The sequence below is a fragment of the Citrobacter sp. wls613 genome (assembly GCF_005281195.1).
GTDB classification, from domain to species: domain Bacteria; phylum Pseudomonadota; class Gammaproteobacteria; order Enterobacterales; family Enterobacteriaceae; genus Citrobacter; species Citrobacter gillenii.
Genome location: NZ_SZXN01000080.1, coordinates 201,951 through 245,457 on the forward strand (window position 1 = coordinate 201,951; position 43,507 = coordinate 245,457).

41 protein-coding genes, 1 tRNA gene and 1 pseudogene (1 of these 43 running past the window's edge) are annotated in these 43,507 nt (G+C 53.0%); 27 read left to right on the forward strand and 16 right to left on the reverse strand.

Annotated features, from left to right (window positions below):
• Both FDX01_RS19905 and FDX01_RS19910 read right to left on the reverse strand, forming a co-directional pair.
• On the reverse strand, positions 1-1,747 hold the 5' portion of the coding sequence (locus FDX01_RS19905) for a formate C-acetyltransferase/glycerol dehydratase family glycyl radical enzyme (protein ID WP_137400339.1). It extends 686 nt beyond the left edge of the window; only the first 1,747 of its 2,433 coding nucleotides appear in the window; the start codon lies at positions 1,745-1,747; its stop codon lies beyond the left edge, outside the window.
• A gap of 5 nt (positions 1,748-1,752) precedes the next feature.
• Entirely contained in the window at positions 1,753-2,652 is a 900-nt protein-coding gene (locus tag FDX01_RS19910) for a glycyl-radical enzyme activating protein (protein WP_137400340.1), read from the reverse strand.
• Between the two features lie 133 nt (positions 2,653-2,785).
• On the opposite strand from FDX01_RS19910, the gene fsa reads away from it, so the two are divergent.
• Positions 2,786-3,448 (forward strand): fructose-6-phosphate aldolase, encoded by a 663-nt coding sequence (gene fsa, locus FDX01_RS19915; protein ID WP_117341685.1) that lies wholly within the window; start codon positions 2,786-2,788, stop codon positions 3,446-3,448.
• Between the two features lie 86 nt (positions 3,449-3,534).
• Here the strand turns inward: fsa and moeB are convergent, their stop codons facing one another.
• Both moeB and moeA read right to left on the reverse strand, forming a co-directional pair.
• Positions 3,535-4,284, reverse strand: a complete 750-nt coding sequence (moeB, locus tag FDX01_RS19920; protein ID WP_096757738.1) for a molybdopterin-synthase adenylyltransferase MoeB — start codon at positions 4,282-4,284, stop codon at positions 3,535-3,537.
• Complete coding sequence (moeA, locus tag FDX01_RS19925; RefSeq protein ID WP_137400341.1) at positions 4,284-5,519, reverse strand: molybdopterin molybdotransferase MoeA; 1,236 nt, start codon at positions 5,517-5,519, stop codon at positions 4,284-4,286. Before moeA ends, moeB begins: the two co-directional genes overlap by 1 nt.
• 201 nt (positions 5,520-5,720) lie before the next feature.
• Here moeA and iaaA point away from each other — a divergent pair, with 201 nt between their 5' ends.
• Genes iaaA through gsiD form a run of 5 tightly spaced genes read left to right on the forward strand, consistent with a single transcriptional unit; the run spans position 5,721 to position 11,988 of the window.
• Positions 5,721-6,686, forward strand: a complete 966-nt coding sequence (gene iaaA, locus FDX01_RS19930) for a beta-aspartyl-peptidase (RefSeq protein ID WP_137400342.1) — start codon at positions 5,721-5,723, stop codon at positions 6,684-6,686.
• On the forward strand, positions 6,673-8,544 hold the full coding sequence (gsiA, locus tag FDX01_RS19935) for a glutathione ABC transporter ATP-binding protein GsiA (RefSeq protein WP_115258974.1): 1,872 nt from the start codon (positions 6,673-6,675) through the stop codon (positions 8,542-8,544). The genes iaaA and gsiA overlap by 14 nt, the downstream gene beginning before the upstream one ends.
• A 23-nt stretch (positions 8,545-8,567) precedes the next feature.
• Positions 8,568-10,106, forward strand: a complete 1,539-nt coding sequence (gene gsiB, locus FDX01_RS19940; protein ID WP_096757733.1) for a glutathione ABC transporter substrate-binding protein GsiB — start codon at positions 8,568-8,570, stop codon at positions 10,104-10,106.
• Positions 10,107-10,153: 47 nt separating this feature from the next.
• The gene (gene gsiC / locus FDX01_RS19945; RefSeq protein ID WP_137400343.1) at positions 10,154-11,074 is read left to right on the forward strand and encodes a glutathione ABC transporter permease GsiC; all 921 of its coding nucleotides are present in this window, start codon (positions 10,154-10,156) and stop codon (positions 11,072-11,074) included.
• A gap of 2 nt (positions 11,075-11,076) precedes the next feature.
• On the forward strand, positions 11,077-11,988 hold the full coding sequence (gene gsiD, locus FDX01_RS19950) for a glutathione ABC transporter permease GsiD (protein ID WP_096757731.1): 912 nt from the start codon (positions 11,077-11,079) through the stop codon (positions 11,986-11,988).
• A gap of 59 nt (positions 11,989-12,047) precedes the next feature.
• Here the strand turns inward: gsiD and rimO are convergent, their stop codons facing one another.
• Positions 12,048-13,355 carry a 30S ribosomal protein S12 methylthiotransferase RimO gene (gene rimO / locus FDX01_RS19955; protein ID WP_137400344.1) on the reverse strand — a complete coding sequence of 436 codons (1,308 nt, stop codon included), beginning with the start codon at positions 13,353-13,355 and terminating at the stop codon, positions 12,048-12,050.
• A gap of 471 nt (positions 13,356-13,826) precedes the next feature.
• Here rimO and glgP point away from each other — a divergent pair, with 471 nt between their 5' ends.
• Positions 13,827-16,277, forward strand: a complete 2,451-nt coding sequence (glgP, locus tag FDX01_RS19965) for a glycogen phosphorylase (RefSeq protein ID WP_137400346.1) — start codon at positions 13,827-13,829, stop codon at positions 16,275-16,277.
• A 32-nt stretch (positions 16,278-16,309) separates the two neighbouring features.
• Here glgP and FDX01_RS19970 read toward each other — a convergent pair whose 3' ends face one another.
• Positions 16,310-17,236, reverse strand: a complete 927-nt coding sequence (locus tag FDX01_RS19970; protein WP_135912340.1) for a LysR family transcriptional regulator — start codon at positions 17,234-17,236, stop codon at positions 16,310-16,312.
• 207 nt (positions 17,237-17,443) lie between these two features.
• Here FDX01_RS19970 and bssR point away from each other — a divergent pair, with 207 nt between their 5' ends.
• Together bssR and FDX01_RS19980 are read left to right on the forward strand one after the other, a co-directional pair.
• The gene (gene bssR, locus FDX01_RS19975) at positions 17,444-17,830 is read left to right on the forward strand and encodes a biofilm formation regulator BssR (protein WP_096757726.1); all 387 of its coding nucleotides are present in this window, start codon (positions 17,444-17,446) and stop codon (positions 17,828-17,830) included.
• 104 nt (positions 17,831-17,934) lie between these two features.
• On the forward strand, positions 17,935-19,047 hold the full coding sequence (locus FDX01_RS19980; protein WP_096757725.1) for a PQQ-dependent sugar dehydrogenase: 1,113 nt from the start codon (positions 17,935-17,937) through the stop codon (positions 19,045-19,047).
• Positions 19,048-19,063: 16 nt separating this feature from the next.
• On the opposite strand, the gene FDX01_RS19985 is transcribed toward FDX01_RS19980, so the two are convergent.
• Positions 19,064-19,690, reverse strand: coding sequence for a glutathione S-transferase family protein (locus FDX01_RS19985; RefSeq protein ID WP_096757724.1), 627 nt, complete (start codon positions 19,688-19,690; stop codon positions 19,064-19,066).
• Positions 19,691-20,008: 318 nt separating this feature from the next.
• Between FDX01_RS19985 and dacC the strand changes: the two genes are divergently transcribed.
• The gene (gene dacC, locus FDX01_RS19990) at positions 20,009-21,211 is read left to right on the forward strand and encodes a serine-type D-Ala-D-Ala carboxypeptidase (protein ID WP_115259972.1); all 1,203 of its coding nucleotides are present in this window, start codon (positions 20,009-20,011) and stop codon (positions 21,209-21,211) included.
• 45 nt (positions 21,212-21,256) lie between these two features.
• Here dacC and deoR read toward each other — a convergent pair whose 3' ends face one another.
• Both deoR and ybjG read right to left on the reverse strand, forming a co-directional pair.
• Positions 21,257-22,015 (reverse strand): DNA-binding transcriptional repressor DeoR, encoded by a 759-nt coding sequence (gene deoR, locus FDX01_RS19995; RefSeq protein WP_115258969.1) that lies wholly within the window; start codon positions 22,013-22,015, stop codon positions 21,257-21,259.
• 66 nt (positions 22,016-22,081) lie between these two features.
• On the reverse strand, positions 22,082-22,690 hold the full coding sequence (gene ybjG / locus FDX01_RS20000; RefSeq protein WP_137400347.1) for an undecaprenyl-diphosphate phosphatase: 609 nt from the start codon (positions 22,688-22,690) through the stop codon (positions 22,082-22,084).
• A gap of 297 nt (positions 22,691-22,987) precedes the next feature.
• Here ybjG and FDX01_RS20005 point away from each other — a divergent pair, with 297 nt between their 5' ends.
• Positions 22,988-24,220, forward strand: coding sequence for an MFS transporter (locus FDX01_RS20005; protein WP_096757721.1), 1,233 nt, complete (start codon positions 22,988-22,990; stop codon positions 24,218-24,220).
• Between the two features lie 500 nt (positions 24,221-24,720).
• On the opposite strand, the gene FDX01_RS20015 is transcribed toward FDX01_RS20005, so the two are convergent.
• The 3 genes from FDX01_RS20015 to FDX01_RS20025 form a co-directional block, all read right to left on the reverse strand.
• Positions 24,721-25,008 (reverse strand): hypothetical protein, encoded by a 288-nt coding sequence (locus FDX01_RS20015; protein WP_137400348.1) that lies wholly within the window; start codon positions 25,006-25,008, stop codon positions 24,721-24,723.
• 102 nt (positions 25,009-25,110) lie between these two features.
• Positions 25,111-25,926, reverse strand: coding sequence for a Cof-type HAD-IIB family hydrolase (locus tag FDX01_RS20020; RefSeq protein WP_137400349.1), 816 nt, complete (start codon positions 25,924-25,926; stop codon positions 25,111-25,113).
• Entirely contained in the window at positions 25,926-27,134 is a 1,209-nt protein-coding gene (locus FDX01_RS20025) for an MFS transporter (protein ID WP_096757718.1), read from the reverse strand. The genes FDX01_RS20020 and FDX01_RS20025 overlap by 1 nt, the downstream gene beginning before the upstream one ends.
• Before the next feature lie 85 nt (positions 27,135-27,219).
• Between FDX01_RS20025 and FDX01_RS20030 the strand changes: the two genes are divergently transcribed.
• Complete coding sequence (locus tag FDX01_RS20030; RefSeq protein ID WP_115258965.1) at positions 27,220-27,762, forward strand: TetR/AcrR family transcriptional regulator; 543 nt, start codon at positions 27,220-27,222, stop codon at positions 27,760-27,762.
• A 15-nt stretch (positions 27,763-27,777) separates the two neighbouring features.
• Here the strand turns inward: FDX01_RS20030 and FDX01_RS20035 are convergent.
• Positions 27,778-28,223, reverse strand: a pseudogene (locus FDX01_RS20035) (SDR family NAD(P)-dependent oxidoreductase).
• Between the two features lie 249 nt (positions 28,224-28,472).
• Entirely contained in the window at positions 28,473-30,158 is a 1,686-nt protein-coding gene (locus tag FDX01_RS20040; RefSeq protein ID WP_115258963.1) for an aspartate:alanine antiporter, read from the reverse strand.
• A 267-nt stretch (positions 30,159-30,425) separates the two neighbouring features.
• On the opposite strand from FDX01_RS20040, the gene FDX01_RS20045 reads away from it, so the two are divergent.
• Complete coding sequence (locus tag FDX01_RS20045; RefSeq protein WP_096759440.1) at positions 30,426-30,806, forward strand: inner membrane protein YbjM; 381 nt, start codon at positions 30,426-30,428, stop codon at positions 30,804-30,806.
• A gap of 34 nt (positions 30,807-30,840) precedes the next feature.
• Here the strand turns inward: FDX01_RS20045 and FDX01_RS20050 are convergent, their stop codons facing one another.
• Positions 30,841-31,104 carry a GrxA family glutaredoxin gene (locus FDX01_RS20050; RefSeq protein WP_137400350.1) on the reverse strand — a complete coding sequence of 88 codons (264 nt, stop codon included), beginning with the start codon at positions 31,102-31,104 and terminating at the stop codon, positions 30,841-30,843.
• 172 nt (positions 31,105-31,276) lie between these two features.
• On the opposite strand from FDX01_RS20050, the gene FDX01_RS20055 reads away from it, so the two are divergent.
• The 10 genes from FDX01_RS20055 to rlmC all read left to right on the forward strand — a co-directional run bounded on the left by FDX01_RS20055 (position 31,277) and on the right by rlmC (position 40,136).
• Positions 31,277-31,567 (forward strand): DUF1418 family protein, encoded by a 291-nt coding sequence (locus FDX01_RS20055; protein WP_096757712.1) that lies wholly within the window; start codon positions 31,277-31,279, stop codon positions 31,565-31,567.
• Complete coding sequence (gene nfsA, locus FDX01_RS20060) at positions 31,551-32,273, forward strand: nitroreductase NfsA (RefSeq protein ID WP_115258961.1); 723 nt, start codon at positions 31,551-31,553, stop codon at positions 32,271-32,273. Before FDX01_RS20055 ends, nfsA begins: the two co-directional genes overlap by 17 nt.
• Positions 32,274-32,332: 59 nt before the next feature.
• Positions 32,333-33,235 carry a 30S ribosomal protein S6--L-glutamate ligase gene (gene rimK / locus FDX01_RS20065; protein WP_117341700.1) on the forward strand — a complete coding sequence of 301 codons (903 nt, stop codon included), beginning with the start codon at positions 32,333-32,335 and terminating at the stop codon, positions 33,233-33,235.
• A 90-nt stretch (positions 33,236-33,325) separates the two neighbouring features.
• Complete coding sequence (locus tag FDX01_RS20070) at positions 33,326-33,802, forward strand: YbjN domain-containing protein (protein ID WP_096757709.1); 477 nt, start codon at positions 33,326-33,328, stop codon at positions 33,800-33,802.
• A 431-nt stretch (positions 33,803-34,233) separates the two neighbouring features.
• Positions 34,234-35,346 (forward strand): spermidine/putrescine ABC transporter substrate-binding protein PotF, encoded by a 1,113-nt coding sequence (potF, locus tag FDX01_RS20075; RefSeq protein WP_096757708.1) that lies wholly within the window; start codon positions 34,234-34,236, stop codon positions 35,344-35,346.
• Positions 35,347-35,483: 137 nt separating this feature from the next.
• Positions 35,484-36,617: a putrescine ABC transporter ATP-binding subunit PotG gene (gene potG / locus FDX01_RS20080; protein ID WP_096757707.1), complete on the forward strand. Its 1,134-nt coding sequence runs from the start codon at positions 35,484-35,486 to the stop codon at positions 36,615-36,617.
• 9 nt (positions 36,618-36,626) lie between these two features.
• Positions 36,627-37,580 carry a putrescine ABC transporter permease PotH gene (gene potH, locus FDX01_RS20085; RefSeq protein ID WP_115258957.1) on the forward strand — a complete coding sequence of 318 codons (954 nt, stop codon included), beginning with the start codon at positions 36,627-36,629 and terminating at the stop codon, positions 37,578-37,580.
• On the forward strand, positions 37,577-38,422 hold the full coding sequence (gene potI, locus FDX01_RS20090; protein WP_137400351.1) for a putrescine ABC transporter permease PotI: 846 nt from the start codon (positions 37,577-37,579) through the stop codon (positions 38,420-38,422). Before potH ends, potI begins: the two co-directional genes overlap by 4 nt.
• A 36-nt stretch (positions 38,423-38,458) precedes the next feature.
• Positions 38,459-38,968: a YbjO family protein gene (locus FDX01_RS20095; RefSeq protein ID WP_096757704.1), complete on the forward strand. Its 510-nt coding sequence runs from the start codon at positions 38,459-38,461 to the stop codon at positions 38,966-38,968.
• Positions 38,969-39,008: 40 nt separating this feature from the next.
• Positions 39,009-40,136 (forward strand): 23S rRNA (uracil(747)-C(5))-methyltransferase RlmC, encoded by a 1,128-nt coding sequence (gene rlmC / locus FDX01_RS20100; RefSeq protein WP_137400352.1) that lies wholly within the window; start codon positions 39,009-39,011, stop codon positions 40,134-40,136.
• 137 nt (positions 40,137-40,273) lie between these two features.
• Here the strand turns inward: rlmC and FDX01_RS20105 are convergent.
• Positions 40,274-40,361, reverse strand: a tRNA-Ser gene (locus tag FDX01_RS20105).
• Positions 40,362-40,593: 232 nt separating this feature from the next.
• Between FDX01_RS20105 and ghrA the strand changes: the two genes are divergently transcribed.
• The 4 genes from ghrA to FDX01_RS20125 all read left to right on the forward strand — a co-directional run.
• Positions 40,594-41,532: a glyoxylate/hydroxypyruvate reductase GhrA gene (gene ghrA / locus FDX01_RS20110; protein WP_096757599.1), complete on the forward strand. Its 939-nt coding sequence runs from the start codon at positions 40,594-40,596 to the stop codon at positions 41,530-41,532.
• 119 nt (positions 41,533-41,651) lie between these two features.
• A complete protein-coding gene (locus FDX01_RS20115) occupies positions 41,652-42,389 on the forward strand; it encodes a phosphatase (protein ID WP_115258890.1) in 738 nt (245 codons plus the stop codon).
• A 24-nt stretch (positions 42,390-42,413) separates the two neighbouring features.
• Complete coding sequence (locus FDX01_RS20120; protein WP_115258889.1) at positions 42,414-42,968, forward strand: molecular chaperone; 555 nt, start codon at positions 42,414-42,416, stop codon at positions 42,966-42,968.
• Positions 42,969-43,069: 101 nt separating this feature from the next.
• On the forward strand, positions 43,070-43,507 hold a 438-nt coding region (locus FDX01_RS20125), incomplete at its 3' end, for a DUF1097 domain-containing protein (RefSeq protein WP_137400380.1).

A 43,507-nucleotide genomic window follows, 5' to 3' on the forward strand; every position in this document is an offset into this window, starting at 1 on the left:
GATCGAAGACCAGCTTTTTCACGGCAGCCAGACTGTTGCCAAGGTTAGCAATCCCGACCTGCAAACCGGATACCCAGTCATATTTTGCGCCGCCCTGTTTAATGCTCTTCGCCCGCTCAATGCAATCATCCACCAGCGCAGAGCACAGGATGTCGTGGACGTTTTCTTCCAGCATGGTATCAACCACATACTCAATCTCGATGGATTTACGCGTGTAGTAGCGGATCTGCGTATCCCAGGCGGTCATCACCTCGTCGAAGTTGTGGAAGTTACCTGCAGAGAGCGCCTTTTCCTGCGGCAGGAACACCTTACCGCTGGTGGCATCGCGACCACCTTCCAGCGCGGCCAGCATCACACGGGCAAAGTTAATAAAGCTCATGCCGGTGCAGCGGTAACCCCATTTCCCGCCCACGGCGGTTTCGATGCAGCCAATGGCTGCGTAGTCGTAGGCATCTTGCGGCTCAATACCCAGCTTAATGAATTCCGGGATAACAATTTCATCGTTGTTAAACGCCGGCATGCCAAAGCCGCAGCGAATGACCTGCACGCAGGCATCAAGGAAATCGTTACTCATCCCGGCATGATAACGCACGCTGAGGTTCGGCTGGGTTGAACGCAGACGACCGCAGGACTCCAGAATGGCATAGGAGAGCGGATTGACCGCGTCCATTGGCTGGCCGTTAACCAGATTCTGACCACCGATAGTGACGTTTTGATACAGCGGGCTGCCCGCGGATGCCTTCGAGTGGGAGCCGGAGCGGATTTTGTTCACTTCCAGCAGCTTCAACCAGCAGCTGTGCAGCAGCTCAATGGCGTGCTCGCGGTCTAGCGTCTGGTTCAGCTCCACGTCGCGACGATAGAACGGGTAGAGATACTGGTCCATGCGGCCAAACGACACCGAGTGCCCGTTCGATTCGATTTGCAGGATAAGCTGGATGAAATAGCACAGTTGCAGTGCCTGCCAGAAGGTTTTTGGCGGTTCGTGGGCGATGACATCGCAGTTTTCTGCCATTGCCAGCAGCTCATCGCGACGGCTTTCACGGGTTTCAGTTGCTGCCATTTTACGTGCCAGGCTGGCGAAACGTTCGATATGCAGGCTGACGGCATCCAGTACGATATCAATGGCTTTCAGGAACTGATCGCCATGGAGATCGTCCAGGCAGGTCAGGTTAATGCGCGAACGACGCTCGTCGACTTTATGACGCAGACCATCAAGGCCTTTTTCCAGCAGTAGCGGGAAGTTCACCGCCAGGTGCGCATCGCCGGAAGTCATGTTGCCTTCGGCTTTGATGATGCCGGTTTCCAGCAGACCTTTTTGTTCGTCGGTAAACATGCCGTAGCAGCGATCCTGTACGGTCTGACCGCGCCACCACGGGCAGATTTCATGCAGTACGTGCTTGTTCTCTTCGCTGACCGCAAAGCCGGCTCCTGGTCGGTCGGCCAAATCGTCGATCTCTTTTTCAATCCACGATACGGTGTATTCCGGGAAGATTGGTGCGGCGCGGACTTCGCTTGCCTGATTACCGATAATCAACTCGTCATGTTTGATCCAGATAGTCCGTTCCGCCAGATGATGCGCCAGCGCCAGCGCGCGGCGTACCGGGATCGGTTTGTCCAGATGCTGCTGATACATCTCGGTATAGTGCTGGGCGCGCTCGGTACATACCGGCGGCTTCACAATGTGGATCAGGGCTGTTTTGTGTGCGTTGATGCGGTCGCTGAGTGTATCCAGTTTCAGTGTGGTCATGGCGGTTATCCTCGTAGGGTCGCGGTTAAACCTTTATGGCTGGCATACTGCTGGGCAAATTCGAGCAGTGCAGGCGCATCCAGCGGTTTGTCCGGGGCGTTGTAGGGTTGGCTGAGTAAGTGGTATTTGTTGATGCCCAAGGTGTGGTAGGGCAAAAAATGAATCTCACCGACGTGAAGTTTATCGGCGGCAAAATCGGTAATGGCTTTAATGGCTTCTTCGTTGGCATTGAAGCCCTGAATCAGCGGCACGCGAATAATCATTTTTTTTCCGGCAGCGGCCAGTTTTTTCAGATTCTCCAGCACGCGAGCGGCGTTGCCGTCAGTCCACTGCTTAAACGGCACATCGGCGATGTGTTTTAAATCGGCAAGAAATAGATCGATGTACGCTAATGAAGGTTCAATGTACTTCCACGGTACGTGCAGGCAGGTTTCGACCGCAGTATGAATACCCGCTTCATGGCTGGCTTTGAACAACGCCGCAGCCAGCTCCGGCTGCATAAATGGCTCACCGCCGGATAGCGTTACCCCACCACCGCTGCGATCGTAGAAGGGTTTATCGCGCAGCACGGTGGACATTATCTCCTCTATGCTTTTTACTTCACCACAGACGGTAAGCGCCTGGGTCGGGCAGCAGTGGGTCAGTGCGGTGAGCGACTTATCGGTCAATTTTTCACGATGAATAAGCAGGCCGTTGAGGGCGCGCTGAATGACGTCAGGCGCAGCCTGAACACACAGGTCACAGCCCTCCAGACACAGACGCGCGTCATACAGCAGATCCTGCGTACGGGCACGACTCTCTGGGTTCTGGCACCAGCGACAACCCAGAGAGCATCCCTTAAGGAAGACTACCGTGCGGATACCGGGACCATCGTGGGTGGAATAGCGCTGGATATTGAAAATCATAAGCGGCCTCTCTTCTTTCGTATAAAGATTAAATTACTTTCGAATGAAAGTTATATTGACGTGAGTCAACTAACCGCGCGGTTTCGTCGTGCTACCGTTGATTCATGCTAACGATCAGTTTTGAGGAACGGTTATGGAACTCTATTTAGATACGTCTGATGTGGATGCGGTGAAAACCCTGGCGCGTATTTTTCCGCTGGCAGGTGTCACCACAAACCCGAGTATTGTGGCGGCAGGTAGAAAGGCGCTGGAGGTGTTACTCCCGGAACTGCATGACGCGATTGGCGGGCAGGGGCGTTTGTTTGCTCAGGTGATGGCAACGACCGCTGAGGGCATGGTCAGCGACGCGCATAAACTGCGGGCAATGATTCCCGATATCGTGGTGAAGGTACCGGTGACCGCAGAAGGGCTGGCGGCGATTAAGCTGCTGAAGAAAGAGGGGATCCCAACGCTGGGCACCGCGGTTTACAGTGCAGCACAGGGGCTGTTAGCTGCGCTGGCAGGGGCCGAATACATTGCGCCGTATGTTAACCGCGTGGATGCGCAGGGCGGGGATGGTATTCAGACGGTGGTTGATTTACAGAACTTACTGAAAATGCACGCGCCGCACGCCAAAGTACTGGCTGCCAGTTTTAAAACCCCGCGTCAGGCGCTGGACTGCCTGTTAGCTGGCTGTGAAGCCATTACGCTGCCGCTGGATGTGGCGCAGCAGCTAATTAGCTCCCCGGCCGTGGATGCCGCCATGGCGAAATTTGCGCACGACTGGCAGAGCGCATTTGGACGTACGTCGATCTGATGCTGTTGCCGGGTGGCGCTAACGCTTACCCGGCCTACGTTCGAGCCGTTGTAGGTCGGGTAAGGCGAAGCTGCCACCCGACTTTTTTACCGACTACAAACCTCACACCCCGGGTTGCGCATCAGCTTCATCTCCCGGAACTGGCAGGTCATCGCATCGTACATCACGATTTTACCGCTTGCCGGTTTACCGAAGTTTGCCAGTAACTTGATGGCTTCCATCGCTTGCAGCGACCCGATCACGCCAATCAGCGGTGACATCACGCCGGCCTCCACGCAGGTTAAGGCGTTTTCACCGAACAGGCGGCTCAAACAGCGGTAGCAGGCTTCACCTTCCTGATACGTAAAGACGGTGATTTGTCCTTCCATACGAATGGCCGCACCGGACACTAGTGGCACTTTTGCCGTAAAGCAGGCGGCGTTCAGCTGATTGCGCACGGCGACGTTATCGGTGCAATCCAGCACCAGGTCATGCTCTACAACCAACGCATGCATCGCAGCATCGTCAAGCAGCGCATTCACCGGTGTGAGGGTGATATGTGGATTAATCCGCGCCAGCGCATCGCGTGCCGATTCCACTTTTGGCTGCCCGACGGTCGCGTCGCTATGCAACGTCTGTCGCTGAAGATTGGAAACCGACACGGTATCAAAGTCGAGCAGGGTTAAATGCCCGATGCCTGCGCCCGCCAGATACTGAGTTGCGGCGCAGCCAAGTCCTCCGAGTCCTACGACCAGCACCCGCGCTTCTTTTAACGCTTCCTGACCGTCAAAGTCGAAGCCGCGCAGGATGATTTGCCGGTTATAACGCAGCATCTCCTGGTCGCTGAGTTCTGCCATTACAGGCCTCCAAACAGCGCGTTAAATGGCTCGACGTCTACCCATTCTCCGGCTTCAACGTTGCCGCGATCGCGTTCCAGAACGATAAAGCAGTTGCCAAGGCTAAAAGAGCTGAAAATATGCGAGCCCTGATGACCCGTGGTGGTGACCTCCAGTTCGCCGTCAGCCGTACGCTGCAATACGCCGCGCTGGAAATCCAGACGGCCAGGCGTTTTCTTCAGGCGTGATGCGGTCCGTACGCGCTGGCGTGGGGGTAATCCGCTGGCGGTATTTCCGCTCAGTTTTGCCAGCAGCGGTTGCACCAGTTGATAGAAGGTGAGGGCTGCAGAGACTGGGTTACCTGGCAGGCCACAAAACCAGCTGTTGCTCAGTTTACCGAACGCGAACGGTTTACCCGGCTTAATCGCCAGTTTCCAGAAGGCAATTTCGCCGAGTTCTTCGAGAATGGTTTTGGTGTAGTCCGCTTCCCCGACCGATACACCGCCGGAGCTTATCACCACATCGGCCTGACTGTCGGCTTCGATAAACGCCGCGCGCAGGGCGTGAGGATCGTCGCGGATAATACCTAAGTTGATGACCTCACAGCCCAGCTGTTGCAGCATCAGGTGTACGGCCAGGCGGTTGGTGTCATAAATCTGGCCGTCACCCAGCGGTTGGCCTGGCAGCTGTAGCTCATCACCGGTAGAAAATAGCGCCACGCGCACTTTACGCACAACCTGCACATCGGCAATACCGAGCGAGGCCAGCACCGGGAGCTCAGCGGTTGTCAGACGCGTCCCTGCGGCAAACACCACCGCGCCGTGAGCAATATCTTCACCGCGCAGACGAATATTTTGTCCGGCGCGAACTTCTGCGGTAAAACGAATACCGTCATCAGTTTGTTCTGTTTGTTCCTGCATCACCACGGCTTCGCAGCCGGCGGGCACCGGTGCGCCGGTCATAATGCGGATGCAGGTTCCCGCAGGCCATTCCCCATGAAAAGGCTGACCGGCAAAGGCTTTACCTGCGACAGCAAGCGGCAGACCGGATTGCAAATCCGCTAAACGCACCGCGTAACCGTCCATTGCCGAGTTATCGAATCCTGGCACATCAATCGGTGAGACGACGTCGGTTGCCAGCACGCGACCAAAGCATTCCACCAGCGGCAGTGTTTCAACGGCGGTGAGTGGGGTAATCGACGACAGCATTTGTGAAAGTGCCGTTTCGAGCGGCATCAGTCCGGCGGTAAATTCCATGAGAAGACTCCTGCGAGGCAAAATCGAATCCGATCATTATGTCAGAAAACAGACGCAGACAGTATGCCACCTCAGTCTTAGGTGCAGGCCTTTATCTTTACATGACGTCTGCATCTTTCTATATTCGAAAATCGAATCAATAACTCACCGAAATTCTGCTATTTATAACCACGTTTCCTGCCACCTAAATGGACGATAAAAATGGGCAAAGCAGTCATTGCAATTCACGGCGGCGCTGGCGCAATCACCCGCGCGCAGCTGAGTCAGGAACAGGAATTGCGTTATATACAGTCATTGTCAGATATCGTTGAAGTAGGGCAACGAATGCTGGAGGCGGGCCAAACCGCGCTGGATGTGGTGACTGAAGCCGTACGCTTACTGGAAGAGTGTCCTCTGTTTAATGCCGGAATCGGCGCCGTATTTACCCGTGATGAAACCCATGAGCTGGATGCCTGCGTGATGGACGGAAATACGCTGCAGGCGGGCGCCGTCGCTGGCGTCAGCCACCTGCGTAACCCGATCCTCGCGGCCCGTTTGGTGCTGGAAAAAAGCCCGCACGTTATGATGATAGGCGAAGGGGCGGAGAATTTTGCCCATGCACAGGGCATGGATCGCGTGAGTGCGGATATTTTCTCGACGCCAGAGCGGTATGCTCAGCTACTGGCCGCACGTACAGCGGGGGAAACGGTGCTCGATCACGGCGGTACGCCGCTGGATGAGGGCAGCAAAATGGGCACCGTTGGCGCGGTGGCGCTGGATAAGTACGGTAATTTGGCGGCGGCGACCTCGACCGGTGGCATGACCAACAAACTGCCGGGGCGCGTCGGGGATAGCCCGTTAGTAGGTGCCGGTTGTTATGCCAATAATGCCAGCGTGGCGGTCTCGTGTACCGGAACCGGGGAAGTGTTTATACGCGCGCTGGCAGCATATGACATTGCCGCGCTGATGGATTATGGCGGGCTGAGCTTGTCAGAGGCCTGCGAACGCGTAGTCATGGAAAAATTACCGGCGCTCGGCGGTAGCGGCGGGCTTATTGCCGTCGATCATGAAGGTAACGTGGCCTTACCGTTTAACAGTGAAGGCATGTACCGTGCCTGGGGATACGCTGGCGATACGCCAACCACCGGTATTTACCGGGAGAAAGGAGATACCGTTGCCACACAGTGATGAGCTTGACGCCAACGATGTACTGGCGGTTAGCAATCTGAACATTGCGTTTGCGCAGGAGCAGAAGCGGGTCAGTGCGGTACGCAATTTGTCATTTCGCCTCAAGCGAGGGGAAACGCTGGCGATTGTTGGCGAGTCCGGTTCAGGAAAGTCGGTCACCGCGCTGTCACTGATGCGCCTGATTGAACAGGCGGGCGGAGAGGTGAGCTGCGATGAGATGTTGCTTCGGCGACGCAACCGGCAGGTGATTGAACTGGGCGAACAGAGCGCGTCGCAGATGCGCCATGTGCGTGGGGCGGATATCGCGATGATCTTCCAGGAGCCGATGACGTCGCTCAATCCGGTGTTCACCGTCGGCGAGCAAATAGCCGAGTCGATTCGTTTGCATCAGGGGGCTAGCCGTGAGGCGGCGATGGAAGAGGCCAAACGGATGCTCGACCAGGTGCGGATACCGGAGTCGAGGGCCATTTTATCGCGCTTTCCGCATCAGCTTTCTGGCGGTATGCGCCAGCGGGTCATGATTGCGATGGCGCTGTCGTGCCGTCCGGCGGTATTGATTGCCGATGAGCCGACCACCGCGCTGGATGTCACCATTCAGGCGCAGATCCTGCAGCTGATTAAAGTATTACAGCAGGACATGGCCATGGGGGTGATTTTTATCACCCACGATATGGGCGTGGTTGCCGATATTGCCGACCGCGTCCTGGTGATGTATCAGGGTGAAGCTGTAGAAACGGGCAGCGTGGAACAGATTTTTCACGCCCCGCAACATCCCTATACCAAAGCGCTGCTGGCTGCCGTGCCGCAGCTCGGGGCCATGAGCGGACATGAACTGCCGCGCCGTTTCCCGTTGATTTCGCTGCAGGACCCCGACCACCGTGAACCGCAGACTGAACAGGACACGGTGGTGGCGGGCGAGCCGATCCTGCAGGTGCGTAATCTGGTGACGCGTTTCCCGCTGCGCAGCGGCATTCTCAATCGCGTGACCCGCGAGGTGCACGCGGTGGAAAACGTCAGTTTTGATCTGTGGCCAGGCGAAACGCTCTCGCTGGTCGGGGAGTCCGGCTGTGGTAAATCTACTACCGGACGGGCGTTGTTGCGACTCGTGGAGTCTCAGCACGGGGAGATTACCTTTAACGGTCAGCGGATAGACACGCTGGCCAGCAGCAAGCTTCAGCCGCTCCGTCGGGATATTCAGTTTATTTTCCAGGATCCCTATGCGTCGCTCGACCCGCGTCAGACGGTAGGTTATTCCATTCTCGAGCCGCTGCGGGTGCACGGGCTACTGCAAGGGGACGCCGCGGCAAAACGGGTCGCCTGGCTGCTGGAGCGGGTGGGGCTACTCCCTGAACACGCCTGGCGCTATCCGCACGAGTTTTCCGGTGGCCAACGTCAGCGTATCTGTATTGCCCGGGCGCTGGCGCTCAATCCAAAAGTGATCATTGCCGATGAATCAGTTTCGGCGCTGGATGTCTCGATTCGTGGGCAGATTATTAATTTGTTGCTCGATCTCCAGCGGGAAATGGGCATCGCCTACCTGTTTATTTCTCACGATATGGCGGTGGTCGAACGTATCAGCCACCGTGTGGCGGTGATGTACCTGGGGCAGATTGTCGAGATTGGTCCCCGTCGGGCGGTGTTTGAAAATCCGCAGCATCCGTATACCCGCAAATTAATGGCGGCGGTTCCGGTTGCCGATCCCTCTCATCAGCGGCCGCAGCGGGTGCTGCTGTCGGATGATATCCCCAGCAATATCCGCAAACGCGGAGAAGAGATTTCCCCGGTGTCACTCCAGTTAGTGGGGCCAGGGCATTATGTTGCGCGTCCGCAGGTGGAAAATGCGCTTTCGCGTCTATAACAGGCAGGGTTCAGGAGAATAACATGAGACAAATTGTTGCTCGTAAATGGCTGGTTGCGCTGGGGGTTGCCTCTGCACTGGCTGCGTCCCCTGCCTGGTCGGCTAAAGACGTGGTGGTGGCGGTAGGGTCTAATTTTACTACGCTCGATCCCTATGACGCGAATGACACGCTGTCGCAGGCGGTGGCGAAGTCGTTTTATCAGGGGCTTTTCGGTCTTGATAAAGAGATGAAGCTGAAAAATGTGCTGGCAGAAAGCTATACCGTTTCCGATGACGGCTTAACCTATACCGTCAAACTGCGGCAGGGGGTGAAGTTTCAGGATGGCACCGATTTCAATGCAGAGGCGGTGAAAGCTAACCTTGAGCGAGCCAGCAATCCGGAAAATCATCTTAAACGCTATAACCTGTATAAAAATATCGCTAACACCGAGGCCGTTGATGCGACGACGGTGAAGATCACGCTGAAACAGCCGTTCTCGGCGTTTATTAATATCCTGGCGCACCCGGCAACGGCAATGATATCGCCGGCGGCGCTGAAGAAATACGGTAAAGATATCGGCTTCCATCCGGTGGGTACCGGGCCTTATCAGCTTGAAACCTGGAATCAGACCGATTTTGTGAAGGTGAAAAAGTTCGCTGGTTACTGGCAGCAGGGCCTGCCGAAGCTTGATACGATTACCTGGCGTCCGGTGACCGACAATAACACCCGTGCGGCGATGTTGCAGACCGGCGAGGCACAATTTGCCTTCCCGATCCCTTACGAGCAGGCCGCATTACTGGCGAAGAACAAAAACCTGGAACTGGTTGCCAGTCCGTCGATCATGCAGCGTTATATCAGCATGAACGTGACGCAAAAACCGTTTGATAATCCGAAGGTGCGTGAGGCGCTGAACTATGCCATTAACCGCCAGGCGTTGGTAAAAGTGGCATTTGCCGGTTACGCCACACCGGCGACCGGCGTGCTGCCGCCCGCGATAGCCTACGCGCAAAGCTATACGCCGTGGCCTTACGATCCGGCGAAAGCCCGTGAGTTGCTGAAAGAGGCGGGTTATCCCAACGGCTTTACCACCACGCTGTGGTCATCGCATAATCACAGCACCGCGCAGAAAGTGCTGCAATTTACCCAGCAGCAGTTAGCGCAGGTCGGCGTGAAGGCGCAGGTGACGGCGATGGATGCCGGACAGCGGGCGGCAGAAGTTGAAGGTAAGGCGCAGAAAGAGAGCGGGGTACGGATGTTCTACACCGGCTGGTCGGCGTCGACGGGCGAAGCTGACTGGGCATTATCACCGCTGTTTGCTTCGCAAAACTGGCCGCCAACGTTGTTTAATACGGCGTTTTACAGTAACAAGCAGGTGGACAGCGATTTAGCCGCGGCACTGCAAACGAACGATCCGAGCGAAAAAGCGCGATTGTACAAAGATGCACAGGATATCATCTGGAAAGAGTCGCCGTGGATCCCGCTGGTGGTGGAGAAACTGATCTCTGCGCACAGTACCAAGTTGACCGGATTCTGGATTATGCCGGACACCGGATTTAGTTTTGATGATGCGGATTTGCAATAAGCTATTCATTCGGCCCCTGAACAGCGGGGGCCGCCGAAGGGAGTCTGATGCTTAATTATGTTTTCAAGCGCCTGCTGGGGTTGATTCCAACGCTACTTATCGTCGCGGTGCTGGTGTTTTTATTTGTTCATTTGCTGCCTGGCGATCCGGCCCGGTTGATTGCCGGACCGGAGGCCGACGCTGAGGTGATTGAGCTGGTGCGCCAGCAGTTGGGTCTGGACCAGCCTCTGCATGTTCAGTTCTGGCATTACATGACGAACGTGTTGCAAGGTGACTTTGGCACCTCGATGGTGTCGCGTCGTCCGGTTGCTGAAGAGATTGCCAGCCGCTTTATGCCTTCATTCTGGTTGACGATTGCCAGCATGACGTGGGCGGTCTTGTTTGGCATGACGGCAGGGATCATCGCCGCCGTATGGCGAAATCGCTGGCCGGACAGGTTGAGTATGACCCTTGCGGTCACCGGGATCTCCTTCCCGGCGTTTGCCCTCGGCATGCTGTTAATGCAGATTTTTTCCGTGGAGCTCGGCTGGTTACCCACCGTGGGCGCGGATTCCTGGCAGCATTATATCCTGCCCTCTATCACGCTGGGCGCTGCGGTGGCAGCGGTATTGGCGCGTTTTACCCGCGCCTCGTTTGTCGATGTGCTCAGCGAAGATTACATGCGCACCGCGCGGGCAAAAGGGGTGAGTGAAACCTGGGTGGTGTTAAAACACGGTTTGCGTAACGCGATGATCCCGGTCGTCACGATGATGGGGCTGCAGTTTGGCTTTTTGCTTGGTGGCTCCATTGTGGTTGAGAAAGTCTTTAACTGGCCAGGGCTCGGACGATTGTTGGTGGACTCGGTTGAAATGCGAGACTACCCGGTGATTCAGGCCGAGGTGCTGTTATTTTCTCTGGAGTTTATTCTTATTAACTTAGTGGTGGATGTGCTCTATGCCGCCATTAATCCGGCTATCAGGTACAAGTAAGGATGCGATTTTTTAACTGGCGCCGACAGGCGATTTTAAATGCAATGCCGCTCGTTAAGCCTGAACAGATCCGCACGCCGTGGCACGAGTTCTGGCGGCGTTTTCGTCGCCAGCGTGTGGCGATGATCGCCGGGTTATTCGTGCTGGCCTTGATCCTGGTGGCGATATTTGCCCGTTGGTTGACGCCGTTTGATGCCGAGAATTACTTCGACTATGACCGCCTCAATGATGGGCCGTCGATGTTGCACTGGTTTGGCGTCGATTCGCTGGGGCGGGATATTTTTAGCCGCGTGCTGGTTGGCGCGCAAATTTCGCTGGCGGCAGGGGTGTTTGCCGTATTTATTGGCGCGGCCATAGGTACGGTGTTGGGTCTGCTGGCAGGTTATTACGAAGGCTGGTGGGATCGGTTGATTATGCGTATCTGCGATGTGCTATTCGCTTTTCCGGGTATTCTGCTGGCGATAGCGGTGGTGGCGGTGCTCGGCAGCGGCATTGCTAACGTGATAATTGCCGTCGCTATCTTCTCCATTCCAGCCTTTGCGCGACTGGTGCGTGGGAATACGTTGGTGCTCAAACAGCAGACGTTTATTGAGTCGGCGCGCAGCATTGGCGCCAGCGATACGACCATTATCTTCAACCATATTTTGCCGGGGACGGTCTCGTCGATCGTGGTCTTTTTTACCATGCGCATCGGGACGTCGATCATCTCCGCCGCGAGTTTGTCGTTCCTGGGATTGGGTGCTCAGCCACCGACGCCGGAGTGGGGCGCGATGCTCAACGAAGCGCGGGCGGATATGGTGATTGCTCCACACGTGGCGATATTCCCGGCGGTGGCAATATTCCTGACGGTGCTGGCGTTTAACTTATTGGGTGATGGCCTGCGCGACGCGCTGGACCCGAAGATTAAAGGATAAACAGTAGGCCGGAGGACGGCATAAATGCCTTATCCGGCCTACTGTTAGGTGACGATGAGTTAAACGCGGCTGCCCCACAGATCGTATTCGTCTGCGTTTTCGACTTTCACGCGGATGATATCGCCAGGCTTCACGTTGGTTTCGCCATTCATATACACCGCGCCGTCGATTTCCGGGGCGTCTGCCATGCTGCGACCAATCGCGCCTTCTTCGTCAACTTCATCGACGATGACCAGAATTTCGCGGCCGACTTTCTCCTGCAAGCGTTCAGCAGAGATCTGCTGCTGCAATTGCATAAAGCGGTTCCAGCGTTCTTCTTTCACCTCTTCCGGGATTTGATCCGGCAGCTCATTGGCCCCCGCACCTTCTACCGGGCTGTATTTAAAGCAGCCGACGCGATCCAGACGCGCTTCTTTCAGGAAATCGAGCAGCATCTGGAAGTCTTCTTCGGTTTCACCCGGGAAGCCGACGATAAACGTTGAACGCAGGGTCAGTTCAGGGCAGATTTCACGCCACTGCTTAATACGCGCTAACTGGCGGTCTACCGAACCTGGGCGCTTCATCAGCTTAAGAATACGCGGGCTGGCGTGCTGCAGCGGGATGTCCAGATACGGCAGGATTTTGCCTTCCGCCATCAGCGGGATGACATCATCGACGTGCGGGTACGGATAGACGTAATGCAGACGAGTCCAGATACCCAGTTTCGACAGCTGCTCGCACAGATCAACCATGCTGGTTTTCACTGGCTCACCGTTATGGAAGCCGGTGCGGTGCTTCACATCCACGCCGTAAGCGGAGGTATCCTGGGAGATAACCAGAATCTCTTTGACGCCCGCATCAACCAGGCGCTTGGCCTCGCTGAGTACCTCGCCGATGGGACGGCTGACCAAATCGCCGCGCATGGACGGAATGATGCAGAACGTGCAGCGGTGATTGCACCCTTCAGAGATCTTCAGATAGGCGTAATGACGCGGCGTCAGCTTGACGCCCTGCTCAGGAACCAGGCTCTGGAACGGGTTATGTTTTGGTTTTGGCACGTAATGGTGAACGTGTTCCAGAACCTGCTCGTAACTGTGCGGTCCGGTGATTTCCAGCACCTTCGGGTGAACTTCACGGATCTGATCGACTTTCGCGCCCAGACAGCCGGTGACAATCACCTTGCCGTTCTCGTTCAGCGCTTCGCCAATCACTTCCAGTGATTCTTGTACCGCGCTGTCGATAAAGCCGCAGGTGTTAACGATAACCATATCCGCGTCGTCGTAATTCGGCACCACGTCATAACCTTCGGTACGAAGTTCAGTCAGGATGCGCTCAGAATCAACGAGGTTTTTCGGACAACCTAGTGAAATAAAACCAATTTTTGCCATTTTCTTATACTGTACATTGCTCGTAATCGGGGGATTATACAGATGCCATCGCGTGACATCTATCTCTGATGTTCATAAGTCGGACGCTCTAAATGGGGAGTGCCGGTAATTGGCTTATCGGCAGGAGCAAGGTATTTAGAGAGTCTAATTCCGGCTTTAAGTGTCACTTCTTGGCTATAGAGAAGAAGTCTTCTAAATTTAATATGTCGAGCGTTATTCATGAGGTTAAATTTGAAAGATATTGCTTTGCAGTCAAAACTTAAAATGGCGAGAACCCTTTATGCTAATGGCGTGAGCTTGTATTATATTTCGCTCGCCACTGGTTTAAGCTGGCGCTTATTAATGAATGAATTTCATTCTATTACTCGTCATGAAGTGAGTCCGCAAAAGAATCAACGCTCATAAATTTATTTGTGTTTTATTTTTATTTTATTTTTCTGCCCCTGTCCGATTCTGCGAGGTCACGCTGATATGTATATTTCCCCACTTCCTACAGCCGCCGAAATTGATGTTGATAAACTCAGGGATGATATTGCCAATAAACTCTTATTTACCATTGGTAAAGATCCGGCCATTGCCACTAAACGTGAATGGTTAAACGCTACGCTATATGCCGTGCGCGATCGCATGGTCGAACGCTGGCATCGTTCAAACCGGGCGCAATTCTCTCAGGATGCCCGCCAGGTTTATTACCTGTCGATGGAGTTTCTGATTGGGCGTACATTGTCGAATGCGCTGCTGTCTCTGGGGATTTATGACGAAGTGAACAGCGCGCTCGAGGCCATGGGGCTGGATCTGGAAGAGCTGATTGACGAAGAAAACGATCCAGGGCTTGGCAATGGTGGTCTCGGACGTCTGGCGGCCTGTTTCCTTGACTCGCTGGCCACGTTGGGTTTACCGGGATGCGGTTACGGTATCCGTTACAACTACGGTATGTTCAAACAAAATATCGTTAATGGGGTGCAGAAGGAGTCGCTGGACTATTGGCTAGAATACGGAAATCCGTGGGAATTTAAGCGTCATAATACCCACTATAAAGTGCGCTTTGGCGGTCGTGTTCAGCAGGAAGGCAGCAAAGTCCGCTGGATTGAGACCGAGGATATTCTGGCCGTAGCGCATGACCAGATTGTCCCAGGTTATAACACCGACAGCACCAATACATTGCGCTTGTGGAATGTGCAGGTTAATAGTGAAGTTAATTCAGGCAAAGTAAATCTGAATGATGATTTTACCGTTGAAGTGGAAAACAAATACCATTTTGAAAAGATCTCGCGGGTGCTGTACCCGGATGACTCCACCGACGCCGGGCGCGAGCTGCGCCTACGCCAGGCTTATTTTTTGGCCTCAGCGACCATTCAGGACATATTGAGCCGGCATTATCAACTGCACAAGACCTATCATAACCTGGCTGATAAAATCGCGATTCACCTTAATGATACCCACCCGGTTCTGGCGATCCCGGAATTGATGCGTCTGTTAATCGACAATCATCAATTTGCATGGGATGATGCGTTTGACGTGACTTGTCAGATTTTCTCCTATACCAACCACACCTTGATGAGTGAAGCGCTGGAAACATGGCCGGTAGAGATGCTGAGCCGGATCCTGCCGCGCCATTTGCAAATTATTTTTGAAATTAACGATCGCTTCCTGAAATCCGTGGCGGATAAATATCATGATGACAGTGAGCTGCTTAAACGGGTCTCGTTAATTGATGAATCGCATGGCCGGGTGGTGCGGATGGCCTGGCTGGCCGTCGTGGTCAGTCATAAAGTGAACGGCGTGTCGGCATTACATTCAAAATTGATGACGGAATCACTGTTTGCTGATTTTGCGCGTATCTTCCCGATGCGGTTTACTAATGTCACGAATGGCGTGACGGCCCGTCGCTGGCTGGCATTGGCGAACCCGCCGCTGGCAAACGTACTGGATGAGAATATCGGTCAGAACTGGCGCACTAACCTGATGCAGCTTGCTGATCTGAAACAGTATATTGATTATCCAAGCGTGAACGATGCGGTGCATCGCGCGAAACACAAAAATAAACAGCGGCTGGCGCACCATATTGCCACCCAGTACGGGGTGGTGGTGGATCCTGCGGCCCTGTTTGATGTACAGGTGAAGCGTATTCACGAGTACAAGCGTCAATTATTGAACGTGCTCCACGTGATTACACGCTACAACCGTATTAAAGCTGCACCGGAGGAAAACTGGGTTCCTCGTGTGAATATCTTTGCCGGTAAGGCTGCTTCGTCGTACCACATGGCGAAACAGATTATTCGCTTAATAAATGACGTGGCACAGCGGGTGAATAACGATCCACAAATCGGCGGCAAGCTGAAGGTGGTGTTTATCCCGGATTACAGCGTCAGCCTGGCGCAGCTAATTATTCCGGCGGCTGACCTTTCCGAGCAAATTTCACTGGCAGGGACCGAGGCTTCCGGTACCAGCAATATGAAGTTTGGCTTAAATGGTGCGTTGACCATTGGCACGCTGGACGGGGCGAATATTGAAATGCAGGAATATGTCGGCGAAGATAACATCTTTATCTTTGGTAATACGGCGCAGGAAGTCGACGCCTTACGACGTGACGGCTATAACCCAAGAACGATTTTTGAGAATGATGCCGAACTGCATCAGACACTGACGCAAATTGGCACCGGCCTGTTTAGTCCACAGGAGCCTGGGCGGTATCGCAACATCCTCGATTCATTGATCAACTTTGGTGACCATTATCAGGTGTTAGCGGATTATCGCCGCTATGTTGATTGCCAGGACTCTGTGGATGAGTTGTATCGTACTCCCCGTGAGTGGACGACGAAAACGCTGCATAATATTGCCAATATGGGGTACTTCTCGTCGGACAGAACGGTACAGGAATACGCCAATAATATTTGGCGTATTACCCGGATCCATGTCTAACCCTTAATCACAACGGGTGTTCTCCCTGGTTTTCAGAACAGGGAGGATGCTTGTAAATCGGCGAGAATTGGTGCCAGGAGCTTATGGGTATTGGTTTCTTTGCGCGATGAGGCAAAAATACTGAATTGCGGTAACGGGAACGGCGTATTGATTTTTTTCAGGCCATAAAGTGGCGCATGCGTGGCGAAGACTTTTTCCGGGATCACCCCTAAACATTGGGTATTCGCGACAATCGTGAGGATCGCGGTAAAAGAAGAGGTTAGCAGGCAGCGATCCCCGGTTCTGAATTTTTTATCCACGATGCTGCGGTGATAAATTATTTTCTCGTTTTTAGTGTTGTAGCCCACCAGATTGGCACTTCTGAACATTTCCTCACTGATCGAATGACCATACAACGTATTATTTTGTGACGCTGCCAGTACCAGCCGCATATCACATATTTTGTGACAGGAAATACTGCCTGATTCCACGGAAAAGGTAGAAAAAACAACATCAGCCTGCCGCATCGTGAGCAGCTCAATAATACTCTGCTCATTTAAATCAGCGGTAAGATGCAGGAGACTGATATCCGCGTTATTGTTGATTATTTTTTCCGTAACGTCGGGAATAACGATCGGTGAAATAAACGATTCCGTATACAGCGTGAGCCTTTTTCTGGATGCCGGGGAAGTATGTGGCATTAGCAGCGACAGTTTATCAATAATCGGGATTGCATTGTCGTAAAGCTCGTCGGAATAGACGGTTGGTAATAACGCATTGCCGCTGCGGACAAAAAGATTATCTCCCATCAGTTCGCGCAGTTTTTTTAACGACTGACTGACAGCCGAGGGAGAAATATTCAGCATATCGGCGACGCGGGTAATGCTCCCTACGCTATAAATTAAACAGAAAATGGTGAGCAGATTCAGGTCTATCTTTGATAGCGTGCGTATCTTCTCGGCATCATTTGCTTTTGACATAGACCCCTCATCATCCGTGTCGCGACAGTAACCCCATCAGGTATAGCAAAAAATTATCGCTACGTCAGAAACAGACGGTTTCTCTGTGCGTTGTAACATTGTAAATAATGTTAATCAATTAGGGTTTATTGACGTGGAGCATCAATTTGTTCAAAAAACGACCATACTATTAAGTTGCACCATGGTTGGAAAGAGGAGGAACAAAGTATGGTCGTTGACAGACTGAGAACCGATCTTCTCAACAAGTTGATAAACGCCCGTATCGATCTCGCCGCTTATCTGTTGTTGAGGAAAGCGAAAGGCTATATGTCAGTGAGTGAGAGCGATCGTCTGCGTGATAATTTTTTTGCACTGAATCGCGAACTGCATGATGACCAATCACAGCTCCACGGTATGCATCTTGACCAGGAAGAGTGGAATGCCCTGCGCCGTGCTGAAGGCGCGTTAGCCGCCGCGGCTGTTTGTCTGATGAGCGGACATCACGATTGTCCGACCTTTATCGCCGTTAACGCAGAGAAACTGGAAAACTGCCTGACAACGCTGACGCTGAGTATCCAGTGTTTGCAAATGTACTCAACGCTGGAGCATGTCTGAATCCGGGGGGGAGGGCGCTCCCCCTTTTCGTTAAGATTGTGTAAAAGTTGCGGGAAATTGCCCCTTGCTGGCTACGCTTTATGCAGAGCCATTAAGGAGGTGTTATGCGGCGACTCTTTCTCTGTGCGGCCCCACTGTTACTGTTTGCCCCTCACGCCAGTGCTGAACCGTCTGCGCTGAAGGTTGAGGTGCTGCAAACCAAACTTGATCACCCCTGGTCCTTGGCCTTTTTACCTGACAACCGCGGCATATTACTCACGCTGCGGGGTGGACAGTTGCGACTATGGCAGGCGGGGGAAGGACTTTCCGATCCGCTAACCGGGGTACCAAAGGTTTGGGCGCACGGTCAGGGGGGGTTACTCGATGTGGTGCTCGCCCCGGATTTTGAACGCTCCCGGCGGGTTTGGCTCAGCTTTGCTGAAGCCGACCATGAGGGTAAGGCCGGTACGGCAGTCGGTTATGGACGACTGAGCGACGATCTCAAACATCTGCAGGCGTTCCAGACGGTTTTTCGCCAGATGCCAAAACTTTCAACCGGTAACCATTTTGGTGGCCGCATGGTGTTTGACGGTAAAGGCCACCTGTTTATTGGTCTGGGTGAAAATAACCAGCGCGCTACCGCTCAGGATCTGGACAAGCTGCAGGGTAAGGTGGTGCGACTGACCGATGAGGGCAGCATTCCGCCGGATAATCCATTTGTGAACCAGGCCGGTGCTCGACCTGAGATTTGGTCCTATGGCATCCGTAATCCACAGGGGATGGCGATGAATCCCTGGAGTGACACGCTGTGGCTCAACGAACATGGCCCGCGCGGTGGCGACGAAATTAATATCCCCGAGAAAGGCAAAAACTACGGCTGGCCGTTAGCGACCTGGGGGATGAACTACAGCGGTTTAAAAATACCTGAGGCTAAAGGTGGAATTGTTGAGGGTACGGAACAGCCTGTTTTCTACTGGGAAAAGTCGCCGGCGGTCAGCGGGATGGCTTTTTACAATAGCGATACCTTTGCGCAGTGGCGGCAGAAGGTGTTTATTGGCGCGTTAAAAGACCAGGATGTGATCGTTTTAAGCGTTAACGGGAATCAGGTTACTGAGGACGGGCGTATTTTACGCGAAAGAGGACAGCGGATCCGCGATGTGCGTGTCGGACCAGACGGTTATTTGTATGTGTTAACCGACGAGTCCGACGGGCAACTACTGAAGGTGAGCCCCCGGTAGCCGCAGCGCTACAGCATCAGCTGACCGGGATCATCACCGCTTTTTGGAACGCTGGACGTTCGGTAAGCTGCTGGTACCAACGCTCAAGGTGAGGACGTTCGGTCCAGCTCAGGCCAACGTTAAACAGGTTGTAGATAAACGGGGCGATGGCGATATCGCCGGTACCAAACTCGTCCCCGGAGAACCACGGTTGGTCGGCCAGCGCGTTGTCGAGCATGGCAAACAGGTTGTCGCAAACCTTCGCGCCTGCGTCAATGGCCGCCTGGTCGCGTTGTTCTGCCGGTGTTCTGACCAGACCAAATAAGATGACCCGATGAGCAGGGCTTAGCGTCTGGTTAGCCCAGTCCATCCATTTTTCGCCTTCTGCACGTTTTGCCGGGGCATCGATCCACAGCCGTTTTTGCCCGTATTGGGCGGCCAGATAGCGGACGATGGTATTGGATTCCCACAGTAAAACGTCGGTTTCATCATCGCGTAGCAGGGGGACCAGACCGTTTGGATTCATCGCCAGGTAGTCAGCATCTCGGTTGATACCGTGCTGCCCACCCGCCAGTATTTGGTTATACGGCAGTTCCAGTTCTTCGAGCGTCCACAACACTTTTTTCACGTTGGTCGAGTTATTGCGACCCCACAGTGTAATCATAGTAACCCCGCGTAATCATTGAGCAGCTTGATGGCTGCATTCGGTATTAAACCCGTTACATGGTGGGGTAAACCTAATATTTACGCAACAACACGTAAAAAAATCGTGATGAAAGCGGCGCAGCGCAGTGTTATTGCATAAACTTTAAAAACTTTACCAACTTACGGTTTCTTTAAGCTCGTTAGTGCGTTATTACTCACCGCACTTATTTTACACGTCATCCATCAGGCCGCTTCTGCGCGGGTTTGGCCGATGCAGTTTGTGTAAACATGGTGTGTTATGACGTGGTTTTTTGGAATGGATACTCGGGTGGCATTTATGACGCAATACTTCTCTTCCCTTCGCAGTTTCGCCGCAGGTTCAGCGCTGTTATTCCTTTTGGCACCGACCGCACAGGCGGTAGAGCAACCCACCGCGCCGCCGAGCGTGGATGCGCGCGCGTGGATCTTAATGGATTACGCCAGCGGCAAGGTGCTGGCGGAGGGCAATGCTGATGAGAAATTGGATCCAGCCAGTCTGACCAAGATCATGACCAGCTATGTGGTTGGCCAGGCGCTGAAGGCCGGGAAAATTAACCTGAACGACATGGTTACCGTAGGAAAAGATGCCTGGGCGACGGGCAACCCGGCTCTGCGTGGGTCTTCAGTGATGTTCCTGAAACCCGGCGATCAGGTAGCGGTCTCCGATCTGAACAAAGGCATTATTATTCAGTCGGGTAATGATGCATGTATCGCGCTGGCAGATTACGTGGCTGGCAGCCAGGAATCCTTTATTGGTTTGATGAACGGCTATGCGCAAAAGCTGGGACTGACGAATACCACCTTCCAGACGGTGCATGGTTTGGATGCGCCGGGGCAGTTCAGTACCGCGCGCGATATGGCCTTGCTCGGTAAAGCACTCATCCACGATGTGCCGGAAGAGTACGCCATTCATAAAGAAAAAGAGTTTACCTTTAATAAAATTCGCCAACCGAACCGCAACCGCCTGCTGTGGAGCACCAACCTGAACGTGGACGGGATGAAAACGGGCACCACGACGGGCGCGGGTTATAACCTGGTGGCTTCCGCCACCCAGGGCGATATGCGCCTGATCTCGGTAGTGCTGGGAGCGAAAACCGACCGTATTCGATTCAATGAGTCAGAGAAGCTGCTGACGTGGGGCTTCCGCTTCTTTGAAACGGTCACGCCGATTAAACCGGATGCCACCTTTGTGACCCAGCGCGTCTGGTTCGGCGATAAGAGTGAAGTTAACCTGGGCGCAGGCGAAGCCGGTTCGGTGACTATTCCGCGCGGTCAGCTTAAAAATCTGAAAGCCAGCTTTACACTGACCGAACCGCAATTAACCGCGCCACTGAAGAAAGGCCAGGTTGTCGGGACGATCGACTTCCAGCTGAATGGGAAATCCATTGAACAGCGTCCGCTGATGGTGATGGAGGCCGTTGAAGAGGGCGGTTTCTTTAGCCGGATGTGGGACTTTGTGATGATGAAATTCCACCAGTGGTTTGGTGGCTGGTTCTCTTAATCACCGTTATTGCCGGACAGCGTTTGTGCGTCCGGCAATGTCATTTCAGTACACCAGTTTAATGTGCTGCGCTTTTGCGTAATCAACAAACTCATCGTCAGGACGGGTATCGCTAATGATGCTATCAAAGCGTTTCAGATTACCCATCCGAGCGGGACGCACCTTACCAAACTTGCTGTGATCCACCACCAGTACATGATACTGCGCCATCGACATCGCCCAATGCTTCACCGGTAGTTCTTCCAGGTTAAAACAGGTTGCACCTTTGTCAATGTGTACGCCAGCCGCAGAATAAAACGCGATATCCGGGCACAGGTTATTCAGCGTTTCCTGGAAATCGAGTGGTTTGAAAATAGCGTTGCTGGCGTGGAATTCACCGCCACATAGGATGACGCGACACAGCGGTTTTTCCTGGAGTACCAGAAAGGTATTCAGCGAGTAGCAAATCGCGGTGAAAGGCAGATCGTTATCAATAGCTTCAATGATCCACGGCGTGGTGGTGCCGCAGTCAAAAAAGATCGTCTGATGCGCTTGAACGAGGCTCGCAGCTTGTTGGGCCGCGCGACGTTTCTCATCCACCAGCCGGGACTTTTGGTCGCTGATTAAGTAATGGCTGGCGCTACGGGGTTCCAGAACAATATATCCCCCCAGCAACACGACCGGGGCATCGTTATTATTCAGGTCGCGACGGATGGTCATCTCAGATACGCCAAGTAGCGTCGCGGCTTCTTTAAGGTGTAATTTATCGCTGCGTTTCAGCGCCTGCAGCAATTGACCAATACGCTCGTCGCGTCGTGTTTCCATAGTTCCCCTGGTGAGTAGAATAAGCGTTTCATATCGCGCGCTTAATACTACTCTTTTTACCGTGGATTAGTCACGCACCCAGCCTTTACGGATCGGCAGGGCGAAGCAGGTGCGATAGCAGGCGCGCAACGCGGAATACAGCGAGGTGCCGAACCGTTGCCAGATCATCTGGGCGCTCAGGCAGCCGATTAACGCTGCCAGGAACCCACCCAGCATATCCACCGGCCAGTGTACGCCGAGGTACACCCGTGACCAGGCGATCGCCACGGCAATCGCCATAAACAGGGCGCCAGACCACAGGCGATGCCAGAATATAAAGGCCAGTGCAAAGGTGAAAATAACGGTGCCGTGATCGCTTGGGAAAGAGTCATCAGGTGCATGGTGCAAGAAGTTGTAGCCGATGTGGTTAACAAACGGGCGATCGTGCGGGAACAGATGTCCTATCAGCCATGAAATGACCAGGCTTACAATTATTGCCAGCGCCATTTTGATCACCAGTTTGCGCTGAGTCGTCACGTGGTCGCGCGGGCCCCAAAGCCACAGGATTACAGCTAACAGCGGCACGATGCTGATCAGATCTTTAGCAATAAAGACGGCAAACGCGATCGCCCATTGCGCAGAGTCCGGCGTGGCGTTGATCAGGTAAAATAGCGAGTTGTTCAGATTTTCCAGCATAACATCCAGATTCACGACAGTAGTTAAAAGAGTCCCATCAGGCAGAGCATAAGTTCGCTTTAGCGGGATAAAAAGCGGTGTTGTCTTATTTGTCAGCTAAATGACTATTTTTAAGATAATTAATGACGTCTATAGAGCATGATAACGGGTTCAACTTAAATTAACCTTAAAGCAAAAGAGCATTGTGAAACTGAGTGTAAAAATGTGCGCATTTTGCGGCCAAATCACATAATTCACTATCACCAGTCCGGCGCATTTATTACACTTTGCGCGTTTTTTCATTGGTTAAGAGACTGCATGCACAACCGTTTATCTTCAGGCGCCCGACTGGGGCGTCAGGCATTACTTTTCCCTCTCTGTCTGGTGCTTTACGAATTCTCTACGTATATCGGCAACGATATGATCCAGCCCGGTATGCTGGCGGTGGTGGAGCAATATCAGGCCGGATTAGACTGGGTTCCCACCTCCATGACCGCGTACCTGGCAGGCGGCATGTTTTTGCAGTGGTTATTAGGACCGCTGTCGGATCGTATTGGTCGTCGGCCGGTGATGTTAACCGGTGTGGTGTGGTTCATTGTTACCTGCCTTGCGACGCTGTTTGCGCAGAACATTGAACAATTCACTTTCCTGCGCTTTTTGCAGGGCATTAGCCTGTGCTTTATTGGCGCGGTGGGCTATGCCGCGATTCAGGAATCCTTTGAAGAGGCGGTATGCATTAAAATTACCGCCCTGATGGCGAACGTGGCGCTGATTGCCCCGTTGCTGGGCCCGCTGGTCGGCGCAGCCTGGGTGCACGTGCTGCCGTGGGAAGGGATGTTTGTGCTGTTTGCGGTACTGGCCGCCATCGCCTTTGTTGGCCTGCAGCGCGCGATGCCTGAAACCGCGACCCGACTGGGTGAAACGCTGTCGATTAAAGAGCTGGGCAAAGACTACAAGCTGGTGCTGAAGAACGTGCGTTTTGTCGCCGGTGCCCTGGCGTTGGGCTTTGTCAGTCTGCCGTTGCTGGCGTGGATCGCTCAATCCCCGATTATCATTATTAGCGGTGAACAGCTGAGCAGCTATGAATATGGTCTGCTACAGGTGCCGATTTTTGGTGCGCTGATCGCCGGTAACCTCGTGCTGGCGCGCCTGACCGCACGACGCACGGTACGGTCGCTGATTATTATGGGCGGCTGGCCAATCGCCGTGGGGCTGATTATTGCCGCGGCGGCCACGGTGGTTTCTTCCCATGCCTATTTGTGGATGACGGCAGGGCTGAGTGTTTATGCGTTTGGGATTGGCGTGGCGAATGCCGGGCTGGTACGCCTGACGCTGTTTGCCAGCGACATGAGTAAAGGGACGGTTTCCGCCGCGATGGGCATGCTGCAGATGCTGATTTTTACCGTTGGTATTGAGCTGAGCAAACATGCTTATTTACTCGGCGGTAACGGCCTGTTTAGCCTGTTTAATCTGGCCAGCGGGATACTGTGGCTGGCGCTGATGTTTATTTTCCTGAAAGATAAGCGGGTAGGGGATTCACGGGAAGGATAAAGCCCGGCTATCCGTAATACCGTTCAGTTAACGTCTCGGTATCAGAAAGCATCAACATATGTTGGCGGCGGGGGGAGGGATGAATATGCTCTCTCTGAGAAAGGGTTCCGTTCACCTCATGTTCATCGTTTCTCTGAAGCACTGATTCCTGTGAACGTGTAAAGGGCGTTCTTCGCCACGCCCTTTACAATCCCGGCTCCCGGCAGGAAAATTGTTGCTTCGCAATTCCCTCCGCTTATTCCTCCAGGCTATCGGGCCGGGCGCGAGGTAGCGTCCCTGCAAAACGCGCCCTGAACCCGCATCCCTGCTGGTTCTCCCGGCCTTACGGAAACACGTCGGCAATTTTCAGCCGGACCAGCCCACACCTGACTACCTGCGCTTTTACTTGAATATCTCTGAACAGCAAAACGGATATAGCTGAAAGCCAGAGCGCTGAAGCGACACCCTGGTCCGGCTGAAAATCGATGAGGCGTTGACGGCTGCCCGGGCTTTACGCGAACTTAGTGGTGATCGTCAATCTGATGCTCAATAACCATCCCTTCGCCTACGCTGGCGACATGCCGTGCATAAGGATGTACACGATAAACGGGTGCCGGCGCAGGAGCCGGAGCAACATAAACCGTTTGTGGCGCGGTGGTCATGCTGACCGCCTGCGGCACGCTCACGGAAGAAGGAACCACGACAACTTTATAACCGCTTGGTACATCAACGGTGACGCTTTGCGCCAGTGCAGTTCCCGCAAACCCCAGCAATATTGCCACTATTAGTACACTTTTCTTCATCATCAGATCACCTGAAAATATTCACTGGAGATATTTATCCAGCGGATTAATGTGACGCGGATTATGAAGAGATCATGCCATTCTTTTGTTGCCGTCTGTGCTGAGGTGTTATTGCGTAAACGGTGCGTCGTTTTTTAGCACCCGGTCGATAATATCCAGTACGCCTTCTTCGTTATTCGACCCCGCACGATATTTTGCCGCACGGGCCACGGTATCGTTGGCATTGGCCATCGCAAAACTGAACCCCGCCTGACGCAGCATCTCAATATCATTACCGCCATCACCAAACGCCACGACTTCCTCATCGCGAATATTCCAGCGCTGTTGCAGCAGACGCAGACCGTTTGCTTTATGTACGCCAGGGATAATTAAATCGATGCTGCCGTAGCCGGTATGCACTGGAACCATAATGTCGCCAATCGCGTCATGCAGTGCAGACTGAACCTGCGGGATCTGTTTTTCAGAGATATTCAGCCCGAATTTGAAAAATACATCGTTGATGTTGTTGAAATTATCAACAAATTCGAGGCGGTGGTAGTACATGGCGGCGACGGATTTTAGCTCGTCGCTGTAGTGCTTCAGGGTGTAGGCGCTGTTTTTTCCGCAGGCAATAATGTCAATGTCGGTGCGCGTTAGCAGATGATCCACGATGGTCTGAAAATCGTCTTTAGCCAGCTCGCCGTTAAACACATCTTCCCCTTCGCTAACGACCCAGCCGCCGTTTTCCGCCACAAAAGAGATTTCCTCGGCCAGCTCGGGGAAAAAAGAGATCAGTTGGTAGTACTGGTTACCGCTGGCGACCACAAAGCGGATCCCCTGAGCTTGCATCTGACGGTACTGCGCCATAAACCGTTCACGGTTGTAGGTCTTTTGGTCACTTAAAAAGGTGCCGTCCATGTCGACTGCAATTAACTTAATAGCCATTAGCTGTTCTCCGTCACAGGGGTATTTTTAACGTCTGGTTTGGCGACAGCCTTCGCGACGATGGCCGCAACCAGCACCAGCGCCAGCACCACCAACATGGCGCTGCGCAGGCCATAGTGTTCACCCAGATAGCCCAGCAGCGGCGGCCCGACCAGGAAGGCCAGATAGCCGGTGGTTGCCACAACGCTCACGCGGGTTGGTGCATCGGGGCCGGTATCGCTGGCGGCTGAAATGGTCAACGGGAAGCCCAGCGACGCGCCGAGTCCCCACAGGATAACGGACACACCTGCGACCCACGAACTGTCGACAAAGATAATCAGGCTAATACCCAGCGCGCCCATTAACGCACTGGCGCGTACGACCGCGACGCGACTGTAGCGATCGATAAACCAGCCGCCGGTAAACCGTCCGACGGTCATGCCCAGCGTAAACCCGGCATAAATCAGGGAGCCTGAGGTCGGGCTAAATCCGTGTCCGTCTACCATCAGGAGCGGAAGCCAGTCATTGGCGGAACCCTCGGCAAATGCCATCGCCAGTACCACGACGCCGATGAGCAGCAGCTGGATATCGCGGTAAAAGGGCAGCCCTTTTTCGGCTGAGTGAGAACCGTCAGCGGCATTTTTACCGGTGCCGTCAGGAATCGCTTTGATGGCGATAAATATTGGCGCAATAGCCACCAGTGCCGCCAGCAGAATGTGCGCATTGGCGGGGACGCTAAAGGCGGTGAGCACCATCCCGACGCCTGCGCCTGCCAGGGTGCCGAGGCTATAAAAACCATGCATCATCGGCAGCACGGTTTTGTTCATCTCACGCTCAACCGCTGCACCTTCGACGTTAATGGCAACCTCTGCGGCACCAAAGCTGGCACCAAAAACCCCCAGCCCAAACGCAAATAGCCAGGCGGAATGTAGCCATAGCGCCACGCTAAGGATCGCCATACCAACAACCGCACATGACATGGTGGTGCGGATCACTTTCCGCGTGCCAAATCGTTTCACTAGCCAGGCCGAACAAAGAATGCCACTCATCGAACCAATAGAGAGTCCAAATAATACTGCCCCCATTTCAGCGGTAGAAACGGAGAGGATATCTCTGATGGCTGGGGTACGCGTTGCCCAGGAAGCCATTAATAATCCTGGTAAAAAGAAAAACATAAACAGCGCCCAGGTTCGGCGTCTTAAGGCTTTGCGTGATGAGATGCCAGTCATGAATTCGAGCCAAAGAAATGAGGAAAGGAGACAACATTAGCAAGGTTGTGTACATTTGTACACAAATGCAAGAAGAGGAAATGCGGTGCGACGCGCGAACGATCCACAACGGCGGGAAAAAATAGTTCAGGCTACGCTGGACGCAGTAATAACTTATGGTATTCATGCAGTTACGCATCGTAAGATTGCAACGATTGCGCAGGTGCCGTTGGGTTCAATGACCTATTATTTTTCGGGAATCGATGAGCTTCTGATGGAGGCATTCGGTCATTTTACCGAAACTATGTCGCGGCAATATCAGGCATTTTTTATGGACGTGATGGATGCGCCACAGGCCTGTCATGCCATTACCGAGATGATTTACAGTTCGCAGGTCACCACACCGGATAACATGGAGATTATGTACCAGTTGTACGCTTTCGCCAGCCGTAAACCGGCGTTGAAAACGGTGATGCAAAACTGGATGCAACGCAGTCAACAAACCTTAGAGCAGTGGTTTGACCCCGCCACGGCCCGTGCGCTGGATGCCTTTATTGAAGGCATGACGCTGCATTTTGTGACCGATAAAAAACCGCTGCAGCGAGACGATATCCTGGTGATGGTTGAGCGCATCGCCGGGCTGTCGTAGTACTGACACAGCTTATCAGCTGACGGTTGCGCCCCCGGTGACATTTACCACCGTCGCGGTCATCGCACTGGCGTGGTTTGATGCCAGAAACGTTGTGACCTCAGCGATTTGTGCCAGCGTTGGCAGACGCTTAAGCATCGTACTTTGTGCGGCTCCACCAAGCCATAGCTCGACGGTTAACCCCATTGACTGCGCTTTTGCGGCGAATATTTCCCCGGTATAAGACCCTGCTTGCATTGCATAACCTGCTCAGCTGTCGACTGCTCGTCGAGCACATCGATGATAAAGGTGTCGGCCGAGCCACCTGACGCGCGAATGCGGCTCGCTGCCTGATTGAGATTTTGCTGGCTACGTGCACCCAGGAACACATGTGCCCCTTCGCGTGCCATCACCTGCGCAACCGCACACCCTATTGCACCGCTGCCCCCGAAAATCACCGCGACTTTGCCTGCAAGTAACATTGCGCACCCCATCACCAAAAGCACCGTGTAAAAGTATGTGCCATAACCGGCATGATGCAAATGGTTGAAGGGCCAGGAAGGGCGGCAAATTTCAGGCAACAAAAAACCCATCAACCTTGAACCAAAACGGCGGGGTTGATGGGCTCCACAAATTGGGGACATCAAAGAAAAGCAGTGGCAATAGTTATGACTGACACCTTGAAGAAAAGTTCTGCTTATCTGCAAAAAAATTTCATAAAAGGGTAAATTTTAACCGAGGCCAGGCCAGACGATGACGATCAGTGTCCCCGCCAGCGTCAGTAAGACGTTGGCAATAGCATAGGTGCCTGCATAACCTAAAGCAGGGATGTTGCTGCGCGCGGTGTCGCTGATGATTTCCATCGCCGGTGCACAGGTTCGTGCGCCCATCATGGCGCCAAACAGCAGGGCGCGGTTCATGCGCAATACGTAAGCGCCGAACAGGAAACAGATAACCACCGGCACCAGGCTGACAATCAGGCCCGCAACCAGCATTTGTCCGCCGACTGCACCGAGGCCGTTGCCAATACCGCTGCCCGCGCTCAAGCCGACGCCCGCCATAAAGACCATCAGGCCAAACTCTTTCACCATGTTCAGCGCACCCTGTGGGATGTAGCCAAACGTCGGGTGGTTGGCGCGCAGGAAGCCAAGCATAATTCCGGCAAACAGCAGGCCAGCTGCGTTTCCGATGCCAAAGCTGAAATTACTGAACTGGAAGGTGATCATCCCAATCATCAGGCCGATGATAAAGAAAGCGCAGAAGGCCAGCAGGTCGGTGACCTGGCTGTGAATTGAAATAAAGCCGATACGGTCTGCAATGGTCTTTACGCGGCGGGCATCGCCGCTGACCTGCAACACATCCCCTTTATTGAGCACGACGTTGTCATCAATCGGCATTTCAATCTGGCTACGGATCACGCGGTTAAGGAAGCAGCCGTGATCGGTCAGTTTTAACTGCGCCAGACGACGACCGACGGCATTGTGGTTTTTCACCACAATCTCTTCGGTGACGATGCGCATATCGAGCAGGTCGCGATCGAACACCTCTTTGCCGTTACGGAAGCTAGGGTCGAGGCGGGCATGTGCATCCGGGTAGCCCACTAAGGCAATTTCATCGCCCATCTGCAATACAGCGTCGCCGTCCGGGTTAGCCAGAATGCCGTTGCGACGGATACGCTCGATATAACAACCGGTCTGGCGATAGATACCCAGCTCACGCAGATTTTTACCATCAGCCCAGGCAACCAATTCCGGACCGACACGATAGGCGCGGATCACAGGCAGATAGACCTTACGGTTGGCGTCGGTGTCGAGGCCACGTTCACGGGCGATTTGTTGGGCGCTGGTTTGCAAATCCTGATGCTGCAGTTTTGGCAGGTAGCGTGCGCCGACAATCAAGCTGACCAGTCCGATCAGATAAGTCAGTGCGTAACCGAGGCTCAGGTTATCAAGAGCCGTTGACAGCTGTGTTCCTGTCATCCCTGAATGGCGCAATGTGTCACCCGCGCCGACCAGCACCGGCGTGGAGGTCATTGAACCTGCCAGCATGCCAGCTGTCAGGCCGATGTCCCAGCCAAATAGCCTACCCAGTCCCAGGGCGATCAGCATTGCGCTGCCGACCATGACCAGAGCAAGCATTAGGTAATTTTTCCCATCGCGAAAAAAAATCGAAAAAAAGTTGGGACCAGCTTCGACGCCGACGCAAAAAATAAACAGCATAAAGCCGAGATTTAAAGCATCAGTGTTAATACTAAAGTGCTGCTGGCCTAATAATAGGGAGACTACTAAAACGCCAATGGAATTACCGAGTTGGACTGTACCCAGGCGTAATTTCCCCAGACACAGCCCCAGCGCCAGGACCACAAATAATAACAGGATGTAATTCCCATTTAACAAATCTGCGACGTTTATATTCACGGAGACTAACTTCTTGTTTACTAGTAAGCTATTGAAAGAAATGGCAATTTACGCTAATGTTTTTGCCAGAAATTAAGGGGCGACAGCATCGTACACAGCCCCAAATAAAGCAGCATGACGATATATGCGGCTAGTTTAATCTCATTACGTTTCAACGGCTATAAGAATCGTGTGAGTGCGTTTTTGGCATGGAATGCCGAACGACTTTATCTGACTGGACGCCTTTGGGCGAAAAGAGTGTTCGATAGAGAGTGTCAGGAGGAACGATTGAAACATAGGCAAGGTTGGGCGGGTGCGATCTGCTGCTTTGTGCTTTTTATTGTGGTGTGTCTTTCATTGACGCTGAACGTGAAAGGAGCATTTAAGGCGGCTGGGCATCCTGAGGTTGGGTTGTTGTTTTTTATATTGCCAGGAGCAGCGGCCAGCTTTTTTTCCCATCGTCGTGAGGTGCTTAGACCTCTTCTCGGTGCAATGCTGGCGGCACCGTGTTGTTTGTTATTGATGCGATTTGTGTTTATGCCTACGCGTTCGCTGTGGCAAGAGCTTGCATGGTTGTTTAGTGCGGTGTTTTGGTGCGCGCTTGGCGCATTGTGTTTTCTGTTTATCAGTAGCCTATTTAATCAGCATCAGCAGCGGAAAAAACACTGATTACGCCCTCCAGTGGAGGGCGTAGAGACGGCAATCAGGCGAACAGATTCACATTCTCTTTTGCCCATGCTTCGAAATCCGTGCAGCCGCCGATGTGTTTCTGATCGACAAAAATCTGCGGTACGGTCTCTACCGGCTTACCAACCGTCTTTTCCAGATCGGCTTTTGAGATCCCTTCAGCATGAATATCAATGTAGCGGAAGTTAAAATCTTCATGCTCATTGCTTAATTTTTCTGCCAATTCTTTTGCGCGCACGCAATACGGGCACCCTGGGCGACCAAAAATAACAACAAACATCTCACTCTCCTCGAACTTATCAGGCCAGATGGCGAATGACTGTATGATGCCGCGATTTATGTCGGATGGAAAGTAGGTTCGGCCTGTTGCTTTGATACATCTACGCTATATCTGTTAAACATGAGAACTCGGAACGTTTTATACTACGAGCCACTTCGCCGGGAGGCCACGTATGCGCACTGTGGGTGTGTTACCTAAAAGCATATTGATTCTGGAAACGATCGGTATGGTGTCGTTAGCGCTGGCGCTATTGTCGCTTAACGATTATCTCACCTTACCCGCGCCGCTTAACAGTCCATTGGCCTGTGTGGTGATGATTTTTCTGGGGGTTTTGTTGATGCTTCCCGCCGCTGTGTTTTTAATGTGGCGCATTGCGCAACTGTTGGCGCCGCAGCTGATGTCGCGAACATCCAGCGTATCTTCCCGTTCAGCCAGAGAAAAAAGAGATGACTCCAACCATTGATTTACTTCGCAGCCACCGTTCTATTCGCCATTTCACCGAGGCGTCGATTTCGGATGCGCAGCGCGAGGCGATTATAGCTGCCGCGCAAGGCACCTCGAGCTCCAGTTTTTTACAGTGCAGCACGATTATTCGGGTGACGGATAAGGCCCTGCGAGAGTCGCTGGTGACGCTGTCGGGTGGGCAGCCGCACGTGGCGAAGGCTGCCGAATTCTGGGTGTTCTGCGCTGATTTTAACCGTCATTTACAGATTTGCCCTGACGCACAGCTGGGACTGGCAGAACAACTGCTGCTGGGCGTGGTTGATACGGCGATGATGGCGCAAAATGCGCTGACGGCTGCAGAGTCGCTGGGGCTTGGCGGTGTATATATTGGCGGACTGCGCAACAATATTGCGTCTGTAACTGAGTTACTGAAACTGCCGCAGCATGTTCTGCCGCTGTTTGGTCTGTGTCTCGGTTGGCCTGCAGATAATCCCGATATCAAGCCACGGCTGCCTGCGGCCATTGTGGTGCATGAAAATCAATACCAGCCGCTCGATAAGGACGCCCTGGCTCACTATGATGAACAGCTTGCGCAGTATTATCTGACCCGTGGCAGCAACACGCGTCGTGATACCTGGAGCGATCATATTCGCCGCACCATCATCAAAGAAAATCGCCCCTTTATTCTGGAATATTTGCACAAACAGGGATGGGCTACGCGCTAAAGATTTTAACCCGGTGTATGATACGCCGGCTTTCAGCAGGTCTTTCAGAGAGGTGCAGGGTGAAAATTGCCATTTTGTCCCGGGACGGAACGCTCTATTCTTGTAAGCGCCTGCGTGAAGCGGCGATGCAGCGCGGTCACCTGGTTGAAATTATCGATCCCCTTTCCTGTTATATGAACATTAGTCCGGCGGCGTCTTCGATTCATTACAAGGGCCGCCAGCTCCCTCATTTTGATGCGGTCATCCCACGAATCGGCTCGGCGATTACCTTTTACGGTACGGCGGCGTTGCGCCAGTTCGAGATGTTAGGGAGTTATCCGTTGAATGAGTCAGTGGCGATCACCCGTGCGCGCGATAAGCTGCGCTCATTGCAACTGCTGGCACGTCAGGGAATCGATCTCCCGATTACCGGAATCGCGCACTCACCGGACGATACCAGCGACATGATTGATATGGTCGGCGGCGCACCGTTGGTGGTGAAACTGGTAGAAGGCACGCAGGGTATCGGTGTGGTGCTGGCCGAAACGCGTCAGGCCGCGGAGAGCGTCGTGGATGCATTTCGAGGACTGAACGCACATATCCTTGTGCAGGAATATATTAAAGAGGCCAAAGGGCGGGATATTCGCTGTTTTGTCGTAGGGGACGAGGTGGTGGCCGCTATTGAGCGTCGGGCTAAAGAGGGCGATTTTCGTTCTAATCTCCATCGCGGTGGCGTGGCCAGTATTGCCAATATTACGACGCGTGAAAGGGACATCGCGATAAAAGCTGCCCGAACCATGGGCCTGGATGTGGCTGGCGTTGATATTTTGCGCGCAGACCGCGGGCCGCTGGTCATGGAAGTTAACGCTTCTCCGGGGCTTGAAGGCGTGGAGAAAACCACGGGGGTTGATATTGCCGGACGGATGATCAAGTGGATCGAACGTCATGCAACTCCGGAATTTTGTCTTAAAATCGGCGGCTGAACGCAATATCGATGGCGATCGTGGTATGACGCGGTCTTTTTGCGTAAGCTGTGCCGGTAATTTTTTCATCGAAAGAGGTCGCACATTATTATGACATCACTGGTCGTTCCCACTCTGGATACGTTGCGTCAATGGCTCGACGACCTGGGCATGAGTTTTTTTGAATGCGATACCTGTCAGGCGCTGCATTTACCTCATATGCAAAACTTTGACGGCATCTTTGATGCGAAAATTGATTTGGTGGATAACGTCATTCTGTTCTCTGCGATGGCGGAAGTCAGGCCATCGGCGTTGCTGCCGTTGGCCGCCGATCTGTCATCCATTAATGCCAGTTCGCTGACGGTGAAAGCCTTTCTGGACATGCAGGATGATAATCTGCCAAAGCTGGTGGTTTGCCAGTCTTTATACGTTGTGCCGGGCGTCACGTTTGAGCAGTTCGAATGTTTTGTTCGCCAGAGCGAAGAGCAGATATCCATGGTGATCCTTGAAGCCGGGGCGCATCAACTGTTATTTAACGCTGAAGAAGATGTGCAAAACAGCGGTACTGAGACCCATTTCCTCCATTAATATTTCCTGAGCAATGATGCCAAAAGCGCAGCCGCTGCCAGAGCGGTTGCGTATTACCCTATTTTTATTCTTCATTTAACCTTTTATTAAAGAATTATTCACCTAACTTCCACGCCTTCTGCCTTATGTCATAGATAAATCCTGCATAAAAAATTGATAAAAGACGTTTTTTTAACTGGGCTATATCCTCGAATCCTGGCTAAAGTTATTCTGGCGAGGCTTATAAACGTCATCCTTCAATGAACCCTTTATGGGCTGCATGCGACCGCAATGCATGTTGAATGATTCCGCGATTATTAGCGAGCCATAGCGGCACAGGGGAAGCCTCTTTTCTTATTTGTGCTGAATGAAAGAATATGCACGTTTCTTGCATATCATAGAGTGTGAATTTTTTGTTCGTTTGTTAACGAACTTTCAGAAGGAAAGAGATTATGACCGCCTTAAATAAAAAATGGTTATCAGGCCTGGTTGCGGGTGCTCTGATATCCCTCTCTGCCGGCACGCTCGCTGCTGAACAAAAAACGCTGCATATTTATAACTGGTCTGATTATATCGCCCCCGACACGGTGGCTAATTTTGAAAAAGAGACCGGCATTAAAGTGGTTTATGATGTGTTCGACTCCAATGAAGTACTGGAAGGTAAGCTCATGGCGGGTAGCACTGGCTTTGACCTTGTCGTTCCTTCCGCCAGCTTCCTTGAGCGTCAGCTTACTGCGGGTGTTTTCCAACCGCTGGACAAAAGTAAACTGCCAGACTGGAAAAACCTCGATCCCGAATTGCTGAAGCTGGTGGCGAAACACGATCCAGACAACAAGTTTGCGATGCCGTATATGTGGGCAACCACCGGTATTGGCTACAACGTGGATAAAGTGAAGGCGGTGCTGGGCGCGGATGCGCCGGTCGACAGTTGGGATCTGATCCTGAAGCCGGAAAATTTGGAAAAACTCAAAAGCTGCGGCGTCTCGTTCCTTGATGCCCCCGAAGAAGTGTTTGCCACCGTGCTGAATTACTTGGGTAAAGACCCCAACAGTACCAAAGCGGACGATTACACCGGACCGGCAACCGATCTGCTGTTGAAGCTGCGTCCGAATATTCGTTATTTCCACTCTTCTCAATACATTAACGATCTGGCAAACGGTGATAGCTGCGTGGCAATTGGTTGGGCAGGGGACGTATGGCAGGCCGCTAATCGCGCGAAAGAAGCGAAAAATGGCGTCAATATTTCCTTCTCAATTCCAAAAGAAGGGGCGATGGCGTTCTTCGATGTTTTCGCCATGCCTGCGGATGCTAAAAATAAAGACGAAGCGTATCAGTTCCTCAACTATCTGCTGCGTCCGGATGTGATTGCCCATATTTCCGACCACGTGTTCTACGCCAACGCGAACAAAGAGGCGACGGCGTTGGTCAGCCCTGAAGTTCGTGACAATCCGGGGATTTACCCGCCGGCCGATGTGCGAGCTAAGTTGTTCACTCTGAAAGTACAGGATCCGAAGATCGATCGTGTCCGTACTCGTGCCTGGACCAAGGTGAAAAGCGGGAAATAACCCGCGTCAGGGAGATGACCCGGCGGCGCGTAAGTCCGCCGGGACACCCGAACCCTGAACACTCATAACCCGGCAATACGCACCATGCTGGTGCGTTATTTGCACTGTTTCTTTGTTTTATGCCGGAGAGCACTCACGTGAATGATGCGACCCCCCGCCCACAGGCGAAGACCCGTAAAGCGCTAACCCCGCTGCTTGAAATTCGTAATCTGACCAAGTCTTTCGATGGCCAGCACGCCGTCGATGACGTCAGCCTGACTATCTACAAAGGCGAAATATTTGCCCTGCTAGGGGCCTCCGGCTGCGGCAAATCAACCCTGCTGCGCATGCTGGCGGGCTTTGAACTGCCGACCACCGGGCAAATTATGCTCGATGGTGTCGATTTAGCACACGTCCCGCCGTATCTGCGCCCGATTAATATGATGTTTCAGTCCTACGCGCTGTTCCCACATATGACGGTGGAGCAGAACATTGCCTTTGGCCTGAAGCAGGACAAGTTGCCGAAAGCTGAAATTACCAGCCGGGTCAACGAGATGCTGGGCCTGGTGCATATGCAGGAATTTGCCAAACGCAAACCGCATCAGCTTTCCGGCGGTCAGCGACAGCGTGTGGCGCTGGCGCGCAGCCTGGCAAAACGTCCTAAACTGCTGCTGCTGGACGAACCGATGGGGGCGCTGGATAAAAAGCTACGTGACCGCATGCAACTGGAAGTGGTCGATATCCTCGAACGTGTGGGTGCGACCTGTGTGATGGTAACGCACGATCAGGAAGAAGCCATGACGATGGCGGGGCGTATTGCGATCATGAATCGCGGCAAGTTCGTGCAAATCGGCGAACCTGAAGAGATTTACGAGCACCCGACCACCCGCTATAGCGCGGAATTTATTGGCTCGGTAAACGTGTTCGAGGGGCTACTGAAAGCGCGTCAGGAAGACGGCCTGATCATTGACTCTCCGGGGCTGGTCCATCCGCTGAAAGTCGATGCTGATGCCTCCATCGTTGATAACGTCCCGGTGTACGTCGCGCTGCGTCCGGAAAAAATTATGCTCTGTGAGACTCCACCGGCGGATGGCTATAACTTTGCGGTGGGGGAAGTGGTTCACATTGCCTATCTCGGTGATTTGTCGGTGTACCACGTACGTTTAAAAAGCGGCCAGATGTTGAGTGCTCAGCTACAAAACGAACATCGCTACCGTAAGGGGCTACCGACCTGGGGCGATGAGGTGCGTTTGTGTTGGGATGCGGACAGTTGCGTAGTGTTGACGGTTTAAGGAGTGAAAATGCGTACACTTGAACCTCCGGCGCGCGTGGACAACGCGAGCCGTTTCACGCTGTTTATGTCGCGGATGCAGATGAAGCATGGGCGCAAGGTGGTGATTGCGCTGCCGTATATCTGGCTGATTCTGCTGTTTTTGCTGCCATTTTTAATCGTTTTTAAGATCTCTTTTTCTGAGATGGCGCGGGCGATACCCCCGTATTCTGACCTCATCTCATGGGCCGACGACCAGCTCTCCATCACGCTTAATGTTGGCAACTTCCTGCAACTGACGGCTGACCCGCTGTATGTTGATGCTTACCTGCAGTCGTTGCAGGTGGCGGGGATTTCGACGATCTGCTGTTTGCTACTGGGATATCCACTGGCATGGGCTGTGGCACACAGCAAACCGTCAACGCGGAATATTCTGCTGTTGCTGGTGATCCTGCCTTCCTGGACCTCGTTTTTGATTCGCGTGTATGCCTGGATGGGGATCCTGAAAAATAACGGGATCCTGAATAATTTTCTGATGTGGCTGGGAGTTATCGATCAGCCGCTGACGATCCTGCACACCAATCTGGCGGTCTATATCGGGATTGTTTATGCATATTTGCCGTTTATGGTACTGCCGATCTACACCGCGTTGACACGTATCGACTATTCGCTGGTGGAAGCGGCGCTGGATCTTGGGGCCCGACCGCTGAAAACGTTCTTTAGCGTGATCGTGCCGTTGACCAAAGGCGGGATCATCGCAGGCTCAATGCTGGTGTTTATCCCGGCGGTCGGGGAGTTTGTGATCCCTGAACTGCTGGGCGGGCCGGACAGCATTATGATTGGCCGTGTGTTGTGGCAGGAGTTTTTCAATAACCGTGACTGGCCGGTGGCGTCGGCTGTGGCCATTATTATGCTGCTGTTATTGATTGTGCCGATCATGTGGTTCCATAAATATCAGCAAAAAAGTGTGGGGGAACACGGATGAATAATTTACCCGTCATTCGCTCACCGTGGCGTATTTTTATCCTGGTCATAGGGTTCACTTTCCTGTACGCGCCGATGCTGATGCTGGTTATCTATTCGTTTAACAGCTCCAAACTGGTGACGGTCTGGGCAGGGTGGTCGACGCGCTGGTACGGTGAATTGCTCCACGATACTGCCATGATAAGCGCTGTTGGGATGAGTTTGACCATCGCTGCCTGTGCGGCGACGATGGCATCGATCCTCGGCACGATTGCTGCGGTGGTGCTGGTGCGCTTTGGTCGTTTCCGGGGTTCTAATGGCTTTGCCTTTATGATAACAGCGCCGCTGGTTATGCCGGATGTCATCACCGGCCTGTCGCTGTTGTTGCTGTTTGTCGCCATGGCGCATGCTATTGGCTGGCCGGCAGATCGCGGGATGTTAACCATCTGGCTGGCGCACGTCACTTTCTGTACGGCGTATGTGGCGGTTGTTATCTCCTCGCGTTTGCGCGAACTGGATCACTCCATCGAAGAAGCGGCGATGGATCTTGGTGCCACGCCGCTGAAGGTCTTCTTTGTCATCACGCTGCCGATGATTATGCCGGCGGTGATTTCCGGCTGGCTGTTGGCTTTCACCCTGTCGCTTGACGATCTGGTGATCGCCAGCTTTGTTTCCGGTCCTGGGGCGACGACGTTGCCGATGCTGGTGTTCTCCAGCGTACGTATGGGGGTTAATCCAGAAATTAACGCGCTGGCGACGCTGATTCTTGGCGTGGTAGGAATTATCGGATTTATCGCGTGGTACCTGATGGCCCGGACAGAAAAGCAGCGGTTGCGCGATATCCAGCGTGCAAGACGCGGCTGAAAAAACTAAAATCTGCCAACCTCTACTCGGTGCAGCATGTGGCGCTGCACCGTTTTCACGGAAGACGACGCGTTGGGATTTTTTAAAAAATCATCCACATCACATGCTCGCTTAAACGTTCCTGCTTTAGTGCAGGTGGCGGCGCTCGCTATTATTATGATCCGCGGCCTCGATCTGTTGATGATTTTCAATACGTTGGGTGTGAGCGGGACAATGGCATTTATCCAGCGTAGCGTGCAGACCTGGAATTTAACGCTGGTGTTTTTAAGCAGTCTGATACTGGTGTTTATCGAAATTTACTGTGCCTTTTCATTGGTCAAAGGACGTAACTGGGCGCGCTGGATTTATCTGTTTACCCAGGTGGTGGCCTCCGGTTATTTGTGGGCGGCATCGTTAGGTTATGGTTATCCCGAGCTGTTCAGTATTGCGGGTGAATCGAAGCGTGAAATTTTTCGCACGCTGGTGATGCAGAAATTACCGGATATGCTGGTGCTGTTGTTGCTGTTTGTTCCGGCATCCAGTCGACGGTTCTTCCGTCTGCAATAATGTGTATAATCTTCGCCCCGGTTAATTTGAAGGTTTTCTTATGCAGTGCGCTCTTTATGACGCCGATCGCTGTCGTTCCTGTCAGTGGATAACACAGCCCGTTGGCGATCAACTCCGTGCAAAAATGGCCGATCTCCAGACTCTTCTTGCCGACTATTCGGTCGGGGAGTGGTGCGCGCCCGTCGTTGGCCCGGAGAGCGCTTTTCGTAATAAAGCCAAAATGGTGGTGAGCGGTAGCGTGGAAAAACCGCTGTTGGGCATGCTGCATCGTGACGGTACACCTGAAGATTTGTGCGACTGTCCGCTTTATCCTGCCTCATTTGCGCCGGTATTTGCCGCACTAAAACCCTTTATCGCCCGTGCCGGGTTGACGCCTTACAACGTAGCGCGTAAGCGGGGCGAACTGAAATATGTGCTGTTAACGGAAAGCCAGTTTGACGGCGGTATGATGCTGCGTTTTGTCTTACGCTCAGAGGCCAAGCTGAGCCAACTGCGCGCGGCGTTGCCGTGGCTGCAGGCGCAGTTACCGCAGTTAAAGGTGATAACGGTCAATATACAGCCGGTGCATATGGCGATTATGGAAGGCGAGACAGAAATCTTCCTGACGGAGCAGCAGGCGCTGGCTGAACGTTTTAATGATGTACCGCTGTGGATCCGCCCGCAGAGTTTCTTTCAAACCAACCCGGTAGTGGCTGAGCGTTTGTATGCCACGGCTCGCGATTGGGTGCGTCAGCTTTCGGTCAACCATATGTGGGATCTGTTTTGTGGTGTTGGCGGTTTTGGTCTGCATTGCGCTACGCCGCAGATGAAACTGACGGGTATCGAGATCGCACCAGAGGCGATCGCCTGTGCGAAACAATCTGCGCAGACGTTGGGGTTACAGAATCTGCACTTTCAAGCGCTCGATTCGACCCAATTCGCGACGGCACAGGAAGACGTTCCGGATCTGGTGCTGGTGAATCCGCCGCGTCGGGGCATTGGTAAACCCCTGTGTGATTATCTTTCCAGCATGGCACCGCCGTTTATCATCTACTCCAGCTGTAATGCGCAAAGCATGGCGAAGGATATTGGCGAGCTGCCAGGCTATCGCATAGAACGGGTTCAACTTTTCGATATGTTCCCGCACACCGCGCACTATGAAGTATTGACGCTGCTCAGCCGACAATAGTTTCTTTTCTTCGCAGGGAATACCTGATGACGCTTCGCTTGTCAGGTCTAAGGATGGATGCGGGTTGTTGGCCGCATTCGGTAAATGCAATAGACGAAAAAAAAGCCCGTACTTGCGTACGAGCTCTTTCTCAAATGTGGCGGTGAGAGAGGGGTTCGAACCCTCGATACGTTGCCGTATACACACTTTCCAGGCGTGCTCCTTCAGCCACTCGGACACCTCACCGTATTGTTGTTCCTGCGTTAGCGGAACGGGCGCTAATGTAGGGGAAACACCGCCCCGACGTCAATCTACTTTTTAAAAAAAACGTGCATTTACACAAACTTCAAGCAACATGGGGCGTAAATAAGCAAGAATTGCTTTTTTTGCCAGCATCCTAAAATTTGCTATTCTGATATTCCTTGGAAAATGATGATAAGTGCGAGAAAGTTCCGCATAACACTGCTCAGGAGTTAATATGGAAATACTTTTCTATCACCCGACATTCGATACGGCCTGGTGGCTGAAGGCACTGGCTAAGGCAATCCCAGGCGCAAATGTCCGTGAATGGAAGCGGGGTGATAATGCGCATGCTGACTATGCCCTCGTCTGGCATCCACCGGTTGATATGCTGGCAGGTCGCAAGTTAAAAGCTGTTTTCGCGTTGGGCGCCGGCGTGGACTCTATCCTCAGCAAGCTAAAAGCCCACCCTGAAATGCTGGATGCGTCAATCCCGCTTTTCCGTCTGGAAGATACCGGTATGGGTCTGCAAATGCAGGAATATGCGGTGAGTCAGGTGCTGCACTGGTTTCGACGCTTTGATGACTATCAGGCGCTAAAAAGTCAGGCGAAATGGCAACCGCTGCAAGAGTATACCCGCGAAGAGTTTACTGTCGGGATTATGGGGGCAGGGGTATTAGGGGCTAAAGTGGCTGAGAGCCTGCAAGCATGGGGCTTCCCGCTGCGTTGCTGGAGTCGGACGCGTAAATCCTGGCCCGGTGTGGAAAGCTTTGCCGGTACCGCAGAGCTGGCGGCGTTCCTGAGCCAAACGCGGGTGCTGATTAATCTTCTGCCAAATACGGCAGAAACGGTAGGTATTATTAACACCGGGCTGCTGAATCAATTGCAGGATGGGGCGTACGTGCTTAACCTGGCACGCGGGGTTCATCTGAAGGAAGACGATCTGCTGGCTGCGCTGAATACCGGAAAGTTGAAGGGCGCGATGCTGGACGTCTACAGCAGCGAGCCGCTACCGGAAAATAACCCTCTATGGAAACATCCGCGCGTGGCGATGACGCCGCATATTGCCGCCGTGACGCGTCCTGCAGAGGCCGTAGACTATATCTCACGCACCATTTTAAACCTTGAGAGTGGGAAAGCCGTAACGGGTCAAGTCGATCGCGTTAGGGGATATTGATAACAACCCGGCCAGCCGCCGGGTTTCGTCTAAACACCGTCCTACAGCTCTAATTATTTAGGGTATTAATGGTGGAGATACCTGCTATCCTTGACGAAAAATGACTACAGGAGAGAATTATGTATCCCGTTGACCTGCATATGCATACCGTCGCCAGCACCCACGCCTACAGTACCCTGAGTGATTACATCGCCGAAGCCAAACGCAAAGGTATCAAGCTGTTTGCGATCACCGATCACGGGCCGGACATGGCAGATGCCCCGCATCACTGGCATTTTATTAATATGCGCATTTGGCCAAGGTTGGTGGACGGGGTGGGAATTCTCCGCGGTATTGAAGCGAATATTAAAAATATTGACGGCGAGATCGACTGCTCCGGTCCGATGTTTACTTCCCTGGATTTAATCATTGCAGGCTTCCATGAGCCGGTTTTCGCACCTGTTGATAAAGACACGCATACCCAGGCGATGATTGCCACAATGGCGAGTGGTAATGTGCACATTATCAGTCATCCAGGAAATCCAAAGTATGAGTTAGACTTTACCGCCGTCGCACAGGCGGCAGCGAAATACCAGGTAGCACTGGAAATCAATAACTCCTCATTCCTGCATTCACGTAAGGGCAGTGAAGACAACTGTCGCGCAGTCGCCGCAGCGGTACGCGATGCCGGTGGATGGGTGGCGTTAGGATCGGATTCCCATACCGCCTTCACGCTGGGGGAATTTGGTGAATGCCGTAAAATCCTGGATGATGTGAACTTCCCGGAGGACAGAATTTTAAACGTATCGCCAAAACGCCTGCTGGCGTTTCTGGAATCGCGCGGCATGGAGCCTATCGCGGAATTTGCTGAACTTTAATTGTGAACTAACTGGAATACAACAATGAACGAGTTTTCTATCCTGTGTCGCGTCCTGGGATCGCTGTTTTACCGCCAACCGCAGGACCCGTTACTGGTTCCTCTTTTTACCGTGATCGGTGAGGGTAAACTGTCAGCAAGTTGGCCACTGGAGCAAGATGAACTGCTGGCTCGCTTACAGAAAAGCTGTGATATGCCGCAGGTGGCTGCAGATTATAACGCGCTGTTTGTCGGTGAAGAGTGTGCGGTGCCACCTTATCGCAGCGCTTGGGTCGAAGGTGCTAAGGAATCCGAAGTTCGCGCATTCCTTTCTGCGCGCGGTATGCCGCTGGCGGATACTCCTGCTGATCATATCGGCACATTGCTGCTGGCTGCGTCATGGCTTGAAGATCAGTCTGCTGAAGATGAAAGTGAAGCGCTGGAAACGTTATTCGTTGACTATCTGCTCCCGTGGTGTGGCGCGTTCCTTGGCAAAGTGGAAGCGCATGCCAGTTCCCCATTCTGGCGTACCATGGCGCCGCTGACGCGCGATGCGATTGGCGCGATGTGGGACGAGTTGCAGGAAGATACAGAAGAGTAAATGTGATTTAAGTCACTTTATTCTGCAACGCAATTTATCAGCTTGCATAAATTGTGTGCACGATCTCATTATCATGCCGTTTTTCTGCTAAGATGCGCGGCATGAACATACTTCTTTCTATTGCAATCACAACGGGCATTCTCTCCGGTATCTGGGGATGGGTGGCCGTTTCTCTTGGTTTACTCAGTTGGGCAGGTTTTTTGGGTTGTACAGCCTATTTTGCCTGTCCGCAGAGTGGGCTGAAAGGGCTGTGGATCTCAGCGTGTACGCTGTTAAGCGGTGTGGTGTGGGCGTTGGTGATTATTAACGGTAGTGCGCTTGCCCCGCATATGGACATCATCGGCTATGTCATTACGGGGATTGTTGCCTTCTTGATGTGCATTCAGGCTAAGCAATGGTTGCTTTCATTTGTGCCGGGTACGTTTATTGGTGCATGTGCAACATTTGCAGGGCAGGGGGACTGGCGTCTGGTTCTGCCTTCGTTAGCAGTGGGACTGGTGTTTGGCTATGCAATGAAGAACAGCGGATTGTGGCTGGGG

Bases quoted from the DNA above. Each gene is read 5' to 3' on its own strand.
- FDX01_RS19910 (WP_137400340.1), bottom strand. From the start codon at position 2,652: ATGATTTTCAATATCCAGCGCTATTCCACCCACGATGGTCCCGGTATC.
- fsa (WP_117341685.1), top strand. From the start codon at position 2,786: ATGGAACTCTATTTAGATACGTCTGATGTGGATGCGGTGAAAACCCTG.
- moeB (WP_096757738.1), bottom strand. From the start codon at position 4,284: ATGGCAGAACTCAGCGACCAGGAGATGCTGCGTTATAACCGGCAAATC.
- moeA (WP_137400341.1), bottom strand. From the start codon at position 5,519: ATGGAATTTACCGCCGGACTGATGCCGCTCGAAACGGCACTTTCACAA.
- iaaA (WP_137400342.1), top strand. From the start codon at position 5,721: ATGGGCAAAGCAGTCATTGCAATTCACGGCGGCGCTGGCGCAATCACC.
- gsiB (WP_096757733.1), top strand. From the start codon at position 8,568: ATGAGACAAATTGTTGCTCGTAAATGGCTGGTTGCGCTGGGGGTTGCC.
- gsiC (WP_137400343.1), top strand. From the start codon at position 10,154: ATGCTTAATTATGTTTTCAAGCGCCTGCTGGGGTTGATTCCAACGCTA.
- gsiD (WP_096757731.1), top strand. From the start codon at position 11,077: ATGCGATTTTTTAACTGGCGCCGACAGGCGATTTTAAATGCAATGCCG.
- rimO (WP_137400344.1), bottom strand. From the start codon at position 13,355: ATGGCAAAAATTGGTTTTATTTCACTAGGTTGTCCGAAAAACCTCGTT.
- glgP (WP_137400346.1), top strand. From the start codon at position 13,827: ATGTATATTTCCCCACTTCCTACAGCCGCCGAAATTGATGTTGATAAA.
- FDX01_RS19970 (WP_135912340.1), bottom strand. From the start codon at position 17,236: ATGTCAAAAGCAAATGATGCCGAGAAGATACGCACGCTATCAAAGATA.
- bssR (WP_096757726.1), top strand. From the start codon at position 17,444: ATGGTCGTTGACAGACTGAGAACCGATCTTCTCAACAAGTTGATAAAC.
- FDX01_RS19980 (WP_096757725.1), top strand. From the start codon at position 17,935: ATGCGGCGACTCTTTCTCTGTGCGGCCCCACTGTTACTGTTTGCCCCT.
- FDX01_RS19985 (WP_096757724.1), bottom strand. From the start codon at position 19,690: ATGATTACACTGTGGGGTCGCAATAACTCGACCAACGTGAAAAAAGTG.
- dacC (WP_115259972.1), top strand. From the start codon at position 20,009: ATGACGCAATACTTCTCTTCCCTTCGCAGTTTCGCCGCAGGTTCAGCG.
- deoR (WP_115258969.1), bottom strand. From the start codon at position 22,015: ATGGAAACACGACGCGACGAGCGTATTGGTCAATTGCTGCAGGCGCTG.
- ybjG (WP_137400347.1), bottom strand. From the start codon at position 22,690: ATGCTGGAAAATCTGAACAACTCGCTATTTTACCTGATCAACGCCACG.
- FDX01_RS20005 (WP_096757721.1), top strand. From the start codon at position 22,988: ATGCACAACCGTTTATCTTCAGGCGCCCGACTGGGGCGTCAGGCATTA.
- FDX01_RS20020 (WP_137400349.1), bottom strand. From the start codon at position 25,926: ATGGCTATTAAGTTAATTGCAGTCGACATGGACGGCACCTTTTTAAGT.
- FDX01_RS20025 (WP_096757718.1), bottom strand. From the start codon at position 27,134: ATGACTGGCATCTCATCACGCAAAGCCTTAAGACGCCGAACCTGGGCG.
- FDX01_RS20050 (WP_137400350.1), bottom strand. From the start codon at position 31,104: ATGTTTGTTGTTATTTTTGGTCGCCCAGGGTGCCCGTATTGCGTGCGC.
- FDX01_RS20055 (WP_096757712.1), top strand. From the start codon at position 31,277: ATGCGCACTGTGGGTGTGTTACCTAAAAGCATATTGATTCTGGAAACG.
- nfsA (WP_115258961.1), top strand. From the start codon at position 31,551: ATGACTCCAACCATTGATTTACTTCGCAGCCACCGTTCTATTCGCCAT.
- FDX01_RS20070 (WP_096757709.1), top strand. From the start codon at position 33,326: ATGACATCACTGGTCGTTCCCACTCTGGATACGTTGCGTCAATGGCTC.
- potF (WP_096757708.1), top strand. From the start codon at position 34,234: ATGACCGCCTTAAATAAAAAATGGTTATCAGGCCTGGTTGCGGGTGCT.
- potH (WP_115258957.1), top strand. From the start codon at position 36,627: ATGCGTACACTTGAACCTCCGGCGCGCGTGGACAACGCGAGCCGTTTC.
- potI (WP_137400351.1), top strand. From the start codon at position 37,577: ATGAATAATTTACCCGTCATTCGCTCACCGTGGCGTATTTTTATCCTG.
- FDX01_RS20095 (WP_096757704.1), top strand. From the start codon at position 38,459: ATGTGGCGCTGCACCGTTTTCACGGAAGACGACGCGTTGGGATTTTTT.
- rlmC (WP_137400352.1), top strand. From the start codon at position 39,009: ATGCAGTGCGCTCTTTATGACGCCGATCGCTGTCGTTCCTGTCAGTGG.
- ghrA (WP_096757599.1), top strand. From the start codon at position 40,594: ATGGAAATACTTTTCTATCACCCGACATTCGATACGGCCTGGTGGCTG.
- FDX01_RS20115 (WP_115258890.1), top strand. From the start codon at position 41,652: ATGTATCCCGTTGACCTGCATATGCATACCGTCGCCAGCACCCACGCC.
- FDX01_RS20120 (WP_115258889.1), top strand. From the start codon at position 42,414: ATGAACGAGTTTTCTATCCTGTGTCGCGTCCTGGGATCGCTGTTTTAC.